The following is a 57,671-nucleotide window of genomic DNA, read 5'->3' on the forward strand; positions in this document are numbered from 1 at the left end:
GGAACCGCCTGCAATTTTGGCTTTCAACGATAAAGGGCGCACCCCTTCCGCCTTCAGCATTTCCATTAATGAATAAATGCCGGTATCCGCAAATTTTGCTGGATTCAAACTGTCCGACCTTCCAAGACTCGAGTCCGGAAGCATAATATGTAGAAGTCCCGCTATCTTCTTCGATTCGTCATATAGGACGACCCCGACGCATGATCCTAAACCGGATGTCCGTATCGTATCCGGCGCATGGACGACTTTCATGTCCGCAATTCCGACCTTGACAACTATGTTCATCGTGCTCATCTCACAGTACACCTAACGAGCGGAAAATCGTTATATATGATTCCGGGTCAGGGAGCAAGAAGAAATGACCGTCTACACTCGAATTTCCTTCATCGCCTTCCTCTTCGATACGCGTATCAATGACGATGACTTCATCACTGTAATGGGACACTTCGATAAGGCCGAAACTAACAATTGCTCCGACCATATCTACACTCAAAGATGGAACGGTCGGATGCACTTTCAATCCTGTAAAATCCGACAAAGCGGATAAATAAGATCCTGACAGTATATTGCCGAGTTCCTGCATTGCCGAAATACCCATCTCGGGAATCGGTACTGAATGGAAGTTGAAAGTATGATCACCGATCAATTTACGGATGAATCGGTTTGCGGAATCAATTGGCAGGACAAAGAACATGCTGCCGGATAGGTCGCCTTGAATCCTCAGGTAGATGCCTGCCACAATTCGTTCAGCGCCACCTGCTAAATCAAACATTTCATCAAAAGAAACGAGGCTCACATTTGGAACCCGCATCTCAATTTTCTTGCCGAGCAATTGGGATAAAGAAGTTGCAGCGTGGGCAGCCCCGATATTGCCGATTTCCTTCAGCACGTCGAGATGCATATCGGTAATTTGGTGATCAGACTTCATCTGACGACACTCTTTTCACGGGCTCTAGCACTTTTTCGAGATTCAACATGACTAAAAGACGTTTATCCACTTTGGCAACTCCCGAAATGAATTCCGATTCGATCGATCCGACGACTTCAGGCTGAGGTCTAATGGAATCGAACGGAATATCAATTACATCATTTGCGGCATCGACGATAAGCCCAACTTCAAATTCCTCCAATGACACGATGATAATTCTGCTATTGTCATCAAGAGGCTTCACTTCCATGCCGAAACGCTCCCGCAGATCGACAATTGGCGTGACTACACCCCTCAAGTTGATAACGCCTTTTATATAAGATGGTGTTTTAGGAACTCTCGTAATCGACATGAGCTTTTCGATCGACTCGACGACGTCAACTCCAACGGCATATTCCTTGTCCATCAACTGGAACACAATGACTTTCATTTCCTTGTTTTCTACTCCACTTACTTCAGCCATAATTTTCACTCCCGCCTATTTGATCAGTGCATTGCAATCCACGATAAGCGCAACTTGGCCGTTTCCTAAAATCGTAGCGCCAGAAATGGCGAATACGCTCTGCAGATAATTGCCAAGCGATTTCAACACGACCTCTTGCTGCCCGATAAAGGAATCCACGACGAGCCCTGCCATTTTATCCCCTTTACGGACGATTACAACGGATTGGAATTCCTCCAGTTCCTGTGCTCCATCCATCTCGAAAATCCCTTTCAAGTTGACGAGTGGGACAATGGTTCCTCTGAAGTCAATCACTTTTTGGTTATGCGCGTTCAAAATATCTGATGTTTGAATGATTGCCGTTTCGATAATCGATGACAATGGGATTGCATAAATATCCTTATCCAAATTGACGAGCATGACTGAAATTATAGATAACGTCAATGGCAATTGAACTTGAAATAGAGAACCTTGCCCTTCCGTGGAATCGATTGTAATATAGCCTCCAAGCGATTCGATCGTGCTTTTCACGACATCCAGACCGACTCCGCGACCGGATACATCTGTTATCTTTTCAGCGGTGGAAAATCCTGATGCCAAGATGAGCTCAGAAATCTGCCGATCCGTCAAAGTGGCAGCAATCTCTTCAGTGACGACGCCTCTTTCAAGAGCTTTCTGTAAGACCCGTTCCTTATTAACGCCTGCACCGTCATCTTCCAGCTCAATGAATACGTGATTTCCGGAATGATATGCCCTCAATGTGACAGTACCTTCTTCCGGTTTCCCTTTTGCAATTCGCTCAGCCGGGCTCTCGATGCCATGATCCAATGCGTTTCGAATTAAATGTACGAGGGGGTCCCCTATTTCATCGATGACTGTCCGATCCAATTCAGTTTCTGCCCCTATGATTTCAAGATTAATTTTCTTATCTAAATCACGTGCAAGTTGTCGAACCATTTTGGGGAAACGGTTGAATACAGTTTCCACCGGAATCATGCGCATATTCAGGATAATGTTTTGAAGGTCGCCTGAAACCCTTGTCATCCGCTCGACAGTCTCATTCAAATCTGGATTATGTAACTCACTTGCAATCGATTGCAAACGTCCTCTGTCGATGACCAGTTCTTCGAAGAGATTCATTAGAATGTCCAACCGTTCTATATTGACACGGATTGTCTTGTTTGCATTATGTGCATTCGCTGCGCGGCGTCCTTTTTGAGGGGGTGCTTCGACCTTCCCTGTTTCTTTAGGGACTGCAACTTCAGATGCAACTTCATTTTCAGCAGGCGAGTCGCTCACTGGACGGGAAATATTGGCAATTGAGTTGACATGTACGCTTTCCACTTCGGACACCTTCATCACTTTCGCTTCAAGAGAGCTTGCTTCCTCACTCGTGATGAGGACTACAGTGAACAGTTCATCGAAATCCTCATTTTCCAACTGTTCAACGGCGGGTTTTGTCTTAACAATCTCCCCAGATTTCTCAAGAATCTCGAAAACCATGAACACTCTGGCTGCCTTGAGCAGGCAATCCTCACGGAGTGTGACCGAGATTTCGAAAGCATGAAAACCTTGTTCTTGCGATTGCTCGATGACAGTCATTTCATAATCATCATAATGGAGCGTAGGTACATCTTGCGTTTTGTGCGGCTCGATTGCCAATGTAGAGGCTGCCGTCTCCATTGCCGGAATAGAAACCGCTGTTTCTCCCGCCTCGATTCGGTTCAATGCAGAAACGAGTTCCTGAACATCCTTTTTACCTGTCCCGCCTTCTTCAATGTCCATCACCATTTCTTCCAAATAGTCGACAGCTTTGAAGACGATGTCGAGGATTTCTGTGGAAACACGGATTTTCGAGTTTCGGATTGCATCCAGCACATTTTCCATTTTATGCGTCAAGTCAGCGATATCTTCATAACCCATTGTCGCTGACATACCTTTCAATGTATGAGCCGAACGGAAAACTTCATTGACGATTGCCAAGTCTTCAGGGTTTTTTTCCAATTCCAATAAGTGCTCATTGCACGCTTGAAGATGCTCTTTACTTTCTTCAAGAAACATTTCAAGATATTGATTCGTATCCATAATTTCGCCCCCTTAAGATTGTAAGATTTCCGTTATTGTTGCCGCGATGCATTGTACATCAACGACCTGGTCGGCAAGTCCGGCTTCTTTGATCGCTTTTGGCATGCCGTACACAACGGAAGTTCTATCAGACTCAGCAATCGTAATCGTCATACATGCTGATTTCAGTTGTTGCATGCCTTTAGTGCCGTCTTGCCCCATCCCTGTCATAATAGCAGTTATATATTTCAGCTCCCGCATGGAAGCAGCAGACTCCAATAGTACGTCAACGGATGGCCGATGCCCCGCTCTTGGCGGATCCACATCGTCGAGCCGGGCACAATAGCCTGTCGGGCATTTCTCGATTTTTAAATGCCTTCCGCCTGGGGCGATATATGCTACCCCTTTCAGAAGAGGTTCGCCGTCCTCTGCTTCCTTTACGTGGATGTCACTTAAGCCGTCCAGTCTTTGTGCCAATGATTTCGTAAAACCTGGCGGCATATGTTGGACGATCAAAATTGGGGCGTTTATATCAGACGGCAGCCGTGTAAGTACTTCTTGTAGCGCACGAGGACCCCCTGTCGATGTGCCTATTATAACAAAAGTCTGTTGCCCTATGGAAATCTTTTTATGTTGCAATGAATCTGTTTTATCGGATGGCGATAAGGACATAGTTATAGTTTTGTTGAAAAGGATTTCTTTAGGCACTTGCTTCGTTTGCAATTTAGGTTGTTTTACGAGATTGGAAATTTTGACGTTTGTCGCAGCTACGACTTTCCGGACAATTTCCTGTTCCACTTCATGCAGATTGAGTGAAATGGCTCCTCCAGGCTTAGCGACAAAATCTACCGCTCCATACTCCATGGCGATCATTGTGTTTTCCGCCCCGGTTTCGGTCGTGCTAGAGAGCATTACGACCGGAGTCGGTCGTTGCACCATAATTTGTTTCAATGCTTCAAGCCCATTCATGAGCGGCATCTCGATATCCATCGTAACGACATCCGGCCGAAGTTCCAGCACTTTTGCAACAGCATCTTTGCCGTTGCGTGCTGTTCCAATCACTTCAAGCAAAGGATGTTTCGAAAGCATCTCCGATATAAGCTTTCGCATAAAAGCGGAATCATCAACTACAAGCACTTTTTTCACAGTGCTTACTTCCAATTCATTCACGCCCTTTCAAGAAAATCCCCTTCAACTTTTTAAGGAACCCGGTGCCTTGTTTATCCTCTTCCCGATCTGTTTTGACAAATTCATTAGCAATTGCTGTCATCCTCTTTGAAACAGGAGCGTTCGGATAGAGAAGTAAAAACGGTTTTTGGGCGACTACGGCTTTCTGGACGGCATCGTCTTCCGGTAAAAATCCTAATATAAACGTTTCTTTATCAAGGAATTTACGCATCGCATATTGCAACCGTGTCACTGCATCATTGCCGTCATTGAGTCTTGTCACCCGATTGCTGACAATGCTGAATTTCTTATCCGGATCCTTCAGACAGATGAATTTCATCATGGAATAAGCATCCGTAATAGATGTTGGCTCTGTCGTCGAGATGACAATCACTTCATCGACCGCAATGATCAATTCGATCGAACGCTGCGTGGCACCTGCTCCCATATCGAAAAGGATGAAATCATACTCTCTTTGCAATTGTTCGAAGGCGGCAATCAATCTTTCGAACATATCCTCAGACCAATCAAGAACAGAGTCCAGCCCCGACCCGCCTGAAATGAATGTAAGACCATGCTCATCGGTATTGATGACGCTTTCCAATGATTGTTGGCCGATCAAATAATCTTTCAAACTATATGTAGGAGCGACGCCAAGTAAGATATGGATATTGCCCATGCCGATATCCATATCGACGACAATGACATTCTTTCCTCTCAACCGTAAAGAGTGGGCGAAGTTCGTCGAAAAATTTGACTTCCCCACTCCCCCTTTCCCACTGACGATAGCAATGGATTTAGCTAAACCGCCTTGAGCCTTCAACATTTTCATTCGAAGCGCTTCTGCTTGATCACGCATGTTCAGCACCTGCCAATAACAATTTAAGCATTTTCTCCAAATCCGCTTCAGCTAGATCTTCCGGAACTTCTTGTCCATCCGTGTAATAGGCTGCTCCTATGCCATATTGCTTCATTAAATTAAACATTGGACCGATTGACCCCGTTTCATCCACTTTCGTAAAAATGAACTTTTCAATCGGCAAGGAAGTGAATTTTTCGACAATCGTCTTCATATCTTCTTCTTTTGAAGTGATGGATAAGACGAGAAATGATTCCATATCGAGTGAAAAATCGATTAGATGTTTCAAATCATCTACAAATTTCATTTCTTTATAATTCCGCCCAGCGGTATCTATGAAAATCAAGTCCAAATCTTTCATTTTTTCGATAGCTTTTTCAAAATCTTTGCTATTGTAGGCGATTTCAACAGGAGCCTGCAACAAATTCGCATATGTACGCAATTGTTCGATTGCAGCTATCCGATATGTATCGGTCGTAATAAAGCCGATTTTCTTTTTTTCTTCTAAAAGGGCTCTTGCAGCAATTTTAGCGATTGTCGTCGTCTTCCCGACACCAGTCGGTCCGAGGACATTAATATATTTCTTAGAAAATGAAATGCCTCCAAAAGGTAATCCGGAGAATTCTTTCATTAAAAGAGTCTTGGCAATCTGCAACTGCTCCTCTTTCGAAAAATCCTTTTTCTTTTCTTTCATCTGTGCAAAGATTTCATTGCCGATTTGAAAAACCAACTCTTTTGATAGTTCCTGTCCTTCTAAAAAAGTGAGCAAAGGCTTCAGTTCATCCGGAAAATTGCCATACGAGGCGGACTGCTTCATTTCTTGAAGCAATCTCTTCATTTCATTCATTTCTTTCCTAATTTCCGCTTCCTGCTTCGGTTCGCCAGACTCGGTAGCCTGTTTTGGGACAAATGCCGGTTCTGCCGGCATTTGTGCAGGCTCGTCGAAACCGGCGACCACTTCTACCGACTTTTTCTTGAAGAACCCTAGGAACCCTTTGGAAGTTACGACATTCGAGCTGAGGATGACTGCATCATCCCCGAAATCGGCCCTCACTTTATTCATCGCCTCAACCATCGTATCGGCTATATACTTTTTCATTTTCATCAGATATCCACCACCCCGACACTTTGAACTTCAATAGAAGCTTCGAGCTCATTATAAGATAAAACCGGTATTTGCGGAAAATATCTTTCCGTAATTTGCCTTAAATACATTCGGATTGCGGGCGAGCAAAGGATGACAGGCGATTGATCCATCAACGCAACCCGTTCCACCTCTCTTGCAATCGATTCAAGTATTTCTTGGGAATGAGACGGGTCGATCGATAAATAATTGCCTTGCTCAGTCTGCTGGATATGATCCGCAATCAATTTTTCGACCTTGCCTGATACGGTAAGCACTTTTAACGCGTCGACTCCGGATGAGTATTGGGCTGTAATTTGTCTTGCTAGTGATTGTCGTACATATTCTGTCAGCAAATCGATATCAGATGTGTACTTCGAATAATCGGCAAGCGTTTCAAAAATGATCGGCAAGTTCCGGATGGAAACATTTTCATTCAACAGTTTCGCCAATACTTTCTGGATTTCACCGATCGATAGAGGAGTCGGTGTAAGTTCATCCACTAAGATCGGATACGTTTCGCGAACATGGTCGACAAGCTGCTTCGTCTCCTGACGTCCAATCAGATCAGCGGCGTTTGCCCTGATCACTTCAGTCAGATGGGTCGAAACGACGCTAGGAGGATCGACAACCGTATAGCCCATAATTTCCGCATCTTCTTTAACATCTTCCGTAATCCACTTTGCAGGGAGACCGAATGAAGGTTCAATCGTATCAATCCCGACAATCGAATCGTCGCCACCAGGACTCATCGCGAGGTAATGGTCTAGTAGGAGCTCGCCCCTGGCCAGCTCATTTCCCTTAATCTTAATACGATACTCATTCGGTTGCAGTTGAATATTATCCCGGATCCTGACGACTGGAATGACGAGACCCAATTCAAGTGCGAGCTGCCTCCTGATCATGACGACCCTGTCCAATAAATCCCCGCCTTGCTGTGCATCGACCAACGGGATAAGACCGTAGCCAAATTCGAATTCTATCGGATCTACATTTAGTAGGTTGACAACATTTTCGGGACTCTTCAACCCTTCCGTTTCAACCTCTTCCTCTATCTCGAGCAACTCATCTGGATCTTCTTCAGGTTGTCTGGACATGATGTAAGCTCCTAAGATGAGGAGTGCAGCAATTGGAATCGTAAGGACATCATTTATCGGTGTGAACAGTCCAAGCAGGAAAACTGTTGCTGCTGCTACATAGAGCAACTTAGGCTGGCCTAAAAGCTGTCTCGTAATATCCGAACCGAGATTCCCTTCAGAGGCTGCACGCGTTACGACAATTCCTGTAGCGGTCGAGATGAGCAAAGCAGGTATTTGGGAAACGATTCCGTCTCCGACAGTCAAACGTGAAAATTTGACGGCAGCTTCGGCAAAAGGCAGATCCATTTGCGCGACACCGATAATCATTCCTACGAGGAGGTTGATGATAACGATGATGATTCCTGCGATGGCATCTCCCTTAACAAATTTCGTAGCTCCGTCCATCGCGCCATAAAAGTCGGCTTCATTGCTCACCTTTTCACGACGAATCCTTGCTTCTGACTCAGAAATCATTCCTGCATTCAAATCGGCATCGATACTCATCTGCTTGCCCGGCATCGCATCGAGCGTAAAACGGGCAGCAACTTCTGAAACCCGCTCCGAACCCTTTGTGATAACGATGAATTGGATGATAATCAATATTACAAAGACGACAAGACCGACAACGATATTTCCACCTGTTACAAACGTACCGAACGTGTCAACAACTCCTCCTGCATCCCCTTGTGAAAGGATGGCACGGGTTGTTGAAACGTTCAAACCTAGACGGAAGAGCGTCAGAAGTAAAAGAAGTGAAGGAAATATTGAAAACTGCAATGCTTCCTGCATATTCATCGAAGTCAAAAGGACTAAGAGTGCAAGTGTAATATTAATAATGATCAAAAAGCTAAGAAGCCAAGGCGGTAATGGGATGACGAGCATTGCAACAATCATTATGACCGCTGCCAACACTCCAATATCTCTAAATTGCATGCCATCCCCACTTTCTCAAAATATATTATCAATTACGCCTATGCGTAATTGCGTTCGGAACGTAGTTGAATCAGGCAATTGCTGATTCAGGTTAGATTTTTCGTTGAATGCGATATACATATGCCAATATTTCAGCGACCGTCTTGAAAAACTGGTCGGGAATGCGACCTCCGATTTCCACATCATCATAGAGCGCCCTTGCAAGAGGGCGATTTTCCACCATGACGATATTATGCTCTTTCGCAATCAGCTTGATTTTCTGTGCGACGAAGTCGGCTCCCTTTGCAATAACGACGGGGGCGTCCATTTTTTCATCGTCATATTTCAACGCGATTGCAAAGTGGGTCGGATTCGTGATGACCACATCTGCCTGAGGCACTTCCTGCATCATCCTTCGCATCGCCATTTCCCTTTGGCGTTGTTTAATGCGCGATTTGATGATTGGATCGCCTTCTGTATTTTTATACTCGTCTTTAATATCCTGTTTGGACATCCGCAAGTTTTTCTCATAATCAAATTTCTGATAAAAATAATCCAGGATTGATATGAATAAGAGGACGAAGGACGCGACGATTCCCATTAACGCGACCAATTGGCCGACAGTAACCAACGTGTCATGCGGTGTCTTAAACGCTAGCCCTAAAACTTTTTCGATGTTCGTCATCAGAAGGAGCGTCGTCACTGATCCGATAAAAGAGATCTTTAGCAAAGACTTCAATAATTCAACGAGCGCTCGAATGGAAAATATTCGTTTCAATCCTTTTATCGGATCAATCTTTTTCAAATCGAATTTCAACGGCTCAGCCGTAAATAACAACCCGAATTGCATCAGGTTGCCCACGATGCCGGCAATTACCGCAATTGCCATAACGGGTAAGAGGATATAAGCCATTTGGACAATCATTTCTATGTAAACAATCATCGTTTGATCGATATCCAACGTCTTGATTGAAATCGACTCTGTAAAGGAATGTGTAAAAAAAACAAAGAACCGGTCCTTCATGAAGCCGGCACTGAAAAAAAGGAACAGGAATACGAAAAGAAGAACAATTGCAGTTGTTACATCCTGGCTCTTTAATACCTGTCCTTTCTTACGGGAATCCTGTCGTTTCTTCGGAGTGGCCTTCTCTGTCTTTTCGCCTGCAAAGAACTGTAAGTCCAAACGAATCATTTATCAGCCACCTCCCAAGATGATCATCAAATCCCTCATCGCCGACATCATCACTTCAAAAAGTTTGCGCATCATTGCAATCATGACCGTGAACATCGTCACAAGTACAAGAAAACTGACTCCGATTTTAATTGGGAAACCGACAACGAATATATTTAGTTGAGGAACCGTCCTCGCCGTTATGCCCAAAGCCAAGTCGACGAGAAACAAAGTTGCGACGATAGGTACAGACATTTGGAAGGCGATGGCGAACGTCGTGGCAAATGTTCTTATGACGAATTCGATTAGCCGTTCTTCACCGAATGCTGGCCAAAGCATGTCTATCGGAATAAAGCGATAACTATAGAAGATGCCGTCAAGCAGCATATGATGGCCATTCAGCGTCAGCAAAAGCAAAATGGCGAGAGCATTGAAAAACTGACCAAGCAATGGCGATTGGGCGCCAGTTTGAGGATCGATGACGTTTGCTATGGCAAAGCCCATTTGGAAGTCGATAAAGCCGCCTGCAATTTGAATTGCAGACATGACGATATAGGCGATAATTCCGATGAATAGGCCAGTAGTTGCTTCCTTGATGACAAGGAGTATGTATGTACCATCGATTTCCAGGTCGGGGGCATCTATTGTATAAACCATCATCCAAGCCAATAATGCGGCAAAGATTATCCTCTGTGTCGTCGGAATCGCCCGATAAGAAAACAAAGGGACAGTTACGATGAATGCGGTTACCCTTGTCAATATGAGTAAGTAAGCTGCTAACGAAGGAATCAGTTCTTCCATTCCATCACCCTATATACCGGACTAGATTATCGAAAATGTCTGTCGCGAATGCTGTAACCCTGGCTAACATCCAAGGCCCAAAAAAGACGAGAGCTACAAGGACAGCGATGATTTTTGGAACGAATGCCAATGTCTGCTCCTGAATTTGTGTCGTCGCTTGGAATATGCTGACGATCAACCCGGACACCAATGCGACAATTAACAGCGGACCGGAAGTTAATAAAATGACCCAGACCGACCGCTCGGCTATTGCTATAATTAATTCGCCTGTCATTACTAACCACTCCTAAACTGTAAAATCGCCGATTCTCCGATACGGATATGACAGGTGACCAACGAGAAAACTTTGATTCTAAAAACTTTGCAATAAAGACTTGACGATCAAATACCATCCATCAACAAGGACAAATAATAAAATCTTAAATGGCAAAGAAATCATGACTGGCGGCAACATCATCATCCCCATGGACATGAGTACGCTTGCAACAATCATATCTATGACGAGAAAGGGAATGAAAATCATGAAGCCCATTTGGAATGCTGTCTTAATTTCACTTAATGCGAAAGCCGGTACTAACATTGTCAGTGGTATGTCTTCCAATGATTCAGGACGCTCCGCTTGATTGTATCGTAAGAATAATTCCAAGTCCTTCTGCCTCGTATGTTTGCTCATGAACTCTTTGAACGGCAGACTAGCATTTTCATATGCTTCTTCAAGCGTAATCTCTTCAGCGAAAAGCGGCGATAGAGCTGTTTCATTCACCTTCTGGAAAGTCGGCGCCATGACAAAGAACGTCAAAAACAATGCAAGCCCGACAATCACTTGGTTTGGCGGCATTTGCTGCGTTGCCAATGCAGTTCTCACAAAAGACAAAACGATGATAATGCGGGCAAATGATGTCATGAGAATAAGGATTGCCGGTGCAAGCGACAGGACAGTGAGAAGGAGAAGCATTTTGATGGATGTCGATACGTTGGTCGGGTTGCTGTCCGAAAAAAACTGGACGAAATCATTCATCTTTTCTGCTCTCCTTTTCTGCCAATCGGTTCAAATGTTTTTTCCGCTCCGCTTTTAATTCATCAAGCTTCGACGTGAACATTTTCTTGAAATCAGCCGGTTGATCACGATCATCTATTGCGTCACCTTTATTCTGCGGAATCATTGTAAGCAATTTACTCACCAAGGCCGGTGGAGATTGAACCTCATCCTCGTCGAAATAACTTTCCAATGTACGAATCTCTTCGGGATTAGTAATCTCTTTTAGTAGCCTTACTTCGTCACCTACGCCAATAAGATAGTAGGAATCACCGATAACGACCAATTGGATGGATTTCTGTTGCCCTAAAGAGAGCCCCCCGACATTTTTCATCAAGCGATGCTGGTCAAACATACGATTCTTCCGGTTAATGAACTTCAAAAGAGCAAAAAGAAGACCGACTACAAAAAGCAATGCTAACAGCGTCTTCGTATAATCCCACCAAGACAAGCCGACAGCTGCCTCGTCTTGCGAACGGTCGGCAGCTGGTTCGTCTTTATCGATCACTTCTGTAATGCCTTGGCCTCCGTCATCATCCGTTCCGTACCAATCAGATACCGAATCATTCGAATCGGCATCTGCATATGTTTCGATAGGTATTGCCCCGAAAAAACAGATTGCTAGAAAGAAAAAGAATGAATACTTTAGAATGGCTGATAATTTCATAATTAACCTAAAGCTTTTTGGATCGCTTCAACGACACGGTCAGCTTGGAACGGCTTGACAATGAAGTCTTTTGCTCCTGCTTGGATTGCATCGATGACCATTGCTTGCTGCCCCATAGCGGAACACATGATGATTGTCGCTGACGGATCTTTCTCTTTAATCGCTTTCAACGCAGCAATACCGTCCATTTCAGGCATTGTAATATCCATCGTTACAAGATCCGGTTTCAATTCCATATATTTTTCAACGGCTTGTGCACCATCGGCGGCCTCTCCGACCACTTCAAAATTGTTCTTTGTCAAAATATCCTTGATCATCATACGCATGAAAGCCGCGTCATCTACTATTAAAATACGTTTACCCATTCTCTTGACCTCCCGGATCCTATCGTAAATTATTTAATCTCTCTGCTTGGCTTAAAATATCCGTTATCCGCACCCCGAAGTTCTCATCGATGACGACGACTTCCCCTTTGGCGATATGACGGTTATTCACTAAAATATCGACCGGTTCCCCCGCCAACTTATCCAATTCTATGATGGAGCCGCTGGACATTTCTAGGATTTCTTTAACCGATCGCTTTGTCCTTCCAAGTTCCACAGTCACTTGCAAAGGGATATCCAACAACATATTCAAATTATTCGTTTCTACATGATTCAACGAAGGCCCTTCAAAGCTTGCAAAGCGAGCTTGCTGAACATGCACAGGCGGTTGTTGCTGCCTTTGTGGCCTTTGCGATATTTGTTGCTGAACTGGCTGTTCGTAATAGGGTTGATCATAATAAGATTGCTCTGTCTGTTGGGACGCACTATGCCCACTGCTGAAATCGGAAAGGGCATCTTGTGGAAATTCCTCACGTTTCGGTTGCTCATAAGGCGGAGCGGGTCTGGTAGGAGTTTCCAAAGAAACTGCAGCTTCCTCTTCTGCACCCATGCCCATGAGCGATGCAACTAGGTTTTTTCCGAACTGGAGCGGGAAAAGCTGCATAATATTGGAGTCAATCAAATTTCCGACTTTCAATTCGAAGGATACTTTGATCATCATTTCATCCTTTGGAATCTTTTCAGTTCCAACTTCACTTTGCATATTCATCAAGTCGATTGATGGAGGGGAAATATCCACTTTCTTATTAAAAACAGTGGACATCGACGTAGCAGCCGACCCCATCATTTGGTTCATCGCCTCTTGAACAGCACTCAAATGGATTTCGTTCAGTTCTTCATCTGGAGCCATCCCATCTCCGCCAAGCATGAGATCGGCAATGATTGCAGCATCACTTTGTTTAATGACAAGTAGATTTGTCCCATCCAAACCTTCTGTATATTCCACTTGGACTGCCACATATGGATGGATGAATTCGGTTTCTAGCATACTGCGATCCACTACAGAGATTGCGGGTGTGGTAATTTCCACTTTTTGTCCGAGCAATGAAGAGAGGGCTGTCGCAGAGCTGCCGAAGGAAATATTCCCGACTTCCCCTAATGCGTCTTTCTCCATTTCACTTAATTGGTTGTCAAAATCCTGATGTTCAGAGGACGATGTTGCCGTTTCTTCCGTGCGGATCGGTTCTCCGCGCAGCAACGCTTCGATTTCTTCCTGAGAAAGCACATTATCACTCATCATCTTCATCCCCTCCGTTCAATATGTCAATTATTTGCACAGCCATCCTGTTTCGAAGATGTCCAGGTTGTGCTATGAATTTTGGTATGTCTCCCACCTTTACAATTAAGGGGTCTTCGATTTTCCGATCAAGGGAAATGACATCCCCGATTTGTAAGTACAAGAAATCCTCTACCGACATGGAACCTTTTCCTAATTCGGTAGTAAGCGGCAAGGTCGCTTGTTTCAACCGTTTTTCCAAAATGATGCTTTGTTCAGGCGTCGGTTCCTTCTTATTCGTCTGCATCCAATAACGGACAGATAAATTCGGGACGATCGGCTCGAGGACGACATGAGGAATACAAATATTGATCATGCCGCTCGATTCTCCGATGACGATATTAAACGAAATGACGACAACCGTTTCATTCGGCGAAATCATTTGAAGGAATTGTGGATTCACTTCCATTTCGGATAGGAACGGATCGATTTCAATAATGCCTGCCCAGGCTTCACGTAAATTATCGAATGACCGTTCGAAAAGGTTGGTCAATATCTTCGTTTCGATTTCAGTCATATTATCCACTTTTCCAGGTCCTTCTCCCACCCCGCCCATCAATCGGTCTAGCATGGAATAGGCGACGTTCGGATTGACTTCCATAATGATATTTCCTTCTAGTGGCGGCACTTCGAAAATATTGAGCAACGTCATATTTGGAATGGATCGTATGAATTCCTCAAAAGGGATCTGATCGACCGAAGCGACATTTATTTGAATATAAGTCCGCAATTGCGCAGAGAAGTAAGTCGTCAACAATCTTGCAAAATTCTCGTGGATTCGTGTCAAACTACGGATTTGATCTTTCGAGAAGCGGAGGGCACGCTTGAAATCATATACTTTGACCTTCCGGGTCTCATCTTCCTTCTTCATCTCTTCCGCTGACATTTCACCTGTCGATAATGCTGATAATAAAGCATCAATTTCATGTTGGGATAAAATATCTCCCGGCATAAGGCCACCTCCCGGCATAGTATATGTCCATCATTTTATTATTGGATAATATAAGAAACGATGTACACTTTTTCAATCTCACCCTCTTGCATGAGTGGATTCAATTGTGATTTGATGGAATCTTCGAATGCCTGCTTCCCTGCTTTTCCTTCAAAGTCTTTTGAGGTCATCTCGGATAGCTCCTGGATGACGATGTTTTGAACTTGGAAATCCCGTTTCGCTAGTTCTGCAGCGGCTTTCTTATTTGTCGTTTGGATTTTCAATGAAATGCGGATAAATTGACGACCAGATAAATTCGTCATGATTTCCGGCACGTCGACGGACGCTTCAAGGATTTCATCAATCGTCGGCTCTGTATTCGCGGAATCCCCTTTTAATTGGAGGGTGAGGATCAGGCCGATTATCCCGACTAGTGTCAAGGTTACTACAATGATTAATGCGATTGTCAATGCTTTATTTTTCATCTTCTTCACCCCGGATATGCGGATTCGATAGTACTTGGACCGATTGATAAAAATCAATGATGCGTTGATTGACTTCGTCGATTGGGTCCAGGACGACGTATTTGGTGCCGGTCGTCAATGTGATGGTCGTATCGGGAAACGATTCGATCGTTTCTATGTATAGAGCGTTCAACATGAACGCTTTGCCGTTGAGGCGTGTAACTTTGATCATATGTAAGGGGCCGGGCACAGGGCCGGCCCGACCCTCCTTTGCTAATAACGCATAAAGTTCTTTACTTGCGCATAAACTCGTTGAATTACGCATAACTGGCTCTAAATGCGCATAATACTTTTTAAAAGCTCATAAATGTCTGTAATGAAGCATAAATGCTTCTTGAAGCGCATAACAGGATTCTAACTTATAACTTAGTCCGTTGCTTTTCGTTTCAGCACTCGCTTTCCGCGGGCATGGCTTGAGCCTCCTCGTCTGCTTCGCTACCTGCGGGGTCTCAAGGCTCATGCTATTCCCGCAGGAGTCTCGCGCTTGCACTTCAAGCAACTACAGCTACTAAAATAAAGATCTATTAATTAAAGAAGTAATAGTTATTCAATAGGCTCATATACTTATCGTTTCAAATTGACAAGTTCTTGAAGAATTTCATCGGATGTTGTGATAATACGTGTGTTTGCTTGGAAACCACGTTGCGCAACGATCATTTCAGTGAATTCCTCGGCAAGGTCAACGTTGGACATTTCTAGAAAGCCAGATTCCACTTTTCCCATACCTTGCTCAGTAGCTGTGGAATAAAACACTGTACCAGAGTTAGCGGATTCTTGGAAGTAATTCCCTCCCACTTTATTCATTCCCCCTGGGTTTGAGAATTTCCCCATCACTAACTGTCCTGCGTATTTCAATTCTCCTGCCGAGTCTACGAATGTGACCGTTCCATTTTGAGAAACTGACATACTTTGAGCATCTGTTGGAATACGAATAGGTTGTTCTGCTGCGCCTGTAGGTACTGTAGGTTTTGTTCCATCAGCTTTTGAGACTATCGCTGGAAAACCATCTGCTTTTGGAAAAGTCGTACCTGCGTCAGTCGCTCCCTTATCAGCAGCAAAACCATATAGGTATTTTCCATCTGCATTGACCAAATAGCCATCATTATCCATATAAAAATTCCCTGCGCGTGTGTAGGTTGGGTTCGTAAAGCTAGTTGCGGTACCATCAGATACTATAAAAAATCCATCGCCAGCAACCGCTAAATCAAGTGTATTTCCTGTAAACTGCGTTGAACCACCAGTATGCATAGTGTCAATTGCCGCAACTTGAGAACCAAGCCCAACTTGTTTCGGATTGACACCTCCACGTGTAGCACTTCCAGCTGAAGCACCCGCCACTGTCTGCGAGATCAAGTCTTTAAATATAACTCTACCCTTCTTAAACCCATAAGTATTAACATTCGATATATTGTTCCCGATAACATCCAATTTAGTTTGGAAGTTTCGGAGACCTGAGATTCCTGAGTACATTGATCGTAACATGTTTATTTTTCCCCTCTCGGATTATGAAGTGTACCGCCTCTGTCAGTCGGCAGTACGTCGGCATCCTCTTTCTGAGGTCCTGCCGTTGTTAGCTGAGCACAATTGTGCCGTCGATGTTTGTGAATAATTGATCTTTTGCTTCCTTGCGATCCATCGCTGTAATGACGGTGGAATTTTTTGCGCTGATGATCAGTGCTGCTTGATCCATCAGTACAAGCGATTCTTTGATACCCTTCACTTTTGCTTCATTCACCTTGTCTGTGATGTGAGCCCATTCAGTTTCTGAAATATGAATGTTCCGCTCCTTCAGCCTGTCATTTGCATGTTTGCTGATTTTGAGTTCTTGTGGCTGTATTGCCTTGTTCAGCTGTTCAATAAAAGACTGTTTCGGCTTGGGCGGAGTTTTCAATGTTTGTCCATGACGGATGAGTGGCTGCGATGGAACGTGGTGGATGTTCAACTTATTCATACACTCGCTCCTCTTTTCTTATTGGCTAATGGAAGTGAATGAGTTTCCGTCGAGTCTACTGCCGTCGTCCAAAATATATTGAAGTTTCCCTTCTTTATTTGAAACAGATATGACAGTTCCTGACTTTTCCTCTTCTCCATCCATATATCCGACTGTTTTACCAATCAACAGGCTGGCTTCTACTAAACTATTTGTATTTCCTGAACCTGATAGCACTTCTGAAATATTGCCGGGCGTCAGCTCCTTCCCGTCTGCCATTGTAAAGACGACAGATCCGTTCACGAATTTCGCTGATTGGATGACGCCTGTCCCTTCATTGACAATCGGCTTTCCCGCTTCGTCTTTCTTATCGCTCAATTCATGCCAGCGGACATTCTTTCCGACGAATTGGTTGTATTGAATCAATTGGGATTGGTTTTGTGCCTCGGCGAACTTTTCGAATGCACTTGCCAAGTTCATCGTTTGTTCCAATGACGAAAACTGTGCCATCTGCGCGATGAATTCGTTGTCTTTCATTGGGTTCGTCGGATCCTGGTTTTGCAGCTGTGCAATAAGGATTTTCATGAAAGCGTCTTTGCCCATCGTATCCGGCCCTGTTTTCCGTTGATCTCGCTGTTTATTAAGTAGAAACATCGATTCGGTAATCGGTTTTTGTCCCTCTACCATTCACTACACCTCCAGTTCAATCATATATTCCTCGAATGATTGTTCTTCATCAGTTGATTTGTTTTGCTTGTTATCTTCTGACTGTTGCTCACGTTGGAACTGTTCATTAAAAGATTGTTCACGTTCGTTTCTGTGCGATTCTTGCAGTGTCTGTGCAACGTCAATGCGGTCGACTTGTAAGTTCTGTTGATTGAATGCATGTTTCAGTTGATGCAACTGGCTGTCAAGCAGTCCTTTTGCAAATGCCGTCGATGCAAGGATTCTCGCTGTCATGATTCCGTTCGTTTCAAGCAGTTCTATACGGATTTGGCCAAGATGTTCGGGATATAGCTTGATGAGCATCCGATTGGACCCGCCTACTTGGCCAAAATTAGCCCTCTTCATGAGTGCTTGCATTTCCTTCAATAAAGACTCGCTTCGATTCGTTGGATTCGATTCGGCCTGTTGTACTGGCACTTCGCCTCTAACTGTTGTAGCAGCTAGGTGCGCTGAACTCAAATGCGCTGTTGTATCGGACTGTTTCTGCCCTGAGCTTTCAGCATTCGTTGAAGTTCCAGAATTCGTTTCAAGAATGATTCTGAATTCCGTTTTTTGTTGGATGAATGGCAGCTGCTCCTGTTTTCCTATCGCCAGTATTCGCTGCTCGAATTGTCCAGCAGCACTTGTAAGCATATTGCGGAAACTGTCGGCCTTCTGCTCCATTGAAATGACCATGTCAACTTTTGACGTAAGCAAGTCTACCGCTTTTAAAACCGATAGGAGTTGGGTAGCTTCATTCCTTGAAGCCGGATTTTGAAGAGCTTCATTTAGATGATCAAAAAATCGGATTCCCGCTTCGTCGATTATGTTCAATAATGACCACATATCAGAAGCAATGGTCAATTCATCTGTTTCAGCTTTTGTCATACCGGCTTTCTCTAACAATTGTTTAAGCCGTTCGAGAATTTCTTCCGGATTGATCGACAACAGCTTTGCAAAATCCTCCAGGTTTCCTTTGTTCCCCAATGCTTCGACATTAGTTGACAACTCGATATTGCCGCTACCTGGAATCGCTTGTATCGCTTTCTCCAACTCTTCCATGGTTGACGCATTGAAAACATTTATGATCGATTCGATTGGGAGTTCTCCGTCAACCGTATGCTTCGGTTCTACATCCCGCGTTGAAATACCGGCGAACACTGCGCCGAATTTCGAAGTTCCCGGGCCGCCTTTTTGCGGATTGCTAGCTGATATTTTATTCATGCCAACCATTGTTTGCAATGCTCCGATGTTCACTCTATTATTCACCTCCCCTCAATGTGTCACCTTTACTACCGCCTATTTTGTCATAAGACTCGTATACTTTGCAGCGTCCTCAGGCGACATCTTTTCTAATATCGGTGCGAGAATTTCAGGTTTTAGCTTGGTAAGTATCTCAATCGCCTCCGCATCGCTCATTTTTGTAATGACCGGCGCTGCGGATTTTGCAGACATTTTTTCGAACGTTGAAATAATTTCTTTCATGTCGCGTTTATAGTCTTCTTTCTCCATCTTTAATGTCTCTATTTGTGCTAATAGGCTTCTCTGCTCGTCAACAAGTGCCCTTTTTTCATCTTCTGAGTTCGCAAGATTTTCCCGAAGTTTGAATAGTTGCGCTTCCTTCTCCTGGATTTCCGCTTGCAATTCGACGACTCTTTCTTCGATGATCAAGTCATCTCCAATTTCGTCATCGGCTTGCTTCTGATCAGCGAATGGAAGGGACTTGGACCATTCCTTCGCTTTGTCAAAGACGTTTACGTCGGCGACATACGCAATGATCAATAGCACCATCGTTGTGAAGAGCAATGGAATGAGCGTCCAAAGCAACACTTCCTGGAAGAGGCGTGTGCCTTTCTTCCTTTCGACGATTTTCTCGTCGGCATGCAGTTTTGAATTCCTCGCCAAGTTACCACCCTGTTTCTCTTCTATGGAACTTCAATGTTGATAATTCATCCAACAAACTTGCTTCCGCCTGTTCCATTTCAGTACGATAATGTTCTTTATCTTTTTCCTTCATCTTTTCAAACTTTTTCACTTCAATCGTTTTCTCAAGCAATTTCTCCTCGAACCAGTTCATTTTGGAGCGGGCTTTAATGACTTCCTGTTGCAGTACTTCTATCCTTTTATCGAGACTATCGATAAATCGAGCGTAGTGATGGATTTCATTAATCGAGAAGCCTTTTTTCATCTTTTCCTGATGTTCGGCAATGACGTCTTCCTTCCGCCTTAAGAGCTCATACAGTTCAGTTGCGATTGTTTCGAAAGAATCGACCGCTTTCTTGAATTCTATTTCGGTCTCAGTCTTCTCCTGTTCCCGGTATGTGAGCACTTTTTCAAATCGGTATTCGTAAGGTTTCATCATTTACCTCCTCCTGGAGCAAGTGATACCAATTCTTCGATTGATTCTTCCATCCTCACATTCTCTTTATAGCTCTGCTTTAAAAAGTTGGTAATATGCGGTTCGTATTCGATCGCTTCGTCGATTTCCCTCGACGTTCCCCGCTTATATGCCCCGATATTGATGAGATCTTCCGACTTGTCATATGTGTAATACAATTCGCGAAGCTTTTCAGCCGCCTTCACATGTTCCGGACCGGCTATGTGATTCATAAGCCTGCTCACGCTTTTCAAGACGTTTATCGCTGGGTATTGCCCTTTGTTGGCGAGAGTCCTGTCCAAGACGATATGACCATCGAGTATTCCTCGGACCGCATCCGCAATCGGTTCGTTCATGTCGTCACCATCTACAAGAACTGTGTAAAACGCTGTAATCGCACCGACATCATTCGTCCCGGTCCGTTCAAGCAGTTTCGGTAAAATCGAGAATACCGATGGAGTATAACCTCGGGTAGCAGGAGGTTCGCCAACTGCAAGGCCGATTTCCCTTTGCGCCATCGCGACCCGTGTGACGGAATCCATCATAAGCATGACGTTCATCCCTTTATCACGGAAATATTCCGCTATCGCGGTAGCTGTGAACGCCCCTTTAATCCTCATGAGTGCCGGCTGATCGGATGTAGCTGCAACAACGATCGTTTTGCTCAAGCCTTCAGGTCCTAAATCCCGTTCTATGAATTCACGGACTTCGCGGCCCCGTTCTCCAATTAACCCGATGACGTTCAAATCGGCTGTCGTATTTCTTGCAATCATCCCGAGCAATGTACTTTTCCCAACACCGGAACCGGCGAAAATCCCGACCCTCTGGCCATTACCGACCGTCAACATCCCATCGATCGCTTTGACGCCGACGGCCAACTTCTCGCTGATCGGCAATCTCGTCATGACATTTGGGGGATCCTGCTCTGTCCTTACTGTCGATAACCCTTTCGGAAGCGGGCTGCCATCAATTGGATTCCCCATCGAGTCAAGCACTTTACCAATCAGGTTCATCCCGACCTTCACTTCAAGAGGCTTTCCAGTACATTCGACAAGACAACCGCTCGAAATGTCCGTAATATTCGAGTAAGGCATTAGGATAACGATTTCTTCCCTAAATCCGACGACTTCCGCCAAGATGACCGAGTCCCGTTTACTGCCGTTGTTTAGATGGATTTGGCATACATCCCCGACTGAACTTTCCGGCCCTTGAGATTCAATCATGAGGCCGACAACCCGGACGACACGTCCGAATTTTGGAAAGGAATTCATTGTAGGTATGACACCTAGTAGTTCTTTTGCTTTCTTCATCGTCAGTCACCACTTTCCAACATTTCAACGAGCTGCTCTTTGAGTTCGTTCAACTGTTCATCCACACTGACAACTATCCTGCCTTGGTTCGTTTCGATAATACAATCGTCCTCGTTGAAATCATCATTTGCAAAGATAAGGAAAGGGACATCAGGCGGAAAAATGGATGCGAGTTCGGCACGATTCGATGAAACGAGTTCGAATTGGGAAACAGAAACGTATAGTTTGATCTCTTTCATTTCTCTCGCTTCCTTCAATCCCCTCTTTACGATTGAAAGGAATGCTTCCTCATCTTCTTCAAGCGTCTTTGCGAGAATCCGTTCAGCCGTTTTCATCGCGATTTCCAATATGATTCTTTCCTGCGCTTCCAAATATCTCAAAGCGTTTTCCTTTGAATGAAGAATGACTTCATTTGCGACTTTTACAGATTCGCTCATATCGGATATCGACTTATTCCGTCCTTCTTCGTATCCAACTTGGAAGCCTTCTTCATAAGCTTGTTGCTGCAATGCTTTCTTCTCCTGCTCCCAGGCGGCTTGCATGGCGGCAATATCTTCTTGAGCCATTTGTCTCATACGTTCCGCATCAGCCTTTTCAATCTCAATCTGCCGTCGTGCATCTTTCAACATCCTGTCGCGTTCCAGATAAAGAGCCTCTTTTGAGATTCCTTCCTCTATTCCGTCAACCTTCGGCATATTCAAATTCCTGATTGTGATTTCCTTAACACTCCCGTCCTCGGAAATCGTACGGGAAGAACGAAAAATATTAGACAATGATGTCATCCCCTCCACCACGGGCTATGATGATCTCACCTGAATCTTCCAATCTTCGGATTATGGAAACGATTCGTGCCTGCGCCTCTTCAACATCCCGCAACCTTACAGGCCCCATAACTTCCATTTCTTCTTGGAAGGATTCGGCCATTCGTTGGGACATGTTTTTAAAGAGGATTTCCCTCACTTCTTCACTGGACACTTTCATCGACAATATGAGGTCCTCGTTTTCACACTCACGCACAATCCGCTGAATGGAACGATTGTCCAATGTGACGATATCCTCGAAAACGAACATCCTTTTCCTGATTTCCTCTGCGAGCTCCGGATCTTGGATTTCAAGCGCATCCAAAATCGTCTTTTCGGTAGCTCTGTCGACGCCGTTCAACACTTGTACAACTGCGTCGACTCCGCCCGTCTCGGTGAAATCCTGGGTGACCGTCGAAGATAGCTTCCTTTCTAATACAGCCTCGATTTCGCTGATGACTTCAGGAGAGGTGGAATCCATCGTTGCAATTCTTTTTGCTATATCCGCCTGCATTTCCTGCGGCAGCGATGAAAGGATCATCCCTGCCTGCTCCGCTTCAAGATAGGACAAGATGAGAGCGATTGTCTGAGGATGCTCATTTTGGATGAAATTCAGTATTTGACTCGGTTCTGCCCTTCTTGCAAAGTCGAATGGTCTCACTTGCAAAGAAGTTGTCAGCCGATTAATGATTGCTTGAGCATGTTCTTTCCCTAACGCTTTTTCCAATACTGTTTTGGCATAACCGATTCCGCCTTGGGAGATATAATCTTGAGCAAGTGCAATATTATGAAATTCCTCAATGATCTCTTCCTTGACGGAGGAGTCGACTTTCTTCACACCGGAAATTTCAAGTGTTAAACGTTCGATCTCCTCTTCAGTCAAATGCTTATAGACAGCTGCCGAAACTTCTGGACCGAGCGATATGAGCAGGAGTGCCGCTTTTTGCTTGCCTGTCATTCCTTTATCTTTCTTTACCACTGTTCATCCCTCCGTCAATCCTCGGCTATCCACGTTCTCAGTAACTTGGCGAATTCCTCAGGTTTGTCCTTCGCCATCTTTTCAAGTTGCTTTTTGCGAAGGGTCGCTTCTGTTTCATGTTCCATATTAATATCATCCACATGCAGTGCTTCTCGCTGCTCTTCGATAATCATCGCTTCCTCCATCTCCCGCTCCTGTCTGCGTTTACGGAAGTATGCAATGATCAGGATTGCAATGACAACTACTACAGCTGCTCCAACTGCATAAAGCCACCAAGGGATCATAATTGGAACCGTTTGAGGTACTGTCGCCATTTTCCCATTAAAGACTTGCGTGGAAATTGCAATTTTGCTTTCCCAATATTCATCTGTAACGTCTGTTGGCACATAGCTTTTATCAATCGAAGTCCTAATAATAGTCCCAAGAATATTTCGGATATCATTTTCCACGTCCGCCCCATCGGACGGCTCTATCATTACTTGAATACCGATATCACGAATTTTGTAAGGACTCTCTACGATATCTTTGCGAATTCTATTCACTTCATTATTGATCGTTTCTTCCAAACGTTCATAATCCCCGTTTGCGTTGTTGCCTTCAACGAAGTTTGTACGGTTATCGGTCGGGTCTTCCCCTTCTGGCACGCCTCCTGCGAGAGCGCCGTTGCCGGAAAATGATTCCGTAATCCTTTGAACGCTTATTGCTAGGCTGTCCAAGTCCTCATCCACGCGGTCGACAAGATTCTCTTGCCTGTTTTCCTGCTTAAAGTCGATATCGGTCGTAACAGAGACGATCACTTTGTCCTGACCGACCATCGTACCGAGCATCATCTGCACTTTCCTCTGCAAATCACGTTCAATCGTCTTCTTCAAATCCATTTGGTCGATTATGTTGGTACCGATAGATTGGCTGGATGACTTCAAATCGAAGTATTCAGAATACTGGTTCATGATTACGATATCGTCTGTAGATAAATTCGGTAAACTTTTTGATACTAAATTATATAAGGCGGTAATTTGCGATTCCGTAAACTGATGTCCAGGTTCCGTCTTCAACATAATAGCGGCACTTGCACTTTGGACTGTTTCATTTAAAAAGACACTTTGCGTAGGCAATGTGAGCATTACGTTTGCATCCTGAACTCCTTGGATCCCTTTGATCAAATTTGCCAATTCAGTTTGCATCGAAGCAAGCTTGATCATATTGAATTCATTATCCGTCGTGCCGAAGCCGGCGTTTTGAGAGAAGAACGAATAATCGATCGTTCCCGTATTCGGGTATCCTTCCGCGGCGAGAGTAACAAGAAGATCATCAACACGCTCTTTTGGAACGAGGATGGATGTGCCCCCGGGCGCAATTTGGCTTGGAATGCCTTGCGCATCCAACTCTTCCTTTATGCGTCCTATTTCTGCGCGCGAAACATCACTGTAGAGGGGGACAAACTCTGTCCTTGACAAGAAGTATGTCAAAAATGCAGCAAAAATAATGACAGCAGCCGCGGACCCGATATATGTTGTTTTTTGTCGTTTTGTGCGACTCGACCAGAACTGCTTCAAGTCAGTTCCAATTTTCGTCAATCTTTCTTTCATTCTGATCCCCCGGTCTGCTTACATAGTAACAACATTAGTAAATATAATTATTAAACTGGCATTCTTATTATTTCTTGATAGGCTTCGATGACTTTATTCCGCACTTCCATCGTCGCATTCAAAGCAATTGAAGCTTTTTGTGCGGTGATCATAACATTATGCAAATCAACATCTTCACCTAAAATGAGTTTCTGCGTCATTTTATCCGATTCTATCTGTTTGACGTTCACTTCCTGAATGGCATCTTTCAAAAATGTTCCGAAACTTTTCTGCGACTCGTATGGCGTCGGCTGAATACCCTGGCCTATCTTCATCAATCCGGTTGCATTTCCTGCACCTTGTATAGATTGTATCGGCATCAGTCATCTCTTCCCTTCCCGTTCATCATTTCCCTATTTCAAGAGCCTTCATTAGCATCGCTTTGTTGGCATTCAATACTGTGACATTTGCTTCATATGACCTAGTCGCAGACATGAGGTCGATCATTTCCCTCAATGGGTCTACGTTCGGCATTTGGACATATCCTTCCTCATTCGCATCTGGATGAGTTGGGTCGAAAACTAGCTTGAATGGAGTTTCTACATCTTCCTGTATACGGGAAACTGTCACCCCATAGCCAGCGCCCCCCCTGTCCTGGCTTCCCATCGCCGCTTGCAGCATCGAAGAGAACCGACCTTCCATCGGTTGAAAACTCACAGTCTTACGACGATACGGCTCCCATTCGCCATCCACCATTCTCCCTCGGGTCGTTTCGATATTCGCCATATTTGAGGAAATGACGTCCATCCTAAGTCGTTGTGCAGTCAGTGCCGATGCGGAAGTATTAAGACTATGAAAAATCGACATGATTACCGTCCTCCTTTAATGACATTTTGAAGTGAGTTGAATTTACTGTTGAGACGGTCGACCAATGCGTTATAGTAAATCTGGTTCGCAGCAAGATCTGCCTGCTCTTTATCCATGTCTACACCATTGCCATCTTGCCTATATTTGAAATTGGTATAATTGGCTATACCCGGTTTTGAAACCCGGGAAGCAAAATCAAAATGCAGTTTATTTGTCCGATAGGCATTGATCGGCTTGCTCTGAGCTTCATGCATCATTTGCTTAAAACTAACATGTTTCGACTTGTAATTCGGCGTGTCGACATTTGCTATATTTTGCGAAATAACTTTTCCTTTTGTTGAGGAAAAATCCAAACCTCGCTCAAGCAGTGAAATCGTTGATTCATAAATGTTCATTAATCTATTTCACCTCTTGTTTTATATTATTTTTATATGATAGATTGCATTTCTATAAAACTTTCAATTAAAACACATATCTTATTGTATCGGATTTTAGCGAACTTTGTCCATCATATTAATCCAAATAGAATTAGTACAAAACAACCCTTTTACATCCGTACAAACCGCTTGTTTATAGTTCTTAGGACTAATCTCACATCATAGCAATTTGGTATTATTCATCTGTAGACGACTTACTCATTCCTTCCCATAAAAATAACACTTCGGCAGATTTTTCAGCCGAAGTGTTATGAGTGATTAATTCTTTTGGTTTTCAAGTTCCTCAAGGAATTTGCTGTTCAATACTTTAATGTATGTGCCTTTCATACCAAGTGAACGGGATTCGATAACACCGGCACTTTCTAGTTTACGCAAAGCATTGACGATAACGGAGCGTGTAATTCCTACACGGTCAGCAATTTTGGAAGCAACAAGTAACCCTTCATTGCCATCAAGCTCTTTGAAGATGTGTTCAATCGCTTCGTGTTCACTGTAGGACAATGAATTGATAGCCATTTGAACGACAGCTTTGCTACGTGCTTCCACTTCGATTTCCTCAGCTTTTTCACGCAGGATTTCCATACCAACTACAGTAGCACCATACTCAGCAAGGATAAGATCATCCTCTGTGAACTGTTCTTTTAGACGAGCAAGGACAAGCGTTCCAAGTCGCTCACCGCCACCAACGATCGGAACAACAGTCGTCAAACCGTCTTTGAATAATTCGCGCTCTTCTTCAGGGAACACAGAGTAGTCGCTATACACATCAATATTTGAAGACGTTTCATTCACTTCAAAAAGTTTTTTTGTGTACTCTTCAGGGAATTTACGGTCTTCGAACATTTTCTTCAAACGCTCATTTTCAATTTGTTGGTGAATTTCAAGGCCAAGCAATTTCCCTTTTCTGCTGACGATGAATGCGTTACATTCGATGACCGAGCTTAATTTTTCAGCCATTTCCTTGAAGTTTACCGGCTTTCCTGCTGTTTCTTGCAACATTGCATTAATTTTTCTTGTTTTTGATAATAAAGACATAATTACTTCCTCCTAATAGTTCCTTTTGTATTTGAGAATATTCTAAAGCTTTTCAATCGTTAAATAAACTAATACGTGTTCATTATAAGATAAAATGTGACAAATCTTTGTTTTTTACGATATTTTTCAACTTATCATCGACATATGCCACAGTAATCTTAATCGATGACGGTCCAATTTCCGCAGCCTCATACGATAACTCTTCAAGCAATTTCTCCAGAATCGTATGTAACCGTCTTGCGCCGATGTTCTCGGTATTATCATTCACATCGAATGCAATTTCCGCAACTCTGTCGATTGCTTCATCCGAAAACTCAATTTCGACATTTTCCGTTGCCAACAGTTTTTCGTATTGCTTGATCAACGAAAAGTCGGGTTCTTTCAAGATCCGGACGAAGTCGTCCTTCGTAAGCTTTTCAAGTTCAACCCGGATCGGGAAACGGCCTTGCAGCTCTGGGATGATATCCGAAGGCTTTGACATATGGAAAGCGCCAGCCGCTATGAATAGGATGAAATCCGTCTTCACAGGACCATATTTAGTCGTCACCGTTGAACCTTCCACGATAGGCAGTATGTCTCTTTGAACACCTTCCCGTGAAACATCCGCAGAAGATCCGCCACTATTGCCCCGACTCGCTATTTTATCCATTTCATCAATGAAGATGATTCCGGACTGCTCCGTCAGCTCAACCGACCTTCTTGAAATTTCATCATGATCGATCAGTTTATCCGCTTCCTCGGCTTGAAGGACCTTTCTTGCGTCCTTCACCTTCATTTTGCGTTTCGTCATCTTTTTCGGCATCAAAGAGGATAATGCATCCTGCATGCTTGCACCCATTTGTTCCATTCCCGAACCTTGCAATGCGTCAAACATGGACGGCTGTTGAGATGAGACTTCAACCGTAATTGGTTGATCCTCCAATTCCCCAGCTGCTAGACGACGGGCGATTTCAGACCGTTTTTGGCGTATGTCATCCGCCTCATCAGGATTTTTATCATCCTCATCAGCCTTTTGTCCAAAAAGCATTTCAAAAGGATTCTGCATATTGACTTTGCGCTTTTTTTCAGGAACGAGCAATTCAACGAGCCGCTCCTCAGCAAGCTTTTCCGCTTGGCCTTTGACAGATTCGCGCATTTCCTCGCGAACAATGCGGACCGCCGCTTCAGTCAGGTCCCTCACCATCGATTCGACGTCTCTGCCTACATATCCGACTTCTGTAAACTTTGTCGCTTCCACTTTGACGAAAGGGGCATTGACGAGCCTTGCAATCCTTCTTGCAATTTCGGTCTTTCCGACGCCTGTCGGTCCGATCATTAAGATGTTTTTAGGGATGATCTCCCTCTTTTCATCATCTGCCAAAAGGCTTCTTCTATACCTATTCCGAATAGCTACGGCAACTGCCCTCTTCGCAGCATTCTGTCCTACGATATATCGATCCAAGTAAGCGGTTAACTCGCGGGGGGTCAATTCCTGTTTTTTATTCATTCGAGTACCTCCACAATTATCCGGTCATTTGTGTAGACACATAAGTCAGCGGCTGTCTCAAGCGCAGCCTTGGCAATCTGCTCGGCGGTAAGTGAATCGCCGCTATATTTTTTCAGTGCACGTCCTGCTGCTAGTGCATAGTTCCCACCTGATCCGATTGCTAGCACCCCGTCATCCGGTTCAATCACTTCGCCGGTTCCCGAAACGAGCAGAAGCCTATCTTTGTCAGCAACAAGTAGCATCGCTTCCAACTTCCTTAATATCCGGTCGCCTCGCCACTCTTTCGCCAACTCCACAGCAGCACGTTCCAGATTGCCATTGAATTCACCGAGCTTGCCCTCAAACAACTCAAAAAGGGTAAATGCATCGGCTACCGACCCCGCAAATCCAGCGATTATTTTACCGCCAAAAAGCCTTCTTACTTTTTTAGCGGTATGTTTCATGACAACCGATTCTCCCATTGTCACTTGTCCGTCACCCGACATCGCACAAACCCCATTGTGCCGGATGGCGAAAATAGTTGTAGAATGAAATTCCATCAGTTCATCCTCCTAAGCCCGCGGATGTGTTTTCATATACGTCTTCCGTAAATGCTCTTTCGTGATATGCGTATACACCTGTGTCGAAGATAAATGACTATGGCCAAGTAATTCTTGTACAGTTCTTATATCTGCGCCGTTTGACAACAGATGCGTCGCAAAGGAATGACGAATCATGTGCGGATAAATCTTTCCATGGATGGCTGCTTCCTCCATCATCGCATTCAGCACATGACGGACACCCCTGTCCGTAATCGGATCACCACGTAAATTGACAAACAGTGATTGATGACTTTTCTTCTTCATTAGAATAGGACGACTCTTCTCCAAATAAGATTCAAGTGCGTCCTGGGCGAAACTTCCGAACGGAACGTAGCGCTCTTTTCTGCCTTTTCCCATCACTTTGACGATGCCTAAGGAATTATCGACATCGCCCAATTCAATGGATATCAGCTCACTTACCCGGATTCCGGTGGCGTAAAGCAATTCTAGAAGAGCTTGATTACGCAATGATTTCGGATCTTCACCAACGCAAGTTTCAAAAAGTGACTCCAATTCCTTTTCATAAAAAAAAGCCGGAAGCCGCTCTTCCTTCTTTGGATGATGCAATAATCGGAATGCATTATCATTTATCCCGAATCGAGCATTGCCAAACTTGTAAAAAGATCGAATCGATGAAATCTTCCTTGAGATTGTTTTCCTTGCTAATTCTTTGTCATACAGTCTTGTTATATACAATCGTGCTTCAGGATATTCGACATCATTTAGATCAGCAATCCCTTCTTGGGATAAAAAGGAGAAGAACTCGTGAATATCATTGCTGTATTCCGAAACTGTCCGGGATGAATAGTTCTTTTCCAGGCGTATATAGGATATGTATTCGTCTAGAACAGCATTTGGATCAATACGTTGCAAGTGCTTCACCCCCATATGAATCACTTTGTCAATTATAGCAAGATTGGAACATGTTTGAATAGTGGTTATTTTTTCTTTTTTTAATCCGCATATTATCGTCACTCATTAATCGAATAGGAGGACTAATTCGGAAATTCGAAAGTCATCCACGATTCACTATAACGTAATATATATTGTTACGGCAACAGAATCGCCTTAAGTTGTCTGACCTCTGCTGTATTTTCGGACACATAATGTTCAATTTTTAGGTAATGTGCCTTTTGATTTCCGTTTAAGGTGACATTCCAAAGGCGTTAAAAAGCTGCACGATGCGGATTTCATCCGTCATGTGCAGCTTGCACTTTATACTTGTACTACCGATTGAAATTGCTCTAACGCCTTGAATGCACGCTCAGCATGTTTCTCTGCCCGTTCGACTTTGGACTTGATCCGCTCGCCTAAATCAGGGAACAGTCCAAAGTTGATATTCATCGGTTGGAAGTTTTTGGAGTCGGCTTCAGTAATATATCTAGCCATACTTCCTAATGCTGTCTCTTCGGGAAATCGGATCGTCTCTTTGCCCAGGGCCAAGTTTGCAGCATTAATTCCGGCAATCAAACCGGAGCCGGCCGATTCTACATATCCTTCGACACCAGTCATTTGACCTGCAAAAAAGATATTACTGTTCTCTCTAAGTTGATATGTTGAGTTCAGGACGCGCGGTGAGTTGATGAATGTATTCCGGTGCATGACCCCATATCTGACGATTTCAACATTTTCAAGACCGGGTATTAATCGAAGCACCTCTTTTTGTGCTCCCCATTTCATATGCGTCTGGAATCCGACAATGTTATATAACGTACCTGCAGCATCATCTTGTCGCAATTGGACGACCGCTTTCGGACGTTTGCCTGTTTTCGGATCTTCCAATCCAACCGGTTTCATCGGACCGAATAAGAGAGTTTTCTCTCCTCGGCGGGCCATCACTTCAACCGGCATGCACGCTTCGAAATAAACTTCCTTCTCAAATTCCTTCAAGGGAGCCACTTCTGCATTGATCAGTGCTTCGTGGAATCGTTTAAATTCCTCTTCATTCATCGGGCAGTTCAAATAGGCAGCCTCGCCTTTATCGTATCTAGACTTCAAATATACTTTATCCATATCGATGGAGTCCTTCTCCACAATTGGAGCTGCAGCATCGTAGAAATATAGATATTCCTCGCCTGTTAATTTTCGGATTCGCTCTGCCAATGCAGGTGATGTCAACGGTCCGGTTGCAATGACAGTAATTCCTTCCATCATCCCCTCCAAGTCTGTCACTTCTTCATTGACGACTTCTATTAACGGATGGTTTCTGATCTTGTCTGTCACATTCCCTGCAAATTCGTGGCGATCGACTGCTAGCGCTCCCCCAGCTGGGACAGCGCATGCGTCAGCGGCGCTAATGATGAGGGAGTCGAGCCTGCGCATTTCTTCCTTAATAACTCCCACCGCATTCGTCAAGTTGTTCGCTCTCAATGAGTTGCTGCAGACGAGTTCCGCAAACTTATCAGTATGATGGGCCGGTGTCTGTTTCACGGGCCTCATTTCATATAAACGGACTTGAACGCCGCGGGAGGCGATTTGCCAAGCTGCCTCACTTCCGGCAAGTCCCGCTCCGATGACGTTTACGATTGGTGTCATTCAGCCAACCTCTTTTCCATCTTCTTATTCTTGTGCATCTTCTTTGTAGTCACATTCCGTACATTGAATTTGCACACCTTTTTTCAGCCTTTTTTCGACTAATGTGTTTTGACATTTCGGGCAAGGTCTTGCTATCGGTTTATCCCAAGATACATATTCACACTCGGGATATCTGTCACAGCCATAGAAAATCCTTTTCGTTTTGCTCTTCCTCTCGACGACCTGCCCTTCTTTACAAGACGGGCAAGTGACTCCGATCGGCTTGATGATCGCTTTTGTATTTCGGCAATCCGGGAAATTCGAGCAAGCCATGAATTTTCCATAACGGCCCATCTTAAATACCATTGGAGAACCACATTTCTCACAGTCTTCGCCTGCTGGCTCGTCCTTGATCTCAATTTTCTCCATCTCTTCGTCAGCGACTTTTACGTGTTTCTCAAAATCTTTATAAAATTCATCGATGACTTGGACCCATCGGATTTCCCCTTCTTCGACATTGTCAAGATTCTTCTCCATTTCGGCAGTGAATTCGATGTTGATGATGTCAGGGAAGTACTGGTTCACCGCTTGATGGACGATTTCTCCTAGTTCTGTCGGAACGAACCGTTTGGCGTCCAACGTGACGTACCCTCTTTTTTGAATCGTATCGAGAGTAGGCGCATATGTTGACGGTCGTCCGATCCCAAGCTCTTCTAGCGTCTTGACAAGTCTTGCTTCCGAATATCTTGGAGGCGGTTGCGTGAAGTGTTGCTTTGGATCAATATCGCTCCCTTTCACGTGCTCTCCTTTTTCAAGCGGCGGCAGAATGCGGTCCTTTTCCTCTTCCTGATCATCTTCACCTTCGATGTAGACTTTCATGAAGCCTGGAAATTTAACTTCTGAACCGGTTGCCCTGAATTTGATCTCACCATTCATAAGATCCGCTGTGACTGTATCAAGCACTGCAGGAGCCATCTGACTTGCAACAAATCGTTCCCATATTAATTTATATAGTCTGAGCTGATCACGTGTTAAAAACGCTTTCATCGCTTCAGGCGGCCTCATAACGGACGTCGGTCTTACTGCTTCATGCGCGTCTTGCGTATTAGCCGATTCCTTCGCCTTTGCTTTGGCCTTGGACGTGGTGATGAACTCCTTGCCATACATCTTTTCAATAAAGGAGAACGATTCTTCCTTGGCACTTTCTGAAATCCGCGTGGAATCCGTTCTCATATACGTTATGAGACCGACAATGCCCTCTTTACCGATATTGATCCCTTCGTAAAGCTGTTGGGCAAGCATCATCGTTTTCCGAGCACGGAAATTCAATTTCCGAGCCGCTTCCTGTTGCAAAGAAGATGTTGTAAATGGAGGAGCAGGATTCCTTCTCCTTTCCTTTTTGACGACATTAACGATTTCAAATTCATCGCCAGACATCTTGGATAGGACTTCATCGACTTGCTGTTTATTTTCCAGCTTCAATTTCTTTGATGCATCACCATAGAAAGAAGCCTCGAATGTTTTTCCATCTTTGCTGAACCGTCCGACAATGCTCCAATACTCTTCCGGTATGAATGCCTTTATTTCATTCTCCCGGTCGATGATCAATCGCAAAGCGACAGATTGCACTCGCCCGGCGGACAATCCCTTCTTCACTTTCTTCCAAAGGATCGGGCTAATATTATAGCCTACGAGTCTATCCAATATCCTTCTTGCCTGTTGGGCATCCACCCGATTCATATCGATCGGCCTTGGGCTTTTGAATGATTCCTTTATGGCATCCTTCGTGATTTCATTGAAAACGACCCGGCAATCCGAATTGATGTCGACACCCAATTGATGTGCCAAATGCCATGCAATTGCTTCCCCTTCCCTGTCGGGGTCAGCCGCGAGAAAGATTTTCTTCGCTTTTTTCGCATCTTTTTTCAACTCTTGTAGAATAGGACCTTTTCCGCGTATCGTGATGTATTTCGGTTCATAATTATTTTCTGTGTCCACGCCCATCTGACTGCGCGGTAAATCTCTTAAATGTCCGATGGATGCACGGACCTTATACTTTTTCCCTAAATAACGCTCAATTGTTTTCGCCTTGGCGGGCGACTCAACAATTACTAAGTAATCTGCCATTTTTCATGTTCCTCCTCATAGAGGTTCCCTTTTTACTTATCTGTTGGGCATGCTCTTATTATTCTAGCCCATTCCAGATCCGGTGTATCCGGATGTAAAAGAATATCTGTTGCAAAATGTATAACAGATTTCATTTAAAATCAACCTTTTCAATAAAAGGGATGTTTTCCCCTCTATAGGAATGAGGTGTTTTCAAGCGCCTGAAAGCCGTTCCAGATAGGTTTTGCACCTTGTTCAATCAATTTATTCGGCCCAAGCGATAAAGACGAGGTGATCGGGCCAGGAACTGCATAAATAGCCTTCCCATGCTCGAGCGCATGATCGACCGTACTCATCGTCCCACTCTTTTCTTCCGATTCTGTTATGATGACAGACTCCGATAAGCCACTGATAATCCTGTTCCTCATCGGAAAAGTCCATCTGGCAGGCCGCATATAAGGAGGATATTCCGTCAGCAATAAATGATGTTCGGCCAGTTTTTCCGCGAGGCCTCTATTTTCGTACGGATATAAATGGAATAACCCATGTCCAAGGACAGCTATCGTTTTTCCGCCAAAATGGATGGCCGATTCGTGCGCCATTGTGTCCGCCCCTTTCGCAAGGCCGGATACGATCACCGCTCCACGATCAACAAGAGGCGGAACGATGAATGAAAGCGCTCTCTTTGAATAGTCGGTCGCTTTTCGGGAGCCGATAATTGCAATTTTTAAAGATGCATTTAAAATCGTTGGATCACCTTTCACATAAAGGACGGTTGGAGGGTCTACAAGCCATTTCAAAGGCTTTGGGTAAGCCAGGTTCGTAATAGGTATAGGGATGATGTTCTCACGATGATAAAGAAGAGTAAAAGGGGTTTGTTCATGCTGTTGAAGCTGTTCATTCAGTCGAGCTGCTTTTTGTTTGGGGATTTGCAGCAGTCTTCCTAGATTATCTGTGCCAAAATTGAACAGATTGCGAAGATCGGGGTCCATCTTCAATAGTTCTGCCATTTTGTTAAATGGGACGGGATATACATAGTGCAAGGCTAGTAGCCTTCTGTCGACTTCTGTAAGTTTCACGTCATTCCTCCTTCAATTCAAAAGTATGAAAAGAACAGCATGCAGTGTACACTGCATGCCGTACTGTTCATTAATGAGTTTTACATTTTTCGTAAAGCCCTTTATCCTTGAGGACTTTGATAAGCGTTTCACCGATAACCGATGGCGTGTCAGCTACTTCGATTCCTGCAGCGTTCATCGCCTTGATTTTTTCAGCAGCTGTACCTTTACCGCCAGAAATGATTGCGCCAGCATGGCCCATACGTTTTCCTGGAGGTGCAGTTTGACCGCCGATGAAGCCGACAACAGGTTTTGTCATGTTCGCTTTCACCCATTCAGCAGCTTCTTCTTCTGCCGTACCGCCGATTTCACCGATCATGACTACCGCGTATGTTTCAGGATCTTCGTTGAATTCTTTTAGTACGTCGATAAAGTCTGTCCCATTTACAGGGTCTCCGCCAATTCCGACAGCTGTCGTTTGGCCGATGCCTGCTTGAGAGAGCTGATGAACAGCTTCATACGTTAATGTTCCTGAACGTGATACGACGCCTACATGGCCTTTTGTATGGATGTATCCAGGCATGATGCCGATTTTACACTCATCGGATGTGATAACGCCCGGGCAGTTAGGTCCGACTAGGCGTGTTTTCTTGCCTTCCATATAGCGTTTCACTTTCACCATGTCAAGAACAGGAATATGTTCTGTAATGCAGATTGCCATATCCAATTCAGCATCGACAGCTTCCAAAATTGCATCTGCTGCAAACGGAGCCGGAACGTAGATGACGGAAACGTTAGCACCTGTAGCTTTTACAGCCTCTTCAACCGTATTGAAAACAGGTACTCCTTCAACTTCTGTTCCGCCTTTGCCCGGTGTTACACCGCCGACGATTTTTGTACCATACTCAAGCATCTGCTTCGTATGGAAAAGTGCAGTTGAGCCTGTAATACCTTGTACAATCACTTTTGTATCTTTGTTAATATAAATTGCCATCGTTTGTCCCTGCCTTTCTTAGCCTACGAGTTCAACAATCTTTTGTGCACCGTCTGCCATTGTGTCAGCAGCGATGATGTTTAAACCTGATTCATTCAATAGCGCTTTACCTCTGTCTACGTTCGTACCTTCCAAACGTACAACGAGCGGCACTTCAAGGCCTACTTCTTTCGCGGCAGCAATGACACCTTCTGCGATTACGTCACATTTCATGATGCCACCGAAAATATTGACAAAGATTCCTTTGACTTGTTCGTCAGAAAGGATTATTTTGAATGCTTCTGTAACTTTTTCAGCTGTAGCACCGCCCCCAACGTCAAGGAAGTTAGCCGGTGATCCGCCGTAGTAATTGATTGTATCCATCGTAGCCATCGCAAGACCTGCACCGTTTACCATGCAGCCGATGTTGCCATCAAGGGATATGTAGCTAAGGTCATATTTGGAAGCTTCGATTTCCTTTGGATCCTCTTCGTCGAAATCGCGTAATTCGACGATATCTTTATGTCGATATAATGCATTGTCATCGAAGTTGAATTTCGCATCCAATGCCAATACATCGTCATCTCCTGTAATGACAAGTGGATTGATTTCAACGATTGATGCGTCTTTTTCTACAAATACTTGATAGAGTCCTAGCATGAATTTCGCAGCTTTATTCACAAGATGTGTAGGGATGTTCATATTGAATGCCATACGGCGTGCTTGGAAGCCTGTCAGGCCGACAATCGGATCAACAACTTCTTTGAAGATCTTTTCCGGTGTCTCCTCAGCGACTTCCTCGATGTCCATTCCGCCTTCTTCAGACCCCATAAGAGTTACACGATCTGTTGCGCGGTCGACGACAAGACCTAAATAATATTCTTTTTTAATATCGGATCCTTCTTCGACGAGAAGTCGTTTCACTTCTTTTCCTTCAGGGCCTGTTTGATGGGTTACAAGGGTTTTGCCAAGAAGCTCTTTTGCATACTCGCGCACCTCGTCAAGATTTTTAGCGATTTTAACACCGCCTGCTTTACCACGCCCGCCTGCATGGATTTGCGCTTTGACGACGATCACGTCAGTACCGAGTTCTTTTGCTGCTTTTACAGCTTCATCGGGAGAGAAAGCTACCCGACCGTTTGAAACAGCAACACCATAATCTCTGAGTAGCTGCTTCCCTTGATATTCATGGATATTCATCTTACATCCTCCAATCGAACTTGTAGCTCATAATTTACTGCCTCATCCATTGTAGTAAAGATGTCAAATAATGTCCACAATTGATATTGCCATATAAGCATTTTTTGATATTTTTTGATAGTTTTCGTCATTTTCCCCTATTATTCTTACGTGAACTGTGCTCCCGGTCCACGTGATAGATATATGCAAACACTTCAGCCACGGCTTGGTATAATTGTTCCGGAATGGTTTCATCCACATTGAGCTGCCCCAACAATTCGACCAATGTCGGATCCTCCTGTATCGGAACATCATGTTCTTTCGCCTTAGCCAAGATATTTTCCGCAATTTCCCCTTTTCCTTTTGCGACAACTTTCGGAGCATCCCCGGCATTCGGATCATAGGACAACGCGATTGCTTATTTACGTGTATGTTTTTGCTCTGTCATATCCGAAAGTCAACTCCACCATAATCGGCCCTCATCTCATTCCGCTTTCTCGATTTCTTCTTTCCCTCTTCTTCAAAGTTTTTAAAGGTGACTCCAGATAATTTATAATCAACAGATTCAAGTCCATTTCGTAATTTACCCTGCAAGATATTACCAATCTCCCTCAACTGATTTTCTTGATTGAATATAGTTACCGTGACGACCCGATTTTGAACTTGCATATCGACGACTGTTTTTTTGATGGACTCCAACTCCAAATAAAATAGGATCCTTGCAAAATCCGCATCAATTTTTCCATCAGCCTTCTTCCTACCGTTCCATTGGATCGTTGCGTCAATCCGTTTACCGAGGAGTTCAACAGGCAACTGCATGATAATTTGTTGGTTCATTCCAGCATCGCCGGATTGTATGAGTGTGCCATTCATTCTGGTGACGACTGCCTCAGCGGCATCACGCAATGCCGGAGAAACTGCGCTGTCATGCAACAGAGCGACCAAATGAGGTTTCAGCATTTCCATCGTCCTTCCGATGTCCACGTTTCTATGCATCAATTCGGCTTCATAATTGAACCCAAGCGATTTGAATAGGCTTTGCATCGCATCTTTCATCACTTTGCCGTCAATCGCTTGTTCGACAGCTGTTTGAGCGCCTTGAACCAGCTCTTTTGTGACCGGCAAGGATGATTGCTCCATCGCCCGAAATAGCTCAGGAAGCTTGGTGCCAACGTTTTCTGGATGCAAAGATTTTGTAAAACCGGTTGTAACGTCCGTCCGAAATGGTGTGGATAGGTTTTGTTCCATAATCATACGGATGATCATTTTACTAACCTGTTCACTGACTGGAGAGTTTCTTATTTCGGAAGTGGGCATTCTTTCCAACCCCTCTAATTGACTGGTCAGATGCAGCTTAAATGGCTGTTGCAGGACAGCGCTGTTTTTGACCATTTCTTTCAGCTGTGCAAGCCTCATATCCAATTCACTCGAAGTTACGGAAGGTTCAGCTTTCAAGACGGATTTCCACAGTTCCAATAGAGTCGAACCTGGCGCATGCAGCTGACTGGATGAGCTGATTGCATGGGAATCTAGCCTTCCCGATTGGAGAACGTTACCCGCCGTACTGCCAATCATTTCTGAATGAAGTACCTTCTGTAAATTGGCAAGTGTTGCATTTTGCGGCAAGATCCCTGAGCTTCTCAGTAGCTGCAACACTTGGAATCGTTCCTCCCGGGGAGCGTTTTCGTCTAGCAACTTTAACATAGCACCGCTCAACAATGCCCTTTCCGCAGCAGATGCTGTCACCTTGCCTGCATCCCCCAACGATGCTAGGACTGCTTCTTTCATTTTCGCATGAATGCCAGTATCCCTGATGAGCGCATCCCTTAATGAATTCAAAGCATCGTGCAGCCCATCCTTCGTCTCCACTCCTAAAATCGAATTGAAGTTGATTTCAGTAAGGGGCAATTTCAATTCCACTAATCTCTGAATCGAGTTCAATGCTTCGTTGTGCACGGAAGGTTCAGCAGTTTTCAAAAGAGCTACTGCGTTGAGCAGGATCTCTCTAGAGACCGGTAATCTTTGTTTAATAAAATGGCTCAATACACTTTGCATCTCCGGTGACTTCGGAAGTTGCATCGATTCCATCAAATTCGAAATTTGCTTCGATTGCCCGTCTGTTGTCTGCAAAGGGCCTGAAACAACTTTAATTTGCAACTCGGGGCTGACCGTTTTCACTTGAAAATAGTATGCGTCGCCAGCTTTCATAGGCACTTCCAGTTTAGCCATCAATTTATGCTCCCCGATTTGCACTTCAGCCATCTGTCCCGGGAAAAGCTGTTTGATTTGGCCATGGAACATTTGTCCTTCCCGCAATGTCAAAGGCTGTCGGGGTACAGATATGGCTTGGTTGCTCAAGCGAGGAATTGATGGATAGTTCATCTTGGATCACCTTCTTTCCAAAATCGATTTAACAGGTTCAAACGTCTTTCTGTGGTGCTCGCAAGGTCCATGCAGATGGAGCGCTTCCACATGCTCCCCCGTGCCGTATCCGGCGTTCTTCTTGAAATTGTACATCGGGAATTTTTCATGAAGCCCGTCCATCAATCGATCCCTTGTTGTTTTGGCAAGGATGGAGGCTGCGGCTATTGCTAGACTTTTAGCGTCTCCTTTGATGATTGACTCCGCCATACAACCGACTTGAAGCTTCATGGCATCCGCCAAGACGATGTCCGGACGAGAGTCTAGTGTGTGTACCGCAATTTCCATCGATTCACGTGTCGCTGCATAGATGTTTAGTAGGTCGATTCTTTCTGCCGATTGTATATGTACTGAATAGCTAATTGCGATTTCTTTAATAATAGTAGATAATCGCTCTCTTTCTTGAGTAGATAGCTTCTTTGAATCATTAAGTCCAAGCAGTTGCGGTGCCTCTTCAGGCAATATGACGGCAGCACAGACGACAGGGCCAGCCAACGGCCCTCTGCCAGCTTCGTCGACACCTGCGACAAGTGCCCCATTGTAAGTTTTGTAGCTGGCGTCAAAATCGATCTTCTCTTGCAGCATTTGTTCCAGCTGCAGTTTCTTCTCGTAATTGCGATACCATCTTTGCAATTCTTTTTTGACGCCCGAACGATGATCATCTTCGAGTTGTTTCATCCATGGTTCGGGATTGAAAGTATGTTGCAGCATTTCGGAAATTTCTTTGATCGTCTTCATTTTTTCACCTTCTATTATGTATAACATCTATTCACAGATTTCTTTTGATATCGGATCGATGTTCTGAATTTTAATGCTTCAATAAGAAAAGGCCGATCGTCACGGTTCTATTCCGTGACGTCATCGGCCTCTTTTGATAGATCTGACGTGAAATCGAAAGTTAGCTTGCCAAGGAGCTCACTGCGGATGTCTTGGACAATCAAATCAGCCACCTTGTCATAATCGATTTCGCCACCTTGCGTATACGCCTTGCGGGACTCGCCGATTGTATCAAACACCTTTTGGATATCCTCTTCTACAGCTTTAATGCCGTAACGCTTTTCAAGCCGCTCCGGATAATGCTCCTCCAAGAAGCGAAGTCCGTAGACAGCCAGGTTTTCCATGTTGACGATCGTATCTTTGATTGCACCTGTCAATGCAAGCTTATACCCGACAGCTTGGTCTTCAAATTTCGGCCAAAGGATTCCCGGCGTATCAAGCAATTCCAGCTCCTTCTCGAATTTGATCCATTGCTGCGCTTTCGTGACGCCCGGCTTATTGCCTGTTTTCGCGATATTTTTTCTAGCAAGCCGGTTGATCAAAGTCGATTTCCCGACATTAGGGATTCCGACAATCATCGCCCGGATTGCCCCAGGTCGAATGCCTCTTTTTTTCAATCGCTCAATTTTCGGCGCCAATATTTCCTTTGCCGCCTTCGTCACGGTCTGCAGCCCTTTTCCTTCGAAGGAATTTATCGCGACAGCCCTTATTCCTTGCGATGCGAAGTGTTTGATCCAACGCTCCGTCTCTTTCTCGTCAGCTAGGTCCATTTTATTCAAAATGAGCAATCTTGGTTTTTGCTGGATGACTTCATCAATCATCGGATTTCTCGAAGAAAGGGGCAATCGGGCGTCAATCAATTCAAATACGATATCGACAAGCTTCAATTGTTCCGTTACTTCACGTCTTGCTTTGGCCATATGGCCCGGGAACCATTGAATGGTCATTGTAGTTCATCCCCTTCTTCATTCCACCATGCCGAAATCACTGATCGGCCAGAATACGAATTTTGTGCTTCCTATGATTTCATCAATTGGTACTGCTCCGATATGTCTGGAATCTTTACTTTTTCGGCGATTGTCGCCCATAACGAAGACATGGCCTTCAGGGACAGTCTGCATTCCGATTTTCTCTTCCAGCGTGAAATCTTCGGTCAAAGTACCTTCTGTAATTTCTGCTTTATATTGATCAAGATATGGTTCTTCATAAGGTTGATCGTTAATGTATAGCATATCATCCCGGTATTCCACTTTATCCCCCGGAAGGCCGATGACCCTCTTGATGTAATCTTTCTTTTCGGGCGCATGGAATACAACGATATCAAAGCGGTCGGGCTTGCCGAGTGTGTAACCGATTTTGTTGACGATCATTTTATCACCATGTTCAAGTGTCGGCATCATTGAAATGCCATCCACTACGATTGGCGTGAATAGAAATATCCGAATGATTGCCGCCAAACCGAACGCTATTAAAAGCGCTTTGATCCATTCCCAAGTTTCATTTTTCTTCTTCTCTTCATTCATCGCAAAGCCTCCTGCCAAGTCACTATCCTTATTGTACAGTCTATTCATTATGGAGGCAAAAAGAAAGGAGACCATTTTTTCTGGTCTCCTCCTTTTTAATAAGAAACAGCGGAGATTTGATCTCCGCTGTTTGGATTTTATCGAATTTCTTTGATACGTGCAGCTTTTCCGCGAAGGTTGCGAAGGTAGTACAATTTCGCACGACGCACTTTACCGCGACGAGTAACTTCAAGTTTAGCGATTTTCGGTGTGTGTACAGGGAATGTACGTTCAACACCTACACCGTTGGAGATTTTACGGACTGTGAATGTTTCACTGATTCCGCCTCCACGACGCTTAATGACAACACCTTCATAAAGCTGGATACGCTCGCGCGTGCCCTCAACGATTTTCACGTGCAAGCGGACAGTGTCCCCAGGACGGAAATCAGGATGATCTGTACGAAGTTGGTCTTTTGTTACTTCTGCAATAATGTTTTGCATGTTTTTCTCTCCTTATCCACAGATGCTCTTGCACTTGTTGCCTTTGCAGCGGAACACCAGTCAGTATGTACTTCCCATAGAAGTACATAGTAGATATTATCATAAAGAGCTGGCTGATGCAAGCCCGAAAAGTTGATTTACGCTACAGCCGGACGCTTTCCGCGGGCACGGCTTCAATCTCCTCGTCACTACGTTCCTGCGGGGCTTTCAGCTCGCGCTGTTCCCGCAGGAGTCGCCGGCTTTCGCTACAATCAACGAAGTTCCCTATTAATTATGTTCTTCTTCAATTAACCGCTTCAGTAATTTCTGTTGATGTTCAGTTAATGGAGCGTCTGCCAGCAGATCTCTTCTGCGTTCGAATGTGCGTCTGAGTGATTGTTCTTGGCGCCATTTTTCGATTTCGGCATGGTTTCCGGATAGCAGGACATCGGGCACTTTCATTCCGTTGAAATCCGCTGGTCTTGTATATTGAGGATGTTCGAGAAGTCCTGTTGAGAATGAATCATGGACAGGGGAATCCGTATTGCCTAGAACGTTCGGCAATAGTCTGACGACGCTGTCGATGATTGCCATGGATGCAATTTCCCCGCCCGTCAGAACGAAGTCCCCGAGTGATATCTCATCCGTGACGAGATGCTCCCGGATACGCTCGTCGTAGCCTTCATAATGCCCGCAAAGGAATACAAGATGCTCTTCCTCGGAAAGTTCCTCAGCCTTCCTCTGGTCGAATCTAGCGCCTTGAGGGCACATAAGGATGACCCGTGGCTTTTTGGACGTATCGAGGGCGAGTGATTCGACTGCCGCAAAGAGCGGTTCGGGCTTCAAAACCATCCCCGCCCCACCTCCGTACGGGTAGTCGTCCACTTTATGGTGCTTGTTGCCGGAGAAGTCTCTGAAGTCGGTCACTTTGAATGAAACAGCGTTGTTTTCCTGCGCCTTCTTCATGATGGAGGAGTGGAGAACCCCTTCGAACATTTCAGGAAACAGTGAAAGGACGTCTATTTTCATCATGAAAGCAGTCCTTCCATCGGCTCGATGATAATTATCTTCTTCTCCACATCGACTTCTTTGACGACATCGTCGATATAAGGGATATAATGAGGTTTTCCCGTTTTCGGAGTCACGGTCCATACATCATTGGCACCGGTCGCCAGTACTTCCGTCACTTCACCGATTTCTTCTCCATCGTCTGTATAAACAGCGCAGCCGATAATTTCATGGTAGTAGAATTCTCCCTCGTCCAGTTTCCCAAGCTGCTTCTCGGAGACTTTCAATATGCCGTCCCTGTACTTTTCGACATCATTGATATTAATATGTCCTTCAAATGTTAGAAGGTCGAAGTTCTTGTGGCGTCGATGACTTGCTACGATCAACTTAATCGGCTTTTTTTCATTGGGCATGAATAATGAAAGTTCATTACCGACAGCATATCTTTCTTCCGGGAAATCAGTGCGTGAGATGACTCGCACTTCACCGAATATTCCATGTGTGTTGACAATTTTTCCAACGTTGAACCATTGCATACAATACACCTTCCTTTTTATTAGGGACATGGATGCATTTCTTAAGTAGACAAAAAAGGAAGGAACATGAGCTCCCCCCTTTTTTGTGTCGTTTCCCGGCAAGCTCTGGGCCTGCTTTTAGAAACCTTTTGTTCATGATCGGCATACGTCGATCAATCAACAATATCAAGGTAAACTTTCTTACCGTGGCGACTTCCTGCTGCTGAATAAACAATAGTTCGTATCGCTTTAGCGACACGCCCCTGCTTTCCGATCACTTTCCCCATATCTTCAGGGTTAACGGAAAGTTTATAAGTGACACGATGATGTTGCTCATCTTTGTCGACCTGAACATCTCCGGGATGATCGACCAAAGGTTTGACAATCGTTTCAATCAGCTGCTTCATGTCCACCCCTCCTGATTATTTACCGTATTTAGCGTTATGGAATTTCTCCATGATGCCTTGTTCTGAGAACAGGTTACGAACTGTATCAGAAGGTTTAGCACCATTTTGAAGCCATTTAAGAGCCAACTCTTCATCGATTTTAACTTCAGCAGGTTTTGTAAGTGGGTTGTAAGTACCTACTGTTTCGATTTGACGGCCATCACGTGGTGAACGTGAATCTGCTACAACAATACGATAGAAAGGAGTTTTCTTTGCTCCCATACGTTTAAGACGAATTTTTACTGACATTTTTTCTTGCACCTCCGAATAGTTTCACACAAGATAGTATATTATCAAGGTTTTTCATGTTTGTAAAGTGTTTTTTCTTAACACCTTAAAATTGCGTTGATTTCCGCTACAGGCGGACGCTTTCCGCCGGCATGGCTTCAGCCAATCGAACAGCGCAGGGTTCGATTTGCCGTATTTCTGCGCCTTTTGCAGAAATTAAGGCAGCCTGCTCGTAACGCTACGCTTTTACTCGCAAAAGCCGTTCTTCGTTACGGCTTTGGCAGGAGTCGCCGCCTTTCGCTTCAATCAAAGAAGCTTCCTAGAATCAAAATTAAAAATTACCTAAATAAAGAGTCGAAACCAGGCATTTTCATCTTCTTTTTGCCCTTTTGCTGCATGTTGGTCATTTGTTTGACCATCTTCTTCATCTCTTCGAATTGCTTTAATAGGCGGTTCACTTCCTGGATGGAAGTCCCAGACCCTTTTGCAATTCGTTTTCGCCTGCTCGCATTGATGATTTCTGGAGTTGTGCGTTCTGCTGTTGTCATCGAACGGATGACCGCTTCAACGCGTCCCATCTGACTTTCATCGACTTGGGCGTTTTCAAGCCCTTTGATTTTATTGAAGCCTGGCATCATCTTCAATATTTCATCAAGAGGACCCATTTTTTTCACTTGCTGGAGCTGATCCAAGAAGTCATCGAGCGTGAAAGTTTGCGTGCGGAACTTTTGTTCAAGCTCCTTCGCCTTTTCTTCGTCGACACTTTCCTGCGCCTTTTCGATTAAAGACATGACGTCGCCCATCCCTAGGATCCGGGATGCCATCCGCTCAGGATGGAAAGGTTCCAACGCGTCCATTTTCTCTCCCATACCGACGAACTTGATTGGCTTCTGTGTAACGGAGCGGATGGATAACGCCGCACCGCCACGTGTGTCGCCGTCAAGCTTTGTCAATACGACGCCTGTTATGCCAATCGCTTCGTCAAATGACTTCGCCACATTGACGGCATCCTGTCCGGTCATCGCATCTACGACGAGGAACACTTCGTCGGGTTTGCTCAATTCCCGGATATCCTTCAATTCCTGCATAAGATTTTCATCTACGTGCAGGCGCCCCGCCGTATCGATGATGACGACATCGTGATGCTCCTTTTCAGCTTCTACAAGCGCTTGGCGCGCAATTTCAACCGGAGAGACATCCGTGCCCATTGAAAAAACAGGCATCGTCAATTGTTTTCCAAGCGTCTCCAATTGCTGGATTGCCGCTGGACGATAAACATCGGCCGCCACGAGGAGCGGCTTCTTATTATGGCGTTTACGAAGGACTGTTGCGAGCTTTCCTGTTGTTGTCGTTTTCCCTGCCCCTTGCAAGCCGACCATCATGATGACTGTCGGCGATTTCCTTGCAAATTGGATCGGGTTTTGCTCTCCGCCCATCAAGTTCGTCAATTCATCCTTAACGATTTTTACAACTTGCTGGCCGGGTGTCAGGCTCTTCATAACGTCCTGACCGACTGCCCGTTCACTTACCGTCTTAACAAATTCTTTTACGACTTTCAAGTTGACGTCGGCTTCGATAAGTGCAAAGCGCACTTCACGCATCATTTCCTTGACGTCGGCTTCACTAATCTTACCTTTGCCCTTTATTTTCTGAAGCGTCCCTTGCAGGCGCTGGGCCAAACCTTCAAATGCCATGCATAGAACCCCCTATTCATGATCTTTCAATGCGTTCAACAGCATCCGTACTTCTGCGGATGCGTCATCATTTCCGAGCACAAGGTTTTCAAGCTTATCGATAATCTCCATCCGTTTCCGGAATTTGGAGAAAAGCTGCAGTTTCTCTTCATAGTCTTCCAGCATAGCTTCCGTTCTTCGGACATTGTCATAGACAGCTTGTCTCGACACTCCATATTCTTCGGCTATCTCGCCAAGGGATAGGTCGTCAAGGTAATAGAGCTGCATGTAAACCCTTTGTTTTTCGGTCAACAGTGTCTGATAGAAATCATAGAGGAAGTTGACGCGTGTCGTTTTTTCAAGCATTGCGCTTCGCCCCCTCTGATAATCTTAGTATGCCGGAATTGAACTGTCAAGTAATTTTACTTGTCTTGATTATTCTTGTGCTTCCTTTTCTAGACCATCTGCAAAGAGTCCGTATACGTACTTTTCCGGATCGAATGGTTGCAGGTCATCCAAACCTTCTCCAAGACCGACAAATTTGACCGGGATATTGAGTTTATTGCGGATCGCTAAAACAATTCCGCCTTTTGCTGTTCCGTCAAGCTTGGTGAGGACGATTCCAGTGACATTCGTCGCCTCTTTGAACGTCTGCGCCTGGATCAAGGCATTTTGACCAGTCGTCGCGTCGAGTGCGAGAAGGACCTCATGAGGCGCCCCTTCAACCTCCTTGCCGATCACTCGGTGAACTTTCTCTAGTTCATTCATCAAGTTCACTTTGTTTTGCAGTCTGCCGGCAGTATCACAAATCAACACATCCACTTTGCGGCTTTTTGCTGCCCGAATCGCATCGTACATGACAGCGGCCGGGTCAGACCCTTCCGATTGCCTGATCACTTCAACGCCGACACGTTCGCCCCAGACGACTAGCTGATCGATCGCTCCAGCACGGAATGTATCTCCCGCCGCGAGCATGACGGTCTTTCCTTCGTCTTTGAGTCGTGCTGCAAGCTTTCCAATCGTCGTCGTTTTTCCTACACCGTTGACACCTACCATCAAAATGACAGTCAAATCATCTTGCATATTCAAATCGGTGTCTAGTTCTTCTCCATCCTTATATATATCCACAAGTTTTTCGGAGATGACCGATTGGATACCTTCTGTACTCTTAATATTTTTCCTTTGAACTTCCCATCTTAGTTGGTCGACAAGTTCCATGACCGTTTCGACGCCGACATCCGCCTGCAATAACAGCTCTTCAAGCTCTTCAAAAAACTCCTCGTCGACTTCGCGGAAGCGCGCGACAAGATCATTCACTTTTGATGTGAATGAATTCCGGGTCTTCGAAAGACCATCCTTGAATTTTTCAGTTACCGTTTCATTTGTTCCCGTAATCTTCTCTTTCAGTTTCTTAAAAAAAGCCAATCCGACTCTCTCCTTTTCTTTACTATTCATCCTTACCCTAACACTTCGGCGGGAACTTCAGAAAGCTTTACGGAAATCAGCTTCGAGACTCCCGACTCCTGCATCGTAATTCCATACAGGACATCCGCCCCTTCCATCGTCCCTTTCCGGTGTGTGATGACGATGAATTGGGTATTGTTCGAGAACTTCTTCAAGTATTTACTGTAGCGTATGACATTCGCTTCGTCGAGCGCCGCTTCGACTTCATCCAAAATGCAGAATGGGACAGGACGCACTTCAATAATTGAAAACAGTAATGTAATTGCCGTGAGCGCCCTTTCGCCGCCTGACAGAAGGCTTAGATTCTGTAACTTTTTGCCAGGAGGCCTCGCGACGATTTCAACACCTGTTTCAAGCAAATTGTCAGGCTCGGTAAGGATAAGATCGGCATCTCCGCCACCGAACATTTCTTTGAAGACAGCATGGAACCTATTTCTTACCGCGTTGAATGTCGTACTGAAGCGCATCTCCATCTCACGATCCATTTCGGACATCGCTTCGTTCAGCGTATTTTTCGCTTCCAGGAGATCGTTCCGCTGTTCAGTCAAAAATGCATGGCGCTCTGACACTTCTTTGAATTCCTGGATTGCACTCGGATTGACTGAACCGAGCGACTCGATTTCGCTCTTCAGTTGTTCAACCCGACTCCTTGTGGTTTCCACATTAAAGTCGCCCTTCGATTCAAAATCAGGATAGAGGCCATATTCGTCCAATAAGCGATTTGTGATTGATTCATATTTCACTTCAAGACGCGAAACTGCGACATTTATTTCATTCAATGAAGAGACTGCCTTCCCCTCATCGAGGCGAAGATTTTTTAATAGCCCTTCCTGTTTTTCGAGTTCAGCGGCCATTCGGATCCGTTGCTTTCGCTCAGCTGATAATGATTGTTCGATCGTTGACTTTTCTGTCACTGATTTATCGATATGGTCCGCAATTTCCTCTGGCGTAAGTTCGATACCCATCTCGTGCTCGGCATATATTGCCCGATCAGCCTCCAGCGCGGAAACTTTCTGTTCCAACTGACTGAGCGATTGCTCCATTTCCGTAATTGAAGACTGCTGGTGCCCTTTCTGTTCCCGAAGGATGGCAGCCTGTTCCCGGAGCTCACTATTCTTGGTCATCAACGCCGCTTCCTCATTCCGTCGATTCGCAGCCAGCCGTTCAAGTGTTTCAACTTCGTTTTGAGTGGCGTTCAATGTTGATTTGATCATTTCGTGCCGTTCAAGCAATTTCTTTTTCCTGCTTTGCAGTTCTGCACCTACGTTTTCAGAGCCGGCAATTCCTTTTTCAGCTAACGAGATTTCCGATTCTATCGTTCTAATTTCCATATCCAGTTCGCGTAATACAGAATCTACAGAAACCATTTCCTGTCTGACTGCATCCCTTAGTTGCCGATACTTTTCTGTATCATGCATATGCTGGGCGACAGACATTTTCGATTCGGCGATTTTGCTAGTTGCCGTTTTAATCGAGGTCGACATTTTCGAAAGTTGTGCACTTAGCATCTCCAACTCCGCTTTTCTCGAAAATACAGTCGACTGCCCTTTTGCACCACCGCCGGTCAGGGAACCGCCAGCATTCACGACATCACCGTCGAGTGTGACGATGCGGAACTTATATCCGAGCAATTTTGCGATAGCGGAAGCTCCGGCCAACGTTTTTGCGACGATTGTCATTCCGAGTAGGTTTTCAATGATGTTCGAAAATGCGGAGTCTGTCTGCACAAGCTGATCAGCCGTTCCGATAAATTCGGGATGCTGTTGAACAATACGGAGAGATGCGATTGGAAGATTTCTAGACTTGATGACATCACGTGGTAAAAATGTCGCTCGGCCAGCGTTCTTCTGTTTTAAATAACCGATCGCATTCCGCGCCTCCACTTCTGTCGATGTGACAATATGCTGCATCGCGCCGCCTAATGCCGTTTCGATTGCCTTAATATGAGGGTCGCCAACTGTTATCAGCTCTGCAACAGCCCCATCCACACCACGCAATCTGCCTTCTTTGGCAGCAATGAGGACGGCTCGGACACCTGAATAGAAGCCTGAAAAATCCGCCTCTAAACTTTGAAGTACACGAAGCCTCCCTTGCATTTCCGATTGCTTGTTCATTGCATTTTGCATAAACTGCTGCTGTACTACCAGTTCCTCTTCCGCTTCGCGGTAAAGATTTTCGGACCTTTTGAACGCTGTCTCTGCTTTCTCTTTTTTCTCTTGCAATGAGGAGAGCTCACCCGACTGGATAGATCTCTTATCCTTTAGCTCTTGAAGTTTGTTTTTCAAGACGGTAGTTTGTTCTGAAATGCGGACAGAAGATGTCTTTTCCCCTTGCATCCGTTCATCGATATGCTTCAAATCATTTCTGATTGTCGCTTCTTCGTTCAGCATCTCAATATAGGATGACTTCAACTCGTCAATTTCCGCCTCAGTCTCTTTGGCAGACCTTTTCAGAATTTGGGCAATTTCATTCATTTCCGAAGTGATCTTTTCCAAGCTTGCTCCGGTAATGGCCAATTTCTCTTTTGCAGCCGCCAATTTGACAATCAGTTCTTCTTTATCCCGACGAGCGTCAGCCAACTCTTGCTGAATCCTCTTCAAGTGCTGCTCTGTATTTTTCTGTTTTTCAAGCGATAATAGTCGGCGGCCTTCCCATTTTTCAGCTTCAGCACTAATTTCAACCAATTGCTGTTGAAGCGTTTCAATATTCCGGTCGATTTGTGCCAACTGCCTCTTTCCCTCATTGGATTGCTTTTCAACTTGTGCAATCTCCGCTAGCAACTGCTCACGTTGGATCTGTTTTTCCTCGATCAGTGTAGTTTTCTTAATGATTTCGTCACGTAATTTCGAACCATCATAATTTAGAAGCCGAACATCGGCATCTCTAATTTCAGTTGACAGTAACTGATGTCTTTGTGCCGCTTCGGCGTTCTTTTCAAGCGGGCCAATTCGTGTATCCAATTCTTTAAGAATATCGAGGACACGATCTAGATTATCCTCCGTTTCGAACAGCTTATGTTCCGCTTTCCTTTTGCGTGTTTTATATTTCAACACACCTGCGGCCTCATCGAAAATACTTCTTCTATCTTCCGGCCGGCTGTTCAGGATTTCGTCGACACGTCCTTGGGATATGATTGAAAAAGCTTCCTTTCCTAACCCGGAATCCATGAAGACATCATTAATATCCTTCAAACGGCATTGTTGCCCGTTTAATAAATAATTGCTTTCCCCCGAACGGAATACCCTGCGGCTGACACTGATTTCCGTGTAGTCGAGCGGGAAGAGTCCATTCGAATTATCGAGGATCAATGTCACCTCCGCATAATTTAACGGCTTGCGGGAATCACTTCCCGCAAAAATGACATCCTCCATCTTTGCACCACGAAGGGATTTGGCAGACTGTTCTCCGAGCACCCAACGAATTGCATCGGTGATATTGCTTTTCCCACTGCCATTCGGTCCTACAATGGCTGTTACACCCGGGACGAAATCGATGCCGATCCGTTCGGCAAATGATTTGAACCCGATAATTTCAACTCTTTTTAGAAACACAATCAGTTCTCCCCTTCGGCCTCATTTCCTTTTAATACTTGGATGGCTTGACGGGCCGCTTCCTGCTCGGCTTCTTTCTTCGATCTTCCGATTCCGGTACCAAGTTCACGATTTTCCAATCTAACGACGGTGACAAACTTTTTCGCATGCGCAGGACCCTTCTCTTCGACAATTTCATAATTCAAGCTGCCACTGTTCGTCTGTTGCACGATTTCCTGCAAGCGGCTTTTATAATCCATCACATGCGAAAAAGCACCGTCCCCAATTTTCGGGAATACAACCTTTTCAAGGAATCGGGTGACCGGTTCCATGCCTTGATCCAAAAACAAAGCGCCGATATATGCTTCAAATACGTCTGCAAGCAATGCCGGACGCAATCTTCCGCCAGTCTGTTCTTCACCTTTGCCAAGCAAAATGAAATCACCGAAGTGCAGTTCATTCGAAAATTTGACGAGCGATGGCTCACAAACGATGGCAGCGCGCAATTTCGTCAACTCGCCTTCACTCATATTAGGCTCAGTCGCATAAAGGAAACGTGAAACACCCAATTCTAGAACGGCATCTCCAAGGAATTCGAGCCTTTCATTATCCGTAAAATTTTTCCGACGGTGCTCATTGACATAGGACGAATGCGTGAATGCATTATAAAGGAGCGATTCATCCTTAAAGTGGATATCGAGACTCATTTGCAAGTCTTCAAATTTTTTACGCACCTCGCTAGGAAGAGGGACTGTAGGATATTTACTTTTTACATTCCGTTTATTATTCATCGAGATTCTGCCTTTCACTTCGTAGTCCTTTTAATTTTACATTGTTCACGCCATACATGCAAAACCGAAAAGAGATACTTTCATCCCTTTCGTATCGTATGAAAGGTTGAAAGCATCTCAAGGGAAATACGTTATATAGTTACGTGCCCATTTTTTCGGAATGCTAATAAAATCATTTCACTTTTTCTTCGATATACTTCACTGCATCACCAACAGTTCCGATCTTTTCAGCATCGTCATCTGAAATTTCCATATCGAATTCATCTTCTAATTCCATAACAAGCTCAACGACATCCAAAGAGTCTGCGCCGAGATCGTCTTTGAAAGAAGCTTCAGGTTTTACTTCGCTCTCATCGACACCAAGACGGTCGACAACAACTTTCGTTACACGGTCTAGTACTGACAACATAGTCACCTCCTCTCAATGAAATGCGTAGGCGGCCTGCCTAGGTGCGACAGGCATAAGACAGCACAGCGAAGCGGCGCTTTTTGCCGCACAGCTGTGATGGCTTATGACCCAAGTGCCTGGCCGCCGAAGCTGGACACTAGAAAAGCGTATGGCGCTTGCTTAGCCCCGACAAGCGCTGGAGGGCTTGAAATAAAGGCGCTTTTTTGCCTTTATCTTCAAGACCGAAGCGACTCGAGGGGCTAGCGCCCGAAGCTGGACACTAGAAAAGCGTAGGGCGCTTGCTTAGCCCCGACAAGCGCTGGAGGGCTTGAACAAAAGGCGCTCTTTGCCTTTTGCTTCAAGACCGAAGCGACTCGAGGGGCTAGCGCCCGAAGCTGGACACTAGTAATGCGGATAGAATTACATCACCATTCCGCCATCTACGTTTATCGTCTGGCCGGTAATGTAATTTGCATCATCTGACAATAGGAACGCGACAGCGCCTGCTACGTCTTCTGCTGCTCCTAATTTGCCTAGAGGAATTGACGCCAACATTTGCTCCTTCACATTCTCAGGAAGAGCATCGGTCATATCGGTCGTAATGAAGCCTGGGGCGACTGCATTCACTGTAATATTTCTTGCAGCAAGTTCTCTTGCGGTCGTTTTTGTCAGGCCGATGACGCCAGCTTTTGCAGCGACATAATTTGCTTGTCCCGGATTACCGATGACTCCGACGATCGATGCAAGGTTGACGATTTTCCCAGCACGCTGCTTCATCATTTGGCGTGTCACAGCTTTCGTGCAAAGGAAGACTCCTTTTAAATTGATGTTGATAACATCATCCCATTCGTCTTCCTTCATGCGCATTAATAAATTATCTCGTGTAATTCCAGCATTATTTACGAGCATATCAATTGAGCCGAACGTTTTCAATGTCTCATCGATCATTTGTTTCACTTGTTCGGAATCCGAAACGTTTGCTTGAATGGCAAAAGCATCTCCGCCGGATTGTTTGATCAATTCAACGACTTCTTCTGCTTTTTCTTTGCTGCCGCTATAATTGACAGCTACACGCGCGCCTTCTTTTCCTAGCAAAATTGCAATCTCGCGTCCAATTCCTCTTGAAGCGCCTGTAACGATTGCTGTTTTCCCTTCAAATCTACCCATCATTTCCACCCTTTCGCTGCATCGATAACTGTTTGCAATGTCTCCTCGTCATAGACAGGAAGAACTGTAACAGATCTATCGATTTTCTTTACAAGGCCACTGAGCACTTTCCCGGGGCCACATTCAATGAAATGCGTTACTCCTAGACCGATCAATTCACGGACAGAGTCTTCCCATCGGACCGGGGAATATAATTGTTCCACAAGCAGCTGCTTGATTTCCTCCCGGTCGGAAACTGTTTCAGCGTTCACATTTGCAACTACCGGAATCGCAGCGTCCTTCATTTCCACTTGATCCAACGCGTTTTTCAGACGTTCGGCTGCCGGCTTCATAAGTGAGGAATGGAATGGTCCGCTCACATCAAGTGGGATCGCTCTTTTTGCCCCTGCTTCCTTAAGCTCGATGCAAGCCTTTTCCACGCCTGCTTTCGTCCCTGAAATGACAATTTGTCCTGGACAATTCAAGTTGGCAGGTTGAACCGAATCTCCTTCTGCAGTAATCGTATCCGTCACTTCTTGTAGTTTTTCTCCATCTAGTCCAAGAATGGCCGCCATTGCTCCCTCACCGGCAGGAACAGCGTCATTCATGAACAGGCCGCGCTGATGGACAACGGACACCCCATCTTCGAATGAAAGAACTCCTGAAGCGACGAGTGCCGTATATTCACCAAGACTATGTCCGGCAGTGTAGTCAGGCGTAATTCCTTCTTCCGCAAGCCTCGAAGCAATCAGAGCGCCGACTGTTAACAGTGCAGGCTGCGCATTATAAGTCAACGTCAGCTCCTCTTGAGGCCCTTCTGTAATCAAACGGCTTAAATCGAACTGTAATACTTCATCCGCCCGTTCAAGATAATTTCCGGCACTATTGAAGAGCTCTGCTCCCATCCCTACAGATTGCGAGCCTTGCCCAGGAAATATAAATGCAACTTTCGTCATTCCGCTTCCACCTCTCCAACTGTCTTTCTGATCGTTCCGCACACATCAAATTCAACCATTGTCCTCGCTTGTCTAATCGCATTTAAGATTGCATTGGCATTGGATGAGCCGTGCGCCTTAATGACGGGTGAATTCAAACCGAACAATCCCGCCCCGCCATATTCGGTGTAATCCATTTTCTTTTTCAAACCCCTGAGGTCATCTTTCACCATCGCCGCGGACAGCTTTGACTTTAAAGAGGCTCCATATACTTCTTTCAGCATTGAGAAGAACCCGGAGGCTGTCCCTTCGATCGTCTTCAACACCATGTTCCCGGTAAATCCGTCCGTTACAATGACATCTGCCGCTCCGCTTAATATGTCCCTCGATTCGATATTGCCGACAAAGTGAATGGGCGCTACCGACAGAAGGTCGTATGCCGCTTTCGTCAATTCATTCCCTTTGCCTTCTTCGGTGCCGATATTCAACAGTCCAACACGGGGCTTTTGAATACCACGCACTTTTTCTGCATAAATGCTGCCCATGATAGCGTACTGTTGCAAATGGTTCGGCTTAGCGTCCGAATTTGCTCCGACATCCAAGAAGACAAAACCTTGTCCATCAATCGTTGGCAAGGTCGGCGATAACGCTGGTCGATCGATGCCTTCTATCCGTCCGACGATGAAGAGTCCCGCCGCCATTAGCGCACCTGTGTTACCTGCAGAGACGCATGCGTCGGCCTTGCCGTCTTTTACAGCTTGAGCCATCCTTACCATGGAAGCATCTTTCTTCCTCCTGATTGCCCGGACCGGCTCATCGTCCGCCTCGATCTTCTCTGTGCAATGAATTACTTTCAAACGGGCATGTTCTTTCAAATAGGGAGCCATCTTTTCTTCATTTCCATAAATATGTATATGTATATCTTCAAATTCTAATAGGCTCTGAATTGCGCCTTCAATAATTTCACCCGGTGCGTGATCTCCGCCCATTCCATCTAATGCAATGATCATCATATTCCCCTCCTACTGTGGTCCGTAGTTTGATACATCTGGAATTCACCGGTGAAAACCGTTACGTTCTCGACCGTCGAAATGACATCGACAAACGTCCTTTTATCATTTGATCGCTTTTTATCAACAACGGCGCGTGCAATGACACGATCGCCTGATTTGACAGGCTTCAAGAAATTGAGTGTTGACGTCACTGTCAAAGCAAGGTCATCATCGAGAACTGCTACGGCCAATGAATTCGCCTGTGCGAATAAATGGTGTCCACGTGCAATTCCACTTCGTTGGAAGACATGTTCGTCCATAACGTCGAAAATGGAAACAGCCCGCTTGTCCAGTTCGATATCTACGATTTCACCAATCACTTCATCTGACTGGAGAGATTTCACCTCTGCGTCCATCGTTCGTGCAGCTACCGTTTTCAAACGTTCCCGCAATTCCGGAATTCCACATTCCAAGCGATCTAATCGGATCGTTTGGACGCTTACTTTAAATTGCTTGGACAATTCTTCATCTGTCAGAAAAGGATTTTGTTCGAGGCTCAATTCAAGTTGGCGTTGCCTCTCCCTTTTTGGCACTCTCAATCGTTTCACCCTTCCGGATTAGCACTTGGTACTAATACCAGTATATTATCATAGTTCCTCATTGATTTCTACAAAACATTTTGCTTAACAGAAAAGACCTGCTAGCAACTGTTTGCCAACAGGTCCATCTATATATCGCTGTCAATCCATTCGTTCATGTGATAGCGCGCCGGATTGTTCCAAGTCTTCTCTTAGGAATTTGTATTCTGGATCGGCCCAGAAACTATCTGATGAAAGCATTTTCTCGGCATCTTGTCGGGCGGTTTCCAATGCCCGGTAGTCGTGCACGAGATCGGCCATTTTGAATTCAGGCATCCCGCTTTGCTTCTTCCCGAAGAAGTCGCCTGCGCCTCTCAGCTCAAGGTCCTTTTCTGCTAATAGGAATCCGTCATTCGTCTCTGTCATCGACTGCATCCGTTCTTTCCCTTCCTCATTTTTCGGATCAGCAAGAAGGACGCAATACGATTGGTCCGCTCCCCTGCCGACCCTTCCCCTTAATTGGTGGAGTTGAGCAAGTCCGAAACGGGTGGCGTCATAAATGAGCATGAATGTTGCATTTGGCACGTTCACTCCAACTTCAACGACAGTCGTTGAAACGAGGCAATTGATCTTCCCTTCGCTGAAGTCCCGCATGATTTCATCTTTCTCATCAGGATGAAGTCTACCGTGCATGAGACCGACCGTATATCGGCCAGTGAAATAATGGGTGAGCTGGGAATGGACATCGACCGCATTTTGCACATCGAGCTTGTCCGATTCCTCGATCAGTGGACAAATGACATACGATTGACGTCCTGCCTGCAGCTCCTTCTCCATTTTCCGCAATACCGGCAATAAGGAATCCTCTTTCAACCAATAAGTTTCGATTTTCTTTCGCCCAGCCGGCATTTCGTCAAGAATGGAAACATCCATTTCACCGAAGGCGGTGATCGCCAGCGTTCGGGGAATCGGGGTCGCCGTCATGAAGAGAACGTCCGGATTCAGCCCTTTTTCCCTTAGCACACGGCGTTGTTCAACACCGAATCGATGCTGCTCATCCGTAATGACGAGCCCCAAGTTTGCAAAACTAACGTCTGGTTGAATCAGCGCATGCGTCCCGATCAGCAAATCGATTTCTCCGCTCTGCAACTTCTCAAGGATGATTCTTCTAGCCTTCCCTTTCGTGGAACCGGAAAGGAAAGCGACTTCCACCCCGAACGGCTCAAGCCATGCTGATAGGGAGTTGGCATGCTGCTCAGCAAGAATTTCAGTCGGAGCCATAAGCGTTCCTTGAAATCCTCCGGTTATCGCCGCAAATAGAGCGATTGCTGCAACGACCGTCTTTCCAGAACCTACATCCCCTTGCAGCAGCCGATTCATTCTCGTCGGACTTTTCAATTCAGCGCAAAGCTCATTGACAACCTTCTTTTGCGCATTCGTTAGCTCGAAAGGCAACGAATCAATAAACTCTTTCAAACGTTCAAGATCATAATGAATCGGAATGCCTTTCTCCATTTCTTTGCGGAT

General features: G+C 45.0%; 61 protein-coding genes (2 of these 61 only partly in view). All 61 read right to left on the reverse strand.

Annotated elements, in window-relative coordinates:
• A protein-coding gene (locus AB1K89_RS02340; RefSeq protein ID WP_413053185.1) for a chemotaxis protein CheD crosses the window boundary here: on the reverse strand, positions 1–294 show its 5' portion. It extends 201 nt beyond the left edge of the window; only the first 294 of its 495 coding nucleotides appear in the window; its start codon is at positions 292–294; its stop codon lies beyond the left edge, outside the window.
• A 1-nt stretch (position 295) separates the two neighbouring features.
• Positions 296–928 carry a chemotaxis protein CheC gene (locus tag AB1K89_RS02345; protein WP_413053186.1) on the reverse strand — a complete coding sequence of 211 codons (633 nt, stop codon included), beginning with the start codon at positions 926–928 and terminating at the stop codon, positions 296–298.
• The gene (locus tag AB1K89_RS02350) at positions 918–1,391 is read right to left on the reverse strand and encodes a chemotaxis protein CheW (protein WP_413053187.1); all 474 of its coding nucleotides are present in this window, start codon (positions 1,389–1,391) and stop codon (positions 918–920) included. Before AB1K89_RS02350 ends, AB1K89_RS02345 begins: the two co-directional genes overlap by 11 nt.
• A 15-nt stretch (positions 1,392–1,406) precedes the next feature.
• On the reverse strand, positions 1,407–3,455 hold the full coding sequence (locus AB1K89_RS02355; protein ID WP_413053188.1) for a chemotaxis protein CheW: 2,049 nt from the start codon (positions 3,453–3,455) through the stop codon (positions 1,407–1,409).
• A 12-nt stretch (positions 3,456–3,467) separates the two neighbouring features.
• Positions 3,468–4,544 carry a protein-glutamate methylesterase/protein-glutamine glutaminase gene (locus AB1K89_RS02360; RefSeq protein ID WP_413053438.1) on the reverse strand — a complete coding sequence of 359 codons (1,077 nt, stop codon included), beginning with the start codon at positions 4,542–4,544 and terminating at the stop codon, positions 3,468–3,470.
• Positions 4,545–4,596: 52 nt separating this feature from the next.
• A complete protein-coding gene (locus tag AB1K89_RS02365) occupies positions 4,597–5,460 on the reverse strand; it encodes a MinD/ParA family protein (protein ID WP_413053189.1) in 864 nt (287 codons plus the stop codon).
• Positions 5,453–6,565: a flagellar biosynthesis GTPase FlhF gene (gene flhF / locus AB1K89_RS02370; protein ID WP_413053190.1), complete on the reverse strand. Its 1,113-nt coding sequence runs from the start codon at positions 6,563–6,565 to the stop codon at positions 5,453–5,455. Before flhF ends, AB1K89_RS02365 begins: the two co-directional genes overlap by 8 nt.
• Positions 6,565–8,595 carry a flagellar biosynthesis protein FlhA gene (flhA, locus tag AB1K89_RS02375; protein ID WP_413053191.1) on the reverse strand — a complete coding sequence of 677 codons (2,031 nt, stop codon included), beginning with the start codon at positions 8,593–8,595 and terminating at the stop codon, positions 6,565–6,567. The genes flhF and flhA overlap by 1 nt, the downstream gene beginning before the upstream one ends.
• A gap of 91 nt (positions 8,596–8,686) precedes the next feature.
• Positions 8,687–9,766: a flagellar biosynthesis protein FlhB gene (gene flhB, locus AB1K89_RS02380; RefSeq protein WP_413053192.1), complete on the reverse strand. Its 1,080-nt coding sequence runs from the start codon at positions 9,764–9,766 to the stop codon at positions 8,687–8,689.
• 3 nt (positions 9,767–9,769) lie between these two features.
• Entirely contained in the window at positions 9,770–10,546 is a 777-nt protein-coding gene (gene fliR, locus AB1K89_RS02385) for a flagellar biosynthetic protein FliR (RefSeq protein ID WP_413053193.1), read from the reverse strand.
• Positions 10,547–10,550: 4 nt separating this feature from the next.
• Positions 10,551–10,820: a flagellar biosynthesis protein FliQ gene (fliQ, locus tag AB1K89_RS02390; protein WP_252503593.1), complete on the reverse strand. Its 270-nt coding sequence runs from the start codon at positions 10,818–10,820 to the stop codon at positions 10,551–10,553.
• A 78-nt stretch (positions 10,821–10,898) separates the two neighbouring features.
• The gene (gene fliP / locus AB1K89_RS02395; protein WP_413053194.1) at positions 10,899–11,564 is read right to left on the reverse strand and encodes a flagellar type III secretion system pore protein FliP; all 666 of its coding nucleotides are present in this window, start codon (positions 11,562–11,564) and stop codon (positions 10,899–10,901) included.
• Entirely contained in the window at positions 11,557–12,249 is a 693-nt protein-coding gene (locus tag AB1K89_RS02400) for a flagellar biosynthetic protein FliO (RefSeq protein WP_413053195.1), read from the reverse strand. The genes fliP and AB1K89_RS02400 overlap by 8 nt, the downstream gene beginning before the upstream one ends.
• 2 nt (positions 12,250–12,251) lie before the next feature.
• Positions 12,252–12,614: a response regulator gene (locus tag AB1K89_RS02405; protein ID WP_252503596.1), complete on the reverse strand. Its 363-nt coding sequence runs from the start codon at positions 12,612–12,614 to the stop codon at positions 12,252–12,254.
• A gap of 19 nt (positions 12,615–12,633) precedes the next feature.
• A complete protein-coding gene (fliY, locus tag AB1K89_RS02410) occupies positions 12,634–13,869 on the reverse strand; it encodes a flagellar motor switch phosphatase FliY (protein ID WP_413053439.1) in 1,236 nt (411 codons plus the stop codon).
• Positions 13,862–14,860, reverse strand: coding sequence for a flagellar motor switch protein FliM (fliM, locus tag AB1K89_RS02415; protein ID WP_413053196.1), 999 nt, complete (start codon positions 14,858–14,860; stop codon positions 13,862–13,864). The genes fliY and fliM overlap by 8 nt, the downstream gene beginning before the upstream one ends.
• A gap of 38 nt (positions 14,861–14,898) precedes the next feature.
• Positions 14,899–15,324 carry a flagellar basal body-associated protein FliL gene (fliL, locus tag AB1K89_RS02420; protein WP_413053197.1) on the reverse strand — a complete coding sequence of 142 codons (426 nt, stop codon included), beginning with the start codon at positions 15,322–15,324 and terminating at the stop codon, positions 14,899–14,901.
• Positions 15,314–15,535 carry a flagellar FlbD family protein gene (locus tag AB1K89_RS02425; protein ID WP_413053198.1) on the reverse strand — a complete coding sequence of 74 codons (222 nt, stop codon included), beginning with the start codon at positions 15,533–15,535 and terminating at the stop codon, positions 15,314–15,316. Before AB1K89_RS02425 ends, fliL begins: the two co-directional genes overlap by 11 nt.
• 392 nt (positions 15,536–15,927) lie before the next feature.
• On the reverse strand, positions 15,928–16,845 hold the full coding sequence (flgG, locus tag AB1K89_RS02430; protein WP_413053199.1) for a flagellar basal body rod protein FlgG: 918 nt from the start codon (positions 16,843–16,845) through the stop codon (positions 15,928–15,930).
• Between the two features lie 88 nt (positions 16,846–16,933).
• Positions 16,934–17,314 (reverse strand): TIGR02530 family flagellar biosynthesis protein, encoded by a 381-nt coding sequence (locus AB1K89_RS02435; protein ID WP_413053200.1) that lies wholly within the window; start codon positions 17,312–17,314, stop codon positions 16,934–16,936.
• A gap of 18 nt (positions 17,315–17,332) precedes the next feature.
• Complete coding sequence (flgD, locus tag AB1K89_RS02440; RefSeq protein ID WP_413053201.1) at positions 17,333–17,980, reverse strand: flagellar hook assembly protein FlgD; 648 nt, start codon at positions 17,978–17,980, stop codon at positions 17,333–17,335.
• Between the two features lie 3 nt (positions 17,981–17,983).
• Positions 17,984–19,255 carry a flagellar hook-length control protein FliK gene (locus AB1K89_RS02445; protein ID WP_413053202.1) on the reverse strand — a complete coding sequence of 424 codons (1,272 nt, stop codon included), beginning with the start codon at positions 19,253–19,255 and terminating at the stop codon, positions 17,984–17,986.
• 42 nt (positions 19,256–19,297) lie between these two features.
• Complete coding sequence (locus tag AB1K89_RS02450) at positions 19,298–19,903, reverse strand: MotE family protein (protein ID WP_413053203.1); 606 nt, start codon at positions 19,901–19,903, stop codon at positions 19,298–19,300.
• Position 19,904: 1 nt separating this feature from the next.
• On the reverse strand, positions 19,905–20,360 hold the full coding sequence (gene fliJ, locus AB1K89_RS02455; RefSeq protein ID WP_413053204.1) for a flagellar export protein FliJ: 456 nt from the start codon (positions 20,358–20,360) through the stop codon (positions 19,905–19,907).
• Positions 20,357–21,685 (reverse strand): flagellar protein export ATPase FliI, encoded by a 1,329-nt coding sequence (fliI, locus tag AB1K89_RS02460; protein ID WP_413053205.1) that lies wholly within the window; start codon positions 21,683–21,685, stop codon positions 20,357–20,359. Before fliI ends, fliJ begins: the two co-directional genes overlap by 4 nt.
• Positions 21,686–21,687: 2 nt before the next feature.
• Entirely contained in the window at positions 21,688–22,467 is a 780-nt protein-coding gene (gene fliH / locus AB1K89_RS02465; RefSeq protein ID WP_413053206.1) for a flagellar assembly protein FliH, read from the reverse strand.
• Positions 22,451–23,464: a flagellar motor switch protein FliG gene (gene fliG / locus AB1K89_RS02470; protein WP_413053207.1), complete on the reverse strand. Its 1,014-nt coding sequence runs from the start codon at positions 23,462–23,464 to the stop codon at positions 22,451–22,453. The genes fliH and fliG overlap by 17 nt, the downstream gene beginning before the upstream one ends.
• Before the next feature lie 14 nt (positions 23,465–23,478).
• A complete protein-coding gene (gene fliF, locus AB1K89_RS02475; protein ID WP_413053208.1) occupies positions 23,479–25,053 on the reverse strand; it encodes a flagellar basal-body MS-ring/collar protein FliF in 1,575 nt (524 codons plus the stop codon).
• Between the two features lie 50 nt (positions 25,054–25,103).
• Positions 25,104–25,367 carry a flagellar hook-basal body complex protein FliE gene (gene fliE, locus AB1K89_RS02480; protein ID WP_413053440.1) on the reverse strand — a complete coding sequence of 88 codons (264 nt, stop codon included), beginning with the start codon at positions 25,365–25,367 and terminating at the stop codon, positions 25,104–25,106.
• 70 nt (positions 25,368–25,437) lie between these two features.
• A complete protein-coding gene (gene flgC, locus AB1K89_RS02485) occupies positions 25,438–25,899 on the reverse strand; it encodes a flagellar basal body rod protein FlgC (protein ID WP_413053209.1) in 462 nt (153 codons plus the stop codon).
• A gap of 2 nt (positions 25,900–25,901) precedes the next feature.
• Positions 25,902–26,294 (reverse strand): flagellar basal body rod protein FlgB, encoded by a 393-nt coding sequence (flgB, locus tag AB1K89_RS02490; protein ID WP_413053210.1) that lies wholly within the window; start codon positions 26,292–26,294, stop codon positions 25,902–25,904.
• A 300-nt stretch (positions 26,295–26,594) separates the two neighbouring features.
• Positions 26,595–27,371 (reverse strand): GTP-sensing pleiotropic transcriptional regulator CodY, encoded by a 777-nt coding sequence (gene codY / locus AB1K89_RS02495; protein WP_413053211.1) that lies wholly within the window; start codon positions 27,369–27,371, stop codon positions 26,595–26,597.
• 82 nt (positions 27,372–27,453) lie between these two features.
• On the reverse strand, positions 27,454–28,857 hold the full coding sequence (gene hslU / locus AB1K89_RS02500) for an ATP-dependent protease ATPase subunit HslU (protein WP_413053212.1): 1,404 nt from the start codon (positions 28,855–28,857) through the stop codon (positions 27,454–27,456).
• Complete coding sequence (gene hslV, locus AB1K89_RS02505; RefSeq protein WP_413053441.1) at positions 28,854–29,399, reverse strand: ATP-dependent protease subunit HslV; 546 nt, start codon at positions 29,397–29,399, stop codon at positions 28,854–28,856. Before hslV ends, hslU begins: the two co-directional genes overlap by 4 nt.
• Positions 29,400–29,408: 9 nt before the next feature.
• Positions 29,409–30,302, reverse strand: coding sequence for a tyrosine recombinase XerC (xerC, locus tag AB1K89_RS02510; protein WP_413053442.1), 894 nt, complete (start codon positions 30,300–30,302; stop codon positions 29,409–29,411).
• 351 nt (positions 30,303–30,653) lie between these two features.
• The gene (gene trmFO, locus AB1K89_RS02515; RefSeq protein WP_413053213.1) at positions 30,654–31,973 is read right to left on the reverse strand and encodes an FADH(2)-oxidizing methylenetetrahydrofolate--tRNA-(uracil(54)-C(5))-methyltransferase TrmFO; all 1,320 of its coding nucleotides are present in this window, start codon (positions 31,971–31,973) and stop codon (positions 30,654–30,656) included.
• 24 nt (positions 31,974–31,997) lie between these two features.
• A complete protein-coding gene (topA, locus tag AB1K89_RS02520; protein ID WP_413053214.1) occupies positions 31,998–34,079 on the reverse strand; it encodes a type I DNA topoisomerase in 2,082 nt (693 codons plus the stop codon).
• Positions 34,080–34,252: 173 nt separating this feature from the next.
• The gene (gene dprA / locus AB1K89_RS02525) at positions 34,253–35,137 is read right to left on the reverse strand and encodes a DNA-processing protein DprA (RefSeq protein ID WP_413053215.1); all 885 of its coding nucleotides are present in this window, start codon (positions 35,135–35,137) and stop codon (positions 34,253–34,255) included.
• A gap of 70 nt (positions 35,138–35,207) precedes the next feature.
• Positions 35,208–36,110 (reverse strand): succinate--CoA ligase subunit alpha, encoded by a 903-nt coding sequence (gene sucD / locus AB1K89_RS02530; protein WP_413053216.1) that lies wholly within the window; start codon positions 36,108–36,110, stop codon positions 35,208–35,210.
• An 18-nt stretch (positions 36,111–36,128) separates the two neighbouring features.
• Positions 36,129–37,289: an ADP-forming succinate--CoA ligase subunit beta gene (sucC, locus tag AB1K89_RS02535; RefSeq protein WP_252503620.1), complete on the reverse strand. Its 1,161-nt coding sequence runs from the start codon at positions 37,287–37,289 to the stop codon at positions 36,129–36,131.
• Positions 37,290–37,416: 127 nt separating this feature from the next.
• Positions 37,417–37,683 (reverse strand): EscU/YscU/HrcU family type III secretion system export apparatus switch protein, encoded by a 267-nt coding sequence (locus tag AB1K89_RS02540; RefSeq protein WP_413053443.1) that lies wholly within the window; start codon positions 37,681–37,683, stop codon positions 37,417–37,419.
• Between the two features lie 29 nt (positions 37,684–37,712).
• The gene (locus AB1K89_RS02545; protein WP_413053217.1) at positions 37,713–39,650 is read right to left on the reverse strand and encodes a hypothetical protein; all 1,938 of its coding nucleotides are present in this window, start codon (positions 39,648–39,650) and stop codon (positions 37,713–37,715) included.
• 6 nt (positions 39,651–39,656) lie between these two features.
• Positions 39,657–40,427: a ribonuclease HII gene (rnhB, locus tag AB1K89_RS02550; RefSeq protein ID WP_413053218.1), complete on the reverse strand. Its 771-nt coding sequence runs from the start codon at positions 40,425–40,427 to the stop codon at positions 39,657–39,659.
• Positions 40,428–40,534: 107 nt separating this feature from the next.
• The gene (ylqF, locus tag AB1K89_RS02555) at positions 40,535–41,413 is read right to left on the reverse strand and encodes a ribosome biogenesis GTPase YlqF (protein ID WP_413053219.1); all 879 of its coding nucleotides are present in this window, start codon (positions 41,411–41,413) and stop codon (positions 40,535–40,537) included.
• An 18-nt stretch (positions 41,414–41,431) separates the two neighbouring features.
• Positions 41,432–41,989 carry a signal peptidase I gene (gene lepB, locus AB1K89_RS02560; RefSeq protein WP_413053220.1) on the reverse strand — a complete coding sequence of 186 codons (558 nt, stop codon included), beginning with the start codon at positions 41,987–41,989 and terminating at the stop codon, positions 41,432–41,434.
• A 137-nt stretch (positions 41,990–42,126) separates the two neighbouring features.
• Complete coding sequence (gene rplS, locus AB1K89_RS02565; RefSeq protein WP_252503626.1) at positions 42,127–42,471, reverse strand: 50S ribosomal protein L19; 345 nt, start codon at positions 42,469–42,471, stop codon at positions 42,127–42,129.
• Between the two features lie 267 nt (positions 42,472–42,738).
• Positions 42,739–43,479 carry a tRNA (guanosine(37)-N1)-methyltransferase TrmD gene (trmD, locus tag AB1K89_RS02570; RefSeq protein ID WP_413053444.1) on the reverse strand — a complete coding sequence of 247 codons (741 nt, stop codon included), beginning with the start codon at positions 43,477–43,479 and terminating at the stop codon, positions 42,739–42,741.
• Complete coding sequence (gene rimM / locus AB1K89_RS02575) at positions 43,479–43,994, reverse strand: ribosome maturation factor RimM (protein WP_413053221.1); 516 nt, start codon at positions 43,992–43,994, stop codon at positions 43,479–43,481. The genes trmD and rimM overlap by 1 nt, the downstream gene beginning before the upstream one ends.
• A gap of 152 nt (positions 43,995–44,146) precedes the next feature.
• Entirely contained in the window at positions 44,147–44,380 is a 234-nt protein-coding gene (locus AB1K89_RS02580) for a KH domain-containing protein (RefSeq protein WP_252503628.1), read from the reverse strand.
• Between the two features lie 15 nt (positions 44,381–44,395).
• Positions 44,396–44,668 carry a 30S ribosomal protein S16 gene (gene rpsP / locus AB1K89_RS02585; protein ID WP_060209070.1) on the reverse strand — a complete coding sequence of 91 codons (273 nt, stop codon included), beginning with the start codon at positions 44,666–44,668 and terminating at the stop codon, positions 44,396–44,398.
• Between the two features lie 317 nt (positions 44,669–44,985).
• Positions 44,986–46,341, reverse strand: coding sequence for a signal recognition particle protein (gene ffh, locus AB1K89_RS02590; RefSeq protein ID WP_252503629.1), 1,356 nt, complete (start codon positions 46,339–46,341; stop codon positions 44,986–44,988).
• A 12-nt stretch (positions 46,342–46,353) separates the two neighbouring features.
• Positions 46,354–46,686 carry a putative DNA-binding protein gene (locus AB1K89_RS02595; RefSeq protein ID WP_413053222.1) on the reverse strand — a complete coding sequence of 111 codons (333 nt, stop codon included), beginning with the start codon at positions 46,684–46,686 and terminating at the stop codon, positions 46,354–46,356.
• Between the two features lie 69 nt (positions 46,687–46,755).
• Positions 46,756–47,745 (reverse strand): signal recognition particle-docking protein FtsY, encoded by a 990-nt coding sequence (gene ftsY / locus AB1K89_RS02600; RefSeq protein WP_413053223.1) that lies wholly within the window; start codon positions 47,743–47,745, stop codon positions 46,756–46,758.
• 32 nt (positions 47,746–47,777) lie between these two features.
• On the reverse strand, positions 47,778–51,335 hold the full coding sequence (gene smc, locus AB1K89_RS02605) for a chromosome segregation protein SMC (protein ID WP_413053224.1): 3,558 nt from the start codon (positions 51,333–51,335) through the stop codon (positions 47,778–47,780).
• A gap of 2 nt (positions 51,336–51,337) precedes the next feature.
• Positions 51,338–52,105: a ribonuclease III gene (gene rnc, locus AB1K89_RS02610; RefSeq protein ID WP_413053225.1), complete on the reverse strand. Its 768-nt coding sequence runs from the start codon at positions 52,103–52,105 to the stop codon at positions 51,338–51,340.
• Positions 52,106–52,277: 172 nt separating this feature from the next.
• Positions 52,278–52,514, reverse strand: coding sequence for an acyl carrier protein (locus tag AB1K89_RS02615; RefSeq protein WP_252503634.1), 237 nt, complete (start codon positions 52,512–52,514; stop codon positions 52,278–52,280).
• 399 nt (positions 52,515–52,913) lie between these two features.
• Positions 52,914–53,660: a 3-oxoacyl-[acyl-carrier-protein] reductase gene (gene fabG / locus AB1K89_RS02620; protein WP_413053226.1), complete on the reverse strand. Its 747-nt coding sequence runs from the start codon at positions 53,658–53,660 to the stop codon at positions 52,914–52,916.
• A complete protein-coding gene (gene fabD, locus AB1K89_RS02625; protein ID WP_413053227.1) occupies positions 53,660–54,595 on the reverse strand; it encodes an ACP S-malonyltransferase in 936 nt (311 codons plus the stop codon). The genes fabG and fabD overlap by 1 nt, the downstream gene beginning before the upstream one ends.
• Complete coding sequence (gene plsX, locus AB1K89_RS02630) at positions 54,592–55,584, reverse strand: phosphate acyltransferase PlsX (RefSeq protein ID WP_413053228.1); 993 nt, start codon at positions 55,582–55,584, stop codon at positions 54,592–54,594. Before plsX ends, fabD begins: the two co-directional genes overlap by 4 nt.
• Entirely contained in the window at positions 55,584–56,165 is a 582-nt protein-coding gene (gene fapR / locus AB1K89_RS02635) for a transcription factor FapR (RefSeq protein ID WP_413053229.1), read from the reverse strand. Before fapR ends, plsX begins: the two co-directional genes overlap by 1 nt.
• Positions 56,166–56,306: 141 nt before the next feature.
• Positions 56,307–57,671 carry the 3' portion of an ATP-dependent DNA helicase RecG gene (gene recG, locus AB1K89_RS02640; protein WP_413053230.1) on the reverse strand. The gene runs 684 nt beyond the window's last position, so 1,365 of the gene's 2,049 nt are visible here — the last part of the coding sequence; its start codon lies beyond the right edge, outside the window; its stop codon occupies positions 56,307–56,309.

The sequence above is a fragment of the Sporosarcina pasadenensis genome (genome assembly GCF_047228845.1).
Taxonomy (GTDB): domain Bacteria; phylum Bacillota; class Bacilli; order Bacillales_A; family Planococcaceae; genus Sporosarcina.

Coding starts and splice junctions, on each gene's coding strand:
- AB1K89_RS02345 (WP_413053186.1), bottom strand. CDS start 928: ATGAAGTCTGATCACCAAATTACCGATATGCATCTCGACGTGCTGAAG.
- AB1K89_RS02350 (WP_413053187.1), bottom strand. CDS start 1,391: ATGGCTGAAGTAAGTGGAGTAGAAAACAAGGAAATGAAAGTCATTGTG.
- AB1K89_RS02355 (WP_413053188.1), bottom strand. CDS start 3,455: ATGGATACGAATCAATATCTTGAAATGTTTCTTGAAGAAAGTAAAGAG.
- AB1K89_RS02360 (WP_413053438.1), bottom strand. CDS start 4,544: ATGCGAAAGCTTATATCGGAGATGCTTTCGAAACATCCTTTGCTTGAA.
- AB1K89_RS02365 (WP_413053189.1), bottom strand. CDS start 5,460: ATGCGTGATCAAGCAGAAGCGCTTCGAATGAAAATGTTGAAGGCTCAA.
- flhF (WP_413053190.1), bottom strand. CDS start 6,565: ATGAAAATGAAAAAGTATATAGCCGATACGATGGTTGAGGCGATGAAT.
- flhA (WP_413053191.1), bottom strand. CDS start 8,595: ATGCAATTTAGAGATATTGGAGTGTTGGCAGCGGTCATAATGATTGTT.
- flhB (WP_413053192.1), bottom strand. CDS start 9,766: ATGATTCGTTTGGACTTACAGTTCTTTGCAGGCGAAAAGACAGAGAAG.
- fliR (WP_413053193.1), bottom strand. CDS start 10,546: ATGGAAGAACTGATTCCTTCGTTAGCAGCTTACTTACTCATATTGACA.
- fliQ (WP_252503593.1), bottom strand. CDS start 10,820: ATGACAGGCGAATTAATTATAGCAATAGCCGAGCGGTCGGTCTGGGTC.
- fliP (WP_413053194.1), bottom strand. CDS start 11,564: ATGAATGATTTCGTCCAGTTTTTTTCGGACAGCAACCCGACCAACGTA.
- AB1K89_RS02400 (WP_413053195.1), bottom strand. CDS start 12,249: ATGAAATTATCAGCCATTCTAAAGTATTCATTCTTTTTCTTTCTAGCA.
- AB1K89_RS02405 (WP_252503596.1), bottom strand. CDS start 12,614: ATGGGTAAACGTATTTTAATAGTAGATGACGCGGCTTTCATGCGTATG.
- fliY (WP_413053439.1), bottom strand. CDS start 13,869: ATGAGTGATAATGTGCTTTCTCAGGAAGAAATCGAAGCGTTGCTGCGC.
- fliM (WP_413053196.1), bottom strand. CDS start 14,860: ATGCCGGGAGATATTTTATCCCAACATGAAATTGATGCTTTATTATCA.
- fliL (WP_413053197.1), bottom strand. CDS start 15,324: ATGAAAAATAAAGCATTGACAATCGCATTAATCATTGTAGTAACCTTG.
- AB1K89_RS02425 (WP_413053198.1), bottom strand. CDS start 15,535: ATGATCAAAGTTACACGCCTCAACGGCAAAGCGTTCATGTTGAACGCT.
- flgG (WP_413053199.1), bottom strand. CDS start 16,845: ATGTTACGATCAATGTACTCAGGAATCTCAGGTCTCCGAAACTTCCAA.
- AB1K89_RS02435 (WP_413053200.1), bottom strand. CDS start 17,314: ATGAATAAGTTGAACATCCACCACGTTCCATCGCAGCCACTCATCCGT.
- flgD (WP_413053201.1), bottom strand. CDS start 17,980: ATGGTAGAGGGACAAAAACCGATTACCGAATCGATGTTTCTACTTAAT.
- fliJ (WP_413053204.1), bottom strand. CDS start 20,360: ATGATGAAACCTTACGAATACCGATTTGAAAAAGTGCTCACATACCGG.
- fliI (WP_413053205.1), bottom strand. CDS start 21,685: ATGAAGAAAGCAAAAGAACTACTAGGTGTCATACCTACAATGAATTCC.
- fliH (WP_413053206.1), bottom strand. CDS start 22,467: ATGACATCATTGTCTAATATTTTTCGTTCTTCCCGTACGATTTCCGAG.
- fliF (WP_413053208.1), bottom strand. CDS start 25,053: ATGAAAGAAAGATTGACGAAAATTGGAACTGACTTGAAGCAGTTCTGG.
- fliE (WP_413053440.1), bottom strand. CDS start 25,367: ATGAAGATAGGCCAGGGTATTCAGCCGACGCCATACGAGTCGCAGAAA.
- flgC (WP_413053209.1), bottom strand. CDS start 25,899: ATGTCGATTTTTCATAGTCTTAATACTTCCGCATCGGCACTGACTGCA.
- flgB (WP_413053210.1), bottom strand. CDS start 26,294: ATGAACATTTATGAATCAACGATTTCACTGCTTGAGCGAGGTTTGGAT.
- codY (WP_413053211.1), bottom strand. CDS start 27,371: ATGTCTTTATTATCAAAAACAAGAAAAATTAATGCAATGTTGCAAGAA.
- hslU (WP_413053212.1), bottom strand. CDS start 28,857: ATGAATAAAAAACAGGAATTGACCCCCCGCGAGTTAACCGCTTACTTG.
- trmFO (WP_413053213.1), bottom strand. CDS start 31,973: ATGACACCAATCGTAAACGTCATCGGAGCGGGACTTGCCGGAAGTGAG.
- topA (WP_413053214.1), bottom strand. CDS start 34,079: ATGGCAGATTACTTAGTAATTGTTGAGTCGCCCGCCAAGGCGAAAACA.
- sucD (WP_413053216.1), bottom strand. CDS start 36,110: ATGGCAATTTATATTAACAAAGATACAAAAGTGATTGTACAAGGTATT.
- sucC (WP_252503620.1), bottom strand. CDS start 37,289: ATGAATATCCATGAATATCAAGGGAAGCAGCTACTCAGAGATTATGGT.
- AB1K89_RS02545 (WP_413053217.1), bottom strand. CDS start 39,650: ATGAACTATCCATCAATTCCTCGCTTGAGCAACCAAGCCATATCTGTA.
- rnhB (WP_413053218.1), bottom strand. CDS start 40,427: ATGAAGACGATCAAAGAAATTTCCGAAATGCTGCAACATACTTTCAAT.
- ylqF (WP_413053219.1), bottom strand. CDS start 41,413: ATGACCATTCAATGGTTCCCGGGCCATATGGCCAAAGCAAGACGTGAA.
- lepB (WP_413053220.1), bottom strand. CDS start 41,989: ATGAATGAAGAGAAGAAGAAAAATGAAACTTGGGAATGGATCAAAGCG.
- rplS (WP_252503626.1), bottom strand. CDS start 42,471: ATGCAAAACATTATTGCAGAAGTAACAAAAGACCAACTTCGTACAGAT.
- trmD (WP_413053444.1), bottom strand. CDS start 43,479: ATGAAAATAGACGTCCTTTCACTGTTTCCTGAAATGTTCGAAGGGGTT.
- rimM (WP_413053221.1), bottom strand. CDS start 43,994: ATGCAATGGTTCAACGTTGGAAAAATTGTCAACACACATGGAATATTC.
- AB1K89_RS02580 (WP_252503628.1), bottom strand. CDS start 44,380: ATGAAGCAGCTGATTGAAACGATTGTCAAACCTTTGGTCGATCATCCC.
- rpsP (WP_060209070.1), bottom strand. CDS start 44,668: ATGTCAGTAAAAATTCGTCTTAAACGTATGGGAGCAAAGAAAACTCCT.
- ffh (WP_252503629.1), bottom strand. CDS start 46,341: ATGGCATTTGAAGGTTTGGCCCAGCGCCTGCAAGGGACGCTTCAGAAA.
- AB1K89_RS02595 (WP_413053222.1), bottom strand. CDS start 46,686: ATGCTTGAAAAAACGACACGCGTCAACTTCCTCTATGATTTCTATCAG.
- rnc (WP_413053225.1), bottom strand. CDS start 52,105: ATGAATAATAAACGGAATGTAAAAAGTAAATATCCTACAGTCCCTCTT.
- AB1K89_RS02615 (WP_252503634.1), bottom strand. CDS start 52,514: ATGTTGTCAGTACTAGACCGTGTAACGAAAGTTGTTGTCGACCGTCTT.
- fabG (WP_413053226.1), bottom strand. CDS start 53,660: ATGGGTAGATTTGAAGGGAAAACAGCAATCGTTACAGGCGCTTCAAGA.
- fabD (WP_413053227.1), bottom strand. CDS start 54,595: ATGACGAAAGTTGCATTTATATTTCCTGGGCAAGGCTCGCAATCTGTA.
- plsX (WP_413053228.1), bottom strand. CDS start 55,584: ATGATCATTGCATTAGATGGAATGGGCGGAGATCACGCACCGGGTGAA.